39 protein-coding genes (1 of these 39 only partly in view) are annotated in these 41,450 nt (G+C 67.5%); 18 read left to right on the forward strand and 21 right to left on the reverse strand.

What is annotated here, in order from left to right; translation table 11 throughout:
* On the reverse strand, positions 1-365 hold the 5' end (the start) of the coding sequence (gene glyA, locus IN820_RS16805; protein WP_193682059.1) for a serine hydroxymethyltransferase. The gene continues 889 nt to the left of window position 1, outside the view; only the first 365 of its 1,254 coding nucleotides appear in the window; its start codon is at positions 363-365; its stop codon lies beyond the left edge, outside the window.
* Between the two features lie 254 nt (positions 366-619).
* Between glyA and ettA the strand changes: the two genes are divergently transcribed.
* The 5 genes from ettA to siaD all read left to right on the forward strand — a co-directional run bounded on the left by ettA (position 620) and on the right by siaD (position 6,192).
* Positions 620-2,287, forward strand: a complete 1,668-nt coding sequence (gene ettA / locus IN820_RS16810) for an energy-dependent translational throttle protein EttA (RefSeq protein WP_193682060.1) — start codon at positions 620-622, stop codon at positions 2,285-2,287.
* Between the two features lie 158 nt (positions 2,288-2,445).
* Positions 2,446-4,434: a biofilm regulation protein phosphatase SiaA gene (gene siaA / locus IN820_RS16815; protein WP_193682061.1), complete on the forward strand. Its 1,989-nt coding sequence runs from the start codon at positions 2,446-2,448 to the stop codon at positions 4,432-4,434.
* A gap of 24 nt (positions 4,435-4,458) precedes the next feature.
* Positions 4,459-5,001, forward strand: coding sequence for a biofilm regulation protein kinase SiaB (gene siaB, locus IN820_RS16820; RefSeq protein WP_193682062.1), 543 nt, complete (start codon positions 4,459-4,461; stop codon positions 4,999-5,001).
* Positions 5,002-5,019: 18 nt separating this feature from the next.
* Positions 5,020-5,397, forward strand: coding sequence for a biofilm regulation phosphoprotein SiaC (siaC, locus tag IN820_RS16825; protein WP_193682063.1), 378 nt, complete (start codon positions 5,020-5,022; stop codon positions 5,395-5,397).
* A gap of 9 nt (positions 5,398-5,406) precedes the next feature.
* On the forward strand, positions 5,407-6,192 hold the full coding sequence (siaD, locus tag IN820_RS16830; RefSeq protein ID WP_193682064.1) for a biofilm regulation diguanylate cyclase SiaD: 786 nt from the start codon (positions 5,407-5,409) through the stop codon (positions 6,190-6,192).
* Positions 6,193-6,417: 225 nt separating this feature from the next.
* Here the strand turns inward: siaD and IN820_RS16835 are convergent, their stop codons facing one another.
* Positions 6,418-6,912: a gluconokinase gene (locus IN820_RS16835; RefSeq protein ID WP_193682065.1), complete on the reverse strand. Its 495-nt coding sequence runs from the start codon at positions 6,910-6,912 to the stop codon at positions 6,418-6,420.
* A gap of 210 nt (positions 6,913-7,122) precedes the next feature.
* Here IN820_RS16835 and gdhA point away from each other — a divergent pair, with 210 nt between their 5' ends.
* A complete protein-coding gene (gene gdhA, locus IN820_RS16840; RefSeq protein WP_193682066.1) occupies positions 7,123-8,460 on the forward strand; it encodes an NADP-specific glutamate dehydrogenase in 1,338 nt (445 codons plus the stop codon).
* A 379-nt stretch (positions 8,461-8,839) separates the two neighbouring features.
* On the opposite strand, the gene IN820_RS16845 is transcribed toward gdhA, so the two are convergent.
* Positions 8,840-9,616 carry a ferredoxin--NADP reductase gene (locus IN820_RS16845; RefSeq protein ID WP_193682067.1) on the reverse strand — a complete coding sequence of 259 codons (777 nt, stop codon included), beginning with the start codon at positions 9,614-9,616 and terminating at the stop codon, positions 8,840-8,842.
* 99 nt (positions 9,617-9,715) lie between these two features.
* Here IN820_RS16845 and IN820_RS16850 point away from each other — a divergent pair, with 99 nt between their 5' ends.
* Positions 9,716-10,843, forward strand: a complete 1,128-nt coding sequence (locus tag IN820_RS16850) for a methyltransferase (RefSeq protein WP_193682068.1) — start codon at positions 9,716-9,718, stop codon at positions 10,841-10,843.
* 298 nt (positions 10,844-11,141) lie between these two features.
* Here IN820_RS16850 and IN820_RS16855 read toward each other — a convergent pair whose 3' ends face one another.
* Both IN820_RS16855 and IN820_RS16860 read right to left on the reverse strand, forming a co-directional pair.
* Positions 11,142-12,194, reverse strand: coding sequence for a serine hydrolase (locus tag IN820_RS16855; RefSeq protein ID WP_193682069.1), 1,053 nt, complete (start codon positions 12,192-12,194; stop codon positions 11,142-11,144).
* Positions 12,191-13,282 (reverse strand): serine hydrolase, encoded by a 1,092-nt coding sequence (locus IN820_RS16860; RefSeq protein ID WP_193682070.1) that lies wholly within the window; start codon positions 13,280-13,282, stop codon positions 12,191-12,193. The genes IN820_RS16855 and IN820_RS16860 overlap by 4 nt, the downstream gene beginning before the upstream one ends.
* 168 nt (positions 13,283-13,450) lie before the next feature.
* On the opposite strand from IN820_RS16860, the gene IN820_RS16865 reads away from it, so the two are divergent.
* The gene (locus IN820_RS16865) at positions 13,451-14,698 is read left to right on the forward strand and encodes an acyltransferase family protein (protein WP_193682071.1); all 1,248 of its coding nucleotides are present in this window, start codon (positions 13,451-13,453) and stop codon (positions 14,696-14,698) included.
* A gap of 124 nt (positions 14,699-14,822) precedes the next feature.
* Here the strand turns inward: IN820_RS16865 and IN820_RS16870 are convergent, their stop codons facing one another.
* From IN820_RS16870 to IN820_RS16900, 7 genes are all read right to left on the reverse strand, one after another.
* Positions 14,823-15,284: a bacteriohemerythrin gene (locus IN820_RS16870; RefSeq protein WP_193682072.1), complete on the reverse strand. Its 462-nt coding sequence runs from the start codon at positions 15,282-15,284 to the stop codon at positions 14,823-14,825.
* Positions 15,285-15,448: 164 nt separating this feature from the next.
* Entirely contained in the window at positions 15,449-17,650 is a 2,202-nt protein-coding gene (locus tag IN820_RS16875) for a xanthine dehydrogenase family protein molybdopterin-binding subunit (RefSeq protein ID WP_193682073.1), read from the reverse strand.
* Positions 17,647-18,633, reverse strand: coding sequence for an FAD binding domain-containing protein (locus IN820_RS16880; RefSeq protein ID WP_193682074.1), 987 nt, complete (start codon positions 18,631-18,633; stop codon positions 17,647-17,649). Before IN820_RS16880 ends, IN820_RS16875 begins: the two co-directional genes overlap by 4 nt.
* Positions 18,630-19,154 carry a (2Fe-2S)-binding protein gene (locus tag IN820_RS16885; RefSeq protein WP_193682075.1) on the reverse strand — a complete coding sequence of 175 codons (525 nt, stop codon included), beginning with the start codon at positions 19,152-19,154 and terminating at the stop codon, positions 18,630-18,632. The genes IN820_RS16880 and IN820_RS16885 overlap by 4 nt, the downstream gene beginning before the upstream one ends.
* A 372-nt stretch (positions 19,155-19,526) precedes the next feature.
* Positions 19,527-20,123, reverse strand: coding sequence for a nucleotidyltransferase family protein (locus IN820_RS16890; protein ID WP_193682107.1), 597 nt, complete (start codon positions 20,121-20,123; stop codon positions 19,527-19,529).
* A gap of 4 nt (positions 20,124-20,127) precedes the next feature.
* Complete coding sequence (locus tag IN820_RS16895) at positions 20,128-21,105, reverse strand: XdhC family protein (protein WP_193682076.1); 978 nt, start codon at positions 21,103-21,105, stop codon at positions 20,128-20,130.
* Positions 21,106-21,175: 70 nt separating this feature from the next.
* Complete coding sequence (locus IN820_RS16900) at positions 21,176-21,739, reverse strand: DJ-1 family glyoxalase III (protein ID WP_193682077.1); 564 nt, start codon at positions 21,737-21,739, stop codon at positions 21,176-21,178.
* 155 nt (positions 21,740-21,894) lie between these two features.
* Here IN820_RS16900 and IN820_RS16905 point away from each other — a divergent pair, with 155 nt between their 5' ends.
* Positions 21,895-23,190 carry an NCS2 family permease gene (locus tag IN820_RS16905; protein WP_193682078.1) on the forward strand — a complete coding sequence of 432 codons (1,296 nt, stop codon included), beginning with the start codon at positions 21,895-21,897 and terminating at the stop codon, positions 23,188-23,190.
* 194 nt (positions 23,191-23,384) lie between these two features.
* Positions 23,385-24,467 carry a tRNA (uridine(54)-C5)-methyltransferase TrmA gene (gene trmA, locus IN820_RS16910; RefSeq protein ID WP_193682079.1) on the forward strand — a complete coding sequence of 361 codons (1,083 nt, stop codon included), beginning with the start codon at positions 23,385-23,387 and terminating at the stop codon, positions 24,465-24,467.
* A gap of 157 nt (positions 24,468-24,624) precedes the next feature.
* On the opposite strand, the gene IN820_RS16915 is transcribed toward trmA, so the two are convergent.
* The 6 genes from IN820_RS16915 to IN820_RS16940 all read right to left on the reverse strand — a co-directional run bounded on the left by IN820_RS16915 (position 24,625) and on the right by IN820_RS16940 (position 30,632).
* Positions 24,625-26,778: an LTA synthase family protein gene (locus tag IN820_RS16915; RefSeq protein ID WP_193682080.1), complete on the reverse strand. Its 2,154-nt coding sequence runs from the start codon at positions 26,776-26,778 to the stop codon at positions 24,625-24,627.
* A 28-nt stretch (positions 26,779-26,806) separates the two neighbouring features.
* Positions 26,807-27,214, reverse strand: a complete 408-nt coding sequence (locus tag IN820_RS16920; RefSeq protein WP_193682081.1) for a diacylglycerol kinase — start codon at positions 27,212-27,214, stop codon at positions 26,807-26,809.
* The gene (locus tag IN820_RS16925; RefSeq protein WP_193682082.1) at positions 27,204-27,923 is read right to left on the reverse strand and encodes a lipopolysaccharide kinase InaA family protein; all 720 of its coding nucleotides are present in this window, start codon (positions 27,921-27,923) and stop codon (positions 27,204-27,206) included. The genes IN820_RS16920 and IN820_RS16925 overlap by 11 nt, the downstream gene beginning before the upstream one ends.
* A 2-nt stretch (positions 27,924-27,925) precedes the next feature.
* Positions 27,926-28,603, reverse strand: coding sequence for a class I SAM-dependent methyltransferase (locus tag IN820_RS16930; protein ID WP_193682083.1), 678 nt, complete (start codon positions 28,601-28,603; stop codon positions 27,926-27,928).
* Positions 28,604-28,684: 81 nt separating this feature from the next.
* Entirely contained in the window at positions 28,685-29,959 is a 1,275-nt protein-coding gene (locus IN820_RS16935; RefSeq protein ID WP_193682084.1) for a sensor histidine kinase, read from the reverse strand.
* Entirely contained in the window at positions 29,949-30,632 is a 684-nt protein-coding gene (locus IN820_RS16940) for a response regulator transcription factor (RefSeq protein ID WP_193682108.1), read from the reverse strand. Before IN820_RS16940 ends, IN820_RS16935 begins: the two co-directional genes overlap by 11 nt.
* Positions 30,633-30,827: 195 nt before the next feature.
* Here IN820_RS16940 and IN820_RS16945 point away from each other — a divergent pair, with 195 nt between their 5' ends.
* The 8 genes from IN820_RS16945 (at position 30,828) to IN820_RS16980 (ending at position 37,986) form a co-directional block, all read left to right on the forward strand.
* Positions 30,828-31,517, forward strand: a complete 690-nt coding sequence (locus IN820_RS16945; protein WP_193682085.1) for a thermostable hemolysin — start codon at positions 30,828-30,830, stop codon at positions 31,515-31,517.
* Complete coding sequence (locus tag IN820_RS16950; protein WP_193682086.1) at positions 31,501-32,946, forward strand: AMP-binding protein; 1,446 nt, start codon at positions 31,501-31,503, stop codon at positions 32,944-32,946. Before IN820_RS16945 ends, IN820_RS16950 begins: the two co-directional genes overlap by 17 nt.
* Positions 32,947-32,961: 15 nt before the next feature.
* Complete coding sequence (locus tag IN820_RS16955) at positions 32,962-33,609, forward strand: TenA family transcriptional regulator (RefSeq protein ID WP_193682087.1); 648 nt, start codon at positions 32,962-32,964, stop codon at positions 33,607-33,609.
* A 10-nt stretch (positions 33,610-33,619) separates the two neighbouring features.
* Positions 33,620-34,453, forward strand: a complete 834-nt coding sequence (locus tag IN820_RS16960) for an SDR family oxidoreductase (RefSeq protein WP_193682088.1) — start codon at positions 33,620-33,622, stop codon at positions 34,451-34,453.
* Positions 34,450-35,100, forward strand: a complete 651-nt coding sequence (locus IN820_RS16965; protein ID WP_193682089.1) for a tetratricopeptide repeat protein — start codon at positions 34,450-34,452, stop codon at positions 35,098-35,100. Before IN820_RS16960 ends, IN820_RS16965 begins: the two co-directional genes overlap by 4 nt.
* 62 nt (positions 35,101-35,162) lie before the next feature.
* Positions 35,163-35,822 (forward strand): response regulator, encoded by a 660-nt coding sequence (locus IN820_RS16970; protein WP_193682090.1) that lies wholly within the window; start codon positions 35,163-35,165, stop codon positions 35,820-35,822.
* Positions 35,816-37,243 (forward strand): ATP-binding protein, encoded by a 1,428-nt coding sequence (locus IN820_RS16975; protein ID WP_193682091.1) that lies wholly within the window; start codon positions 35,816-35,818, stop codon positions 37,241-37,243. The genes IN820_RS16970 and IN820_RS16975 overlap by 7 nt, the downstream gene beginning before the upstream one ends.
* Positions 37,244-37,434: 191 nt before the next feature.
* The gene (locus IN820_RS16980; protein ID WP_193682092.1) at positions 37,435-37,986 is read left to right on the forward strand and encodes a cytochrome b; all 552 of its coding nucleotides are present in this window, start codon (positions 37,435-37,437) and stop codon (positions 37,984-37,986) included.
* 55 nt (positions 37,987-38,041) lie between these two features.
* On the opposite strand, the gene IN820_RS16985 is transcribed toward IN820_RS16980, so the two are convergent.
* From IN820_RS16985 to moaA, 3 genes are all read right to left on the reverse strand, one after another.
* Positions 38,042-39,274, reverse strand: coding sequence for a molybdopterin molybdotransferase MoeA (locus IN820_RS16985; protein ID WP_193682093.1), 1,233 nt, complete (start codon positions 39,272-39,274; stop codon positions 38,042-38,044).
* On the reverse strand, positions 39,271-39,876 hold the full coding sequence (gene moaB / locus IN820_RS16990; protein ID WP_193682094.1) for a molybdenum cofactor biosynthesis protein B: 606 nt from the start codon (positions 39,874-39,876) through the stop codon (positions 39,271-39,273). Before moaB ends, IN820_RS16985 begins: the two co-directional genes overlap by 4 nt.
* A gap of 150 nt (positions 39,877-40,026) precedes the next feature.
* Positions 40,027-41,016, reverse strand: coding sequence for a GTP 3',8-cyclase MoaA (gene moaA / locus IN820_RS16995; protein WP_193682095.1), 990 nt, complete (start codon positions 41,014-41,016; stop codon positions 40,027-40,029).
* Positions 41,017-41,450 lie beyond the last annotated feature (434 nt).

The following is a 41,450-nucleotide window of genomic DNA, read 5'->3' on the forward strand; positions in this document are numbered from 1 at the left end:
GCCAGGCTCATGCCGAGGATGGTGTCGCCGGCGCTGAGCAGCGCCAGGTAGACCGCGCTGTTGGCCTGCGAACCGGCGTGCGGCTGGACGTTGGCGTAGTCGGCGCCGAACAGCTCCTTGGCGCGGTCGATGGCCAACTGCTCGACCACGTCGACGTACTCGCAGCCGCCGTAGTAGCGCTTGCCCGGATAGCCTTCGGCGTACTTGTTGGTGAGCACGCTGCCCTGGGCTTCCATCACCGCCGGGCTGGTGTAGTTCTCCGAGGCGATCAGCTCGATGTGGTCTTCCTGACGCTTGGCTTCCTGCTGCATGGCAGCGAAGAGATCGGCGTCGAAACGGGCGAGGGTCAAATCACGGCTGAACATGGCAGTCCTCTGAGATCAGCTGGCGGTAAAAAGAGAGGCGCGGATTCTACCCCATCCGGCCGGCCGCGGGTATGAGCGATGGTCATGCACAAGATGAACGACCGCCTCTCGCCCAGCCCACGCGGGACGCCGCCGCGGTTTGCCCTGACCGGAGCATTCGGGTAGCTTTGCGCCCTTTACATGCCTCCCGTTTTTTCCCGGCCGTCACGGCCTCGGGGCGGCATCCATCACCACCGTCACGGGCATTCGTTTCCATGGCTCAATACGTCTACACCATGCACCGGCTGAGCAAGGTCGTTCCGCCGAAACGCGAGATTCTCAAGAACATTTCCCTGTCGTTCTTCCCCGGCGCCAAGATCGGCGTGCTCGGCCTGAACGGCGCCGGCAAGTCCACCCTGCTGCGCATCATGGCCGGCGTCGACACCGAGTTCGACGGCGAAGCCCGCGCCATGCCGGGAATCAATGTCGGCTACCTGCCGCAGGAGCCGCAGCTCGATCCCGAGAAGACCGTGCGTGAAATCGTCGAGGAAGCGGTCAGCGTGATCAAGGACGCCCAGGCCCGCCTGGATGCCGTCTACGCCGCCTATGCCGAACCCGACGCCGACTTCGACGCCCTGGCCGCCGAGCAGGCCAAGCTCGAAGCGATCCTGCAGGCCTCCGACGGCCACAACCTGGAGCGCCAGCTGGAAGTCGCCGCCGACGCCCTGCGCCTGCCGGCCTGGGACGCCAAGGTCGGCCATCTCTCCGGCGGCGAGAAGCGCCGCGTGGCGCTGTGCCGCCTGCTGCTGTCGGCGCCGGACATGCTGCTGCTGGACGAACCGACCAACCACCTGGACGCCGACTCGGTGGCCTGGCTGGAGCACTTCCTCCACGACTTCCCCGGCACCGTGGTGGCGATCACCCACGACCGCTACTTCCTCGACAACGTCGCCGGCTGGATTCTCGAACTCGACCGCGGCCAGGGCATCCCCTTCGAGGGCAACTACTCGCAGTGGCTGGAAGCCAAGGCCGCGCGCCTGGAACAGGAAGCCAAGCAGGAGTCGGCGCACAAGAAGGCCATGAAGGCGGAACTGGAGTGGGTCCGCCAGGGTGCCAAGGCGCGCCAGTCCAAATCCAAGGCGCGCCTTGCGCGCTTCGAGGAAATGCAGTCGCAGGAATTCCAGAAGCGCAGCGAGACCAACGAGATCTACATCCCGGCCGGCCAGCGCCTGGGCGACAAGGTCATCGAACTGAAGAACGTGCGCAAGGGCTACGGCGACCGCGTGCTGATCGACGACCTGTCCTTCAGCGTGCCGAAAGGCGCCATCGTCGGCGTGATCGGCGGCAACGGCGCGGGCAAGTCGACCCTGTTCCGCATGCTGATGGGCAAGGAACAGCCGGACGCCGGCAGCATCGAGATCGGCGAGACCGTGCAACTGGCCTGCGTCGACCAGAGCCGCGACGACCTGGAAGGCAACAAGAGTGTGTGGGAGATGGTGTCCGACGGGCTCGACCAGATCCGCATCGGCAACTACGAGGTACCGTCGCGCAGCTACGTCGGCCGCTTCAACTTCAAGGGCGCCGACCAGCAGAAGTTCGTCAAGGACCTCTCCGGCGGTGAGCGCGGGCGCCTGCACCTGGCGCTGACGCTCAAGCAGGGCGCCAACGTGCTGCTGCTCGACGAACCGTCCAACGACCTCGACGTGGAAACCCTGCGTTCGTTGGAAGAAGCGCTGCTGGACTTCCCCGGCTCGGCCATCGTGATCTCCCACGACCGCTGGTTCCTCGACCGCGTGGCCACCCACATCCTGTCCTACGAGGACGATGGCGGCGTGGTGTTCTTCGAGGGCAACTACAGCGAATACGAGGCCGATCGCAAGAAGCGCCTCGGTGAGGCCGCCGCCCAGCCGCATCGGGTCAAGTACAAGAAACTTGCCCAGTAAACCCAGCAGATGACGGAGCCGAAAGGCTCCGTCATGCGCTTGCTGGAACCTTTTGTCGCTGGTGGCATAGCGCCTTATGCCGGATAATCGCCCGCCCCGATGATTCGAACACCCTGACGCCCCGGGCCGGCGACGATGAATAGAGAGCGGAACTCGACATGGCTGCACTAGGATTGCGCGGCAAATCCTTGCTGGCACTGCTGCTGACCAGCCTGCTGGCGTTCGCGCTGGCCTGGGTGGTCGGCCGGGCAGTTCTTCAGGACATGCAGGATCGCTACGGCGAAGCCTTTGCGCAGAACCTCGTGCAACTCAATCGCGAACGCCTGGTCGCGCCGGTCAGCCGCGAACTGGCACTGACCCAGCGCCTGGCCGAATCGCAGATCACCCGCGCCTGGCTGAGCGACGAGAGCAACCCGAAAAAACGCGCGACCTTCTTCCGCGAAGCCGCCGGCTATCAGCGCGCCTTCGGCGGCGACCTCTATTTCGTCGCCGCGGCGCAGAGCAACGGCTACTACGCCAACCGCAGCGGCGAGGCGTACAGCGACACGCCGCGGTACCTCCTCGATCCTCAGGCAAGCCGCGATCAGTGGTTCTTCCAGACTCTCGCCAGCGATGCGCCCTACCACCTCAACATTGACCGCTCCGTCCTCACCCAGGATCTGAAGCTCTGGGTCAACATGCTGGTGCGCGACGCCGATCAGCGGCCGCTGGGCATCGTCGGCACCGGCATCGGTCTCAATGCCTTTCTCGAACAATTCATCGGCACCGACAAGGCCGGCGTCGAATCCATGGTGCTCGACGTCTACGGCTCGATCCTGGTGCACCCGAACCAGAGCCTGGTGACGCTCAACGCCGACTCGCCCCAGGGCCGCTCGCTGGCCACCAATATCCTCGGCCAGCTCGACGACCGCGACACCGCCACCGCGCTGCGCCAGACCCTGGAGGCCAGCCGTGACGATCCTTCCAGCGTCCATACCCTGAAGGTCCGACTCGACGGCGAACCCCGCCTGCTGGCCCTGGCCTGGATTCCCGAACTGCAGTGGTTCGTCGCCAGCACGGTCGACCTGAGTACCGCGCAGGTGCTTGAGATCAAGCCATTGCTACCGGCACTGGGCCTGTTCCTGGTGCTGTTCCTGGCCCTGATCGCGGCAGGTGCCTGGCTGGTGGAGAAGCGTCTGCTCAAGCCATTGCGCCAGCTGCGCAAGAGCGCGCAGGCGATGGCCGCCGGGCAGTACGACGCGCCGCTGCAGCTCAACCGTGACGACGAGATCGGCGAGCTCAGCGCCGCCTTCGGCGCCATGGCGCAAAAGGTGCGCAACCACACCAGCGAGCTGGAAAGCCACGTGCGCGAACGCACCCACGAGCTGGAACAGGCCAACCGCGAGATGGCTGCCGCGCACAAGAAGATCGACGACTCCATCGACTACGCCAGCCTGATCCAGCGGGCGATTCTGCCGCATCGGCAACTGGTCAGCGCCATGGGCGAGCGCCACGCCGTGCTCTGGCGCCCGCGCGACGTGGTCGGCGGGGACTTCTATATCTACCGCGCCGGCGAGCACGGCTGCCTGTTCGGCGTGGTGGATTGCGCCGGCCACGGCGTGCCCGGCGCCCTGATGACCATGCTCGCGCACGCCGCGCTCGACCAGGCGATCGCCGACGTCGGCCTGAACGACCCGGCCGGCATCCTCGCGCGCAGCGACCGCTTCGTGCGCAGCACGCTGTGCGACGAAACCGCGCAGTTGGCGACCAACATGGACGTCGGCCTGGCCTATGTGGACTTCGAGCAGCGCCAAGTGACCTTCGCCGGGGCCAAGATCGCGCTGTACTACTGTGATGGCGAAACGGTCGAGGAACTGCCCGCGGCGCGGCGCGCCATCGGCGACAAGCGCATCGGCGAATACCACAACGCCCGGCTGGAACTGCGCCCCGGGCGCACCTTCTACCTGACCACCGACGGCTTCCTCGACCAGGCCGGCGGCGAACTGGGATACGGCTTCGGCAACAGCCGCTTTGCCGATATGATCAGGCGCCACGCACGCCTGCCGCTGGCCGCCCAGGGCGAGGCCTTCAGCGAGGCCCTGGCGCGGTACCAGGGCGATTATCCCCAGCGCGACGATATCACGATGTTATGTTTCCGCTTCGATTGAACGAGGTCCAACCCGGAGTTGCCCATGGAATCACTTGACCTGTTTGCCATGCGCGAGAACTACAACCGTCAGCAGATCATGCTCTGCTTCAACGGTCCGATCTCGCGCAGCCTGATCGAGGAAATCGGCAATGCCCTACGCAACTATCTGGCCGCCGAGCATGCCCATCCCTCGGCTGCAATGGACGTGTTCGCCGTCTACATCGAGATGACGCAGAACATCCGCCACTATACCCGGCAAAAGAACTGGTCCGATCAGGAGGCCGGCGCGACGGTGGTCGTGGCCCGCGACGAACACGGCCGCTACGTGGTTTCCGCCGGCAACCTGATCGAAGACGCCGACGGCGACACGCTGCTCGCCGCCATCCATGAACTGGCCGACCTGGACAAGGCGCAGCTCAAGGCGATGTACAAGGAACAACTGCGCAAACCGCGTGACGGGCAGACGGCATCCGGCGCCGGCCTGGGGCTGATCGACATCGCCAGAAAATCCAGCGAGCCGCTGCACGCCTCTCTGCAGCCGGTCGCCAACGGTTTGTCCTTCATCAGCCTGAGCGCCGTCATCTGACTTTCGAGAGCAATGCACATGAACGACTTTACCATTCCCGGCAGCCAGTCCTCGCCCACCATCCAGTCCCACTGGGAGGATGGCGTGCTGTCCATGCAGGGCGACTCCTACCCCGAAAACTCCTACGAGCTGTTCCACCAGGTCTTCGAATGGATCGAGCGCTTCCTCGACGAGACCGCGCGCCCGCTCAGGCTGGAACTGCGCCTGCTCTACCTCAACACCAGCAGCATCAAGGCGATGATGGACATTTTCGACCTGCTCGAAGCCGCCTACCGCGACGGCAAGGACGTCGCCGTGAACTGGTACTACGACCGGCGTAACGAGCGTGTGGTCGAGCTGGCCGAGGAGTTCAAGGAAGACTGTACCTTCCCCTTTTCCATTCTCAGTCACGACTAGAAGGTCGCTATGCGTGGGCCCACTCCGCTCGAACAACAGGTCATCGCCCTTCTCGACGATCCGCTGTACCAAGGCCATCCCTTGCGGAAATCGCTTGGCCAACTGTGGGACGCGCACAACGAGCTGGTCGGGCGTATCGAGCGGATCGCGCGGGTCTCGGACGGCTACCAGAGTCTCGCGCGGGCGCGCGAACTGAGCCTGTCCGCGCGCCTGGACAAGCAACTGCGCCAGCTGGAGAAGATCGCGCGCATTTCCGACCGCTACCAGACGATGCTGCGCGACCTGAACATCTCGCTGCACGAAGCCTCCAACCTGGACTCGCTGACCGGCATCGCCAACCGCCGCCTGCTCACCGAGCGGCTGCGCGAAGAGAGCGAGCGCGCCAAGCGTTATAGCCGCCCGATGAGCGTGGTGATGCTGGACATCGACCGCTTCAAGCTGATCAACGACGAGTACGGCCACGAAGTGGGCGACCGCGTACTGATCGAAGTGGTGCGGGTGATGGAAGCGGAGACCCGCGAACAGGACCTGTGCGGCCGCTGGGGTGGCGAGGAGTTCCTGATCCTCATGCCGGAGAGCACCGCCGAAGAGGCCGAGGTGGTCATGCAGCGCCTGCGCGACAGCATCGCCAACCTGGCCGTGCGGGTGAACAATGATCTGCTGGGTGTGACCGCCAGCATGGGCGTAGCCGAGCTACGTACCGACGAAACCTACTCCAGCACCATCAACCGCGCCGACGTCGCCCTGCTGCGCGCCAAGCGCAGCGGACGCAATCGCTGCGAGCGGGCCGATTAGAACGCGGGACAATCCGAGCGGGAGTGTGCCTGCCGGTCATACGGCACCCAGTTACTTTTCACGAATATGCACGGCTCGGCCATGATGTGGCGACGCCGCACGCCCGGCGGGTTACAACCCGCCCTACGCCGGTCGCAACGCCGTGCAAACGTAGGGCGGGTGCAACCCGCGCGGTCGTGCATGGGCTGATCGTCCCCGCAAAACCTGCCCTCGGCGACAGAGCCTTCAGCCCCCCGCCAGCGCCCGCACCAGTTGCTCGACGATTGCCTCCGGCGTCTGGCGGATATCGACGATCAGCGCCTCCTCCGCGCTCGGCGGCTCGAGCGTATCGAGCTGGTCCTGCAGCAGTTGCGGCGCAAAGAAGTGCCCGCGGCGTCCACCCACCCGTTCGGCCAGCAGTTCGGGTGAGCCGTGCAGATAGACCAGCCGCAGGTCCGCGACGTTTTCATGCAGCAGGTCGCGGTAGCCACGCTTGAGCGCCGAACAGGCGAACACGTGGTCCTCGCCTCGCCGCTGCCGCGCGAGGATGGCCTCGTGCATGGCGCGCAACCACGGCGCCCGATCCGCATCGGTCAGGGCGATACCGCTTGCCATCTTGGCCTTGTTCTGCGCCCCATGGAATTCGTCGGCGTCAGAGAAGCCGCAGCCCAGGCGACTGGCAAGCAGCTCGCCAATGGTGGTCTTGCCACTGCCGGAAACCCCCATGACAAGCACGATCATCGCGCCCTCCGTGCACTACAACAGCGAAACTTGCTCGGCATCGTCCCCCCCATTTTTCCGCCCGATCGGTATGGCTCGCGCTCGACGCCAGCGCACTAAAAACGATCATATACAGCAAAATCGCACTTTCATGGTGCAAATCAGGTTTGCTAAAGTCGCCGCCCAAAAATTATTCATGACTGCCACAACGCGGTCGCCGAGGGCCTTTAGATGATCGAAACCGTTGATGCCTTTCTCGCCCGACTGAAGCAGCGCGACCCCCATCAGCCCGAATTCCACCAGGCCGTGGAGGAAGTGGTTCGCAGCCTCTGGCCATTCCTCGAAGCCCATCCGCGCTACATGCAGGCCGGTATCATCGAACGCATGGTCGAACCGGAACGCGCCATCCTGTTCCGCGTACCCTGGGTCGACGACCAGGGCCGGGTCCAGGTCAACCGCGGTTTCCGCGTGCAGATGAACAGCGCCATCGGCCCCTACAAGGGCGGCCTGCGCTTTCATCCTTCGGTCAACATCGGCGTGCTCAAGTTCCTCGCCTTCGAGCAGGTGTTCAAGAATTCCCTGACCTCGCTGCCGATGGGCGGCGGCAAGGGCGGCTCGGACTTCAACCCCAAGGGCAAGAGCGACAACGAGGTGATGCGCTTCTGCCAGTCATTCATGACCGAGCTGTATCGCCACATCGGCGCCGACCTCGACGTGCCGGCGGGCGACATCGGCGTCGGTGGGCGCGAGATCGGCTTCCTCTTCGGTCAGTACAAGCGCCTGTCCAACCAGTTCACCTCGGTGCTCACCGGCAAGGGCCTGGCCTACGGCGGCAGCCTGATCCGTCCGGAAGCCACCGGCTACGGCTGCGTGTACTTCGCCGAGGAAATGCTCAAGAGCAGCCACAGCAGCTTCGAAGGCAAGCGCGTGGCGATCTCCGGTTCCGGCAACGTCGCGCAGTACGCGGCGCAGAAGGTCATGGAACTGGGTGGCCGGGTCATCTCGCTGTCCGACTCCGGCGGCACCCTGCACGTCCCCGACGGCCTGAGCGAGGAACAGTGGGACTACCTGATGGACCTGAAGAACGTCCGCCGCGGTCGCCTCGAGGAAATGGGCGCGCACTTCGGCGCGACCTACATGGCCGACCAGCGCCCCTGGCGCCTGCCCTGCCACATCGCCCTGCCCTGCGCCACGCAGAACGAACTGGACGGCGAAGACGCCCGCACCCTGCTCAGCAACGGCTGCATCTGCGTGGCCGAAGGCGCCAACATGCCGTCGACGCTGGAAGCCGTGGACCTGTTCCTCGAGGCCGGCATTCTCTACGCACCGGGCAAGGCCTCCAACGCCGGCGGCGTGGCCTGCAGCGGCCTGGAAATGAGCCAGAACGCCATGCGCCTGCACTGGACCGCCGGCGAGGTGGACACCAAGCTGCACGGCATCATGCAATCGATCCACCACGCCTGCGTCGCCCACGGCGAGGAGAACGGCCGGATCAACTACGTCAAGGGCGCCAACATCGCCGGCTTCGTCAAGGTCGCCGACGCCATGCTGGCACAGGGCGTGGTCTAGGTCAGCCGCAAGCTTCAAGCGACAAGCCGCAAGAAAAAGCCCCTGCCGGACGTTCGGTGGGGGCTTTTCGTTTGAGGCCCACTCGATGACCGTCTTTCAACGCCGTAGGTTGGGTTGAGAAGCGAAGCGACGAAGCCCAACGCGTCAGCACCTGTTGGGCTTCGCTGCGCTCAGCGCCAACCTACCCGTGTGCGTCCGATCGCCCAGGGGGGACAGAGCCAAGCCCAACAAGTCATTGATCGTTCCCACGCCCCGCGTGAGAATGCAGCCCGAGACGCTCCGCGTCCCCAACCCGGTTCCCACGCCGGAGCATGGGGAGCATCGGGAGGAAGCTCTTGCTTTCCACTTGCAGCTTGCGGCTTGAAGCTTGCAACTGCCCTTACCAGTAGTTCTCCACCGCCACCTGCCCCGGCCTGCGGGTCAGGCTGAGGTTGAGGTCGCGGGCCTTGAGGATGGCGCGGGTGTCCTCGATCATCTGTGGGTTGCCACAGAGCATGATCCGCGAGTGCTGCGGCTCGAAGCGCAGGTCGGCGGCGCGTTCCAGTTCGCCGCTGTCGATCAGCGTGGTGATACGCCCGTGCAGCATCCCGGGCACCTGCTCGCGGGTCACCACCGGCAGGTAGGTCAGCTTCGAGCCCAGGCCTTCCAGATAGTTGCGCTGCGGCAGCTCGCGAATCAGCTGCTGGTAGGCCAGTTCGCGGGCCTCGCGCACGCTGTAGACGAGGATGATCCGCTCGAAGCGCTGCCAGGCCTCGAAGTCCTGCAGGATCGAGAGGAACGGCGCGATGCCGGTGCCGGTGGCCAGCAACCAGAGGTCGCGGCCGTCCGGGAAGCGGTCGAGGGTCAGGTAACCGAAGGCCTGCTTGTCCACCAAAAGCTCGTCGCCGGGCTGCAGGCGGCTCAGCTCGCTGGTGAACTCGCCATCCGGCACCACGATGGAGAAGAAATCGAGAAACTCGTCGTGTGGCGCCGAGACCATCGAATAGGCGCGCCAGACGACGCAACCGCTGGGTTTGCGTACGCCGAGGCGGGCGAACTGGCCGGCGGTGAAACGAAAGCCCGGATCGCGGCTGGTACGCAGGGTGAACAGGTTCGGGGTCAGCGTCCGCACCTCGAGCAGGCGCTGGCGGGTGAACTTCTCTTCGCTGGCGGTCATACTTCGCTCCCTCCGAGCATCTTCCGGGCTCACCGTGCGCAGTTGCCCGCATGAGTTCTTGATACTCCTTTCCGACGTCGACAAACACCGCCAGTTCTCATGCCTATTCTCGAAACCCCGTTCGCCCGCCTCGACCTGATCCGCCAGCCGGAGCAGGCCAACGAACCGCTGCAGGCCTTCGATGCCGCCGACGAATACCTGCTCACGCACCTGCATGAACAGGGGTTGCCGGCCATGGCGCGGGTATTGATCCTCAACGACGGCTTCGGCGCGCTGGCCTGCTCCCTGGTCGGGCAGGCGCAGGTGGTCTGCAGCGGCGATTCGCATCTGGCGCACCTGGCCTTGCGGAAGAACCTCGCGCGCAACGGCTTGCCCGCCGACGACGTGACCTTCGTCCCGGCCAGCGAAGTGGCGCAAGGGCCGTTCGATCGCGTGCTGATCCGCGTGCCGAAGACCCTGGCGCTGCTGGAAGAGCAGCTGATCCGCCTGCACGGCCAGCTCGCCCCCGGCGCCCGGGTGATCGCCGCGGCGATGGTCAAGCACCTGCCACGCGCCGCTGGCGACCTGCTGGAGCAGTACATCGGCCCGCTGCAGGCGTCCTTGGCGGTGAAGAAGGCGCGGCTGCTGTTCGCCACACCGACGGACAAGCCCAAGCCGGTGTCGCCCTACCCGACCCGCTATCGCCTGGACGCGCCGCCGCTCGAACTGCTCAACCACGCCAACCTGTTCTGCCGCGAAGGTCTGGATATCGGCACCCGCGCCTTCCTGCCGCACCTGCCCAAGGCGCTCGGCGAGCTGCGGGTGGCCGACCTCGGCTGCGGCAACGGCGTGCTCGGCATCGTCTACGCGCAGGGCAACCCCCAGGCGCGGCTGACCCTGGTGGACGAGAGCCATATGGCGGTGCAGTCGGCCCGCGAGAACTGGCAGGCGATCCTCGGCGAACGGCCGGCGGACATCCGCGCCGGCGACGGCCTGGCCGAACAACCGCCGGCCTCGCTGGACCTGGTGCTGTGCAACCCGCCGTTCCACCAGCAGCAGGTGGTCGGCGATTTCCTCGCCTGGCGCATGTTCAGCCAGGCCAAGGCGGCCCTGGCCAAGGGCGGCGAGCTGTGGATCGTCGGCAACCGCCACCTGGGCTATCACCTCAAGCTCAAGCGGCTGTTCGGCAATGCCGAGCAGGTCGCCGCCACGCCGAAGTTCGTGATTCTCAAGGCCACCCGAACATAGCCCGGCCTCCAGAGCACCGCCTTTTCGGGTAGGAGCCGGCTTGCCGGCGATCCGTGCCGCAACAGGCGCGTAGGGCGGGTTGCAACCCGCCGAACGGAGCCGGCGCCCCGCACATCGGCCGACAGCTTGCGGGACCGGGTTCGCGAGCATGGCTCGCGCCTACAAGGGCGTCTCGCAACAAAACGTCAATCGGCCTCCGCTCGGCGCGCAGACGCCAGAGCCCGGCGGTGCGCGGAGCGCACCCTACGAAAGCGCCCACCCAAGCGAATACGCGTGACTTCGAGCTGTGCTGTACACCCTAGCGATCGGCGCGCAACAACGCCCTGGTGATTGCCTGCCCGACCTGCTCGAACAGCCGCCCGGCTTCCCGGCTCTCGTCGAGCCCTTCGGCGCAGGCCACCACGACGATCGCCCGGGTTTCGTCCTGCGGCTCGATGACGCCGGCGTGGCAGGCGCGCTCCAGCTGGGTTCCGGTCTTGTGAATGAAGGGTACGTCTTCGGGCAGGCCGGCTTCGAGGCGGTAGTTGTCGTAGGAATCGATCTTCATGTCGGCATACAGCACGTCGCGGCTGGCGTCGGACAGCAACTCGCCGCGCACCAGCTTTTCCAGCAGGGCGCCATAGGCCTCCAGGGTGCTGGAATTCAGCTTGCGCGCGTAGTAGCGCGCATAGGCCTCCTCCATACTGGCCGCCTTCAGTTCGCTGCGCTCGACGTTCAGCACCTTCACCAGCGCCTCGTAACGCGGCGTGCTGAATCGCGCGGCGGCGAGCTCCACCAGCTGGATATTTTCCAGTTTGGCGGCATCCGGATGCACTTCGCCGTAGACGTCGCGGCGCACCTGGGTGAAGGTGGTGATGCGCTCGAAGCCGTCGCCGCCCATGTTCTTGCGGGTGCGCGCGTTCAGCTCGTCTTCGCCGAGCAGGCGGATCAGCATGTTGGCCGCCGTGTTGTCGCTTTCGATCAGCATGTCCTCGAGCAGGTTGCGCAGCGAATAGTCGACCCCCTCGTCCTGCCACACCAGGTCGCCGGAGCCGTCCACCTTGTCGCCCGCCTGCAACGACAGCTGCTCGTCCAGGCGGTGCTCGCCGTCGTCGATGCTCTGCAGCAGCGCGACCGCGATGGGCACCTTCACCGCGGAGCCGAGGTACCAGAAGCGCTCGGCGTTGTAGAGCACCTGAGCGTCGTCGCCCAGGTGCTTGATATACACGCCGAGATCGCCGGGACCCTCGGCGTCGATGCGCCGCAATTCCTCCTCGAGGCCGTTCTTCCAGGTTGCCGAAGCCTCGTCGGTACAGGCCGACAGGCCGCATGTCAGGACCAGCAGCGCCGGTAGCGCGACCAGCCTGTTCATCGGCGTATCAACCCGGCCGCCGCCACGGCCTCGCCGGTCCCGCGCAGGGCCCGCTCCGCCCTGGCGGTGGACGCGACTTCGCGCACGCAGGCGACCACCACCAGGCGCGTGGAGGTATCGGCGGGGTTGGTCGAGGGCTGGTCGACCAGCCCCACATCGCAGATGCGTGCCCGCTGGGTGCCGGTCTTGTGCGCGAAACCGACCGTCGGCGGCAGCCCCGCCTTGATCCGCAGCGCGCCGGTTTCCGCGCGGCGCATGATGCCCAGCAGGTACTGGGTGCTGTCCGGGCTCAGTGCCGTTCCCGCGTCCAGGGCAGACAGCAGGTCGCCGTAGGCCTTCAGGGTGGCCGAGTTGTACGGCGTGGCGTAGTAGCGCTCGTAGGCCTCGCCCAGGCTGATCGGGGCCAGCGCCCGCCGCTCCACGCCGAGCAGCCGGGCCAGCAGCGCCAGCCGTCCCGCCTCGCTCGGCTGCCGCTTAAGGGCCAGGAAATCGTTCCCGGACAGCCCCAGGGCGGCCGGGTGCAGTTCGCTGTAGACCCGCCGCCGGACGTCGGCCAGGGTGGTGATCGGGCCGAACCCCTCGGGCACCAGCTCGCGGGTGACCGCGTTGACCCGCTCCAGGCCGACCAGGCGGATGAGCATGTCGCTGGCGGTGTTGTCGCTGTGGACCAGCATCTGCTCCATCAGGAAGCTCACGCTGAGCGCCGTGCCCGGCGCGAAGCCATTGGTCGGCCCGGCGCCGTCGACATAATCGGACGCCAGCAGCGGCACCGTCGTATCCAGGCTCAGCACGCCCTGCTCGACCTGCCGCATGACGGTGATGGCGATCGGCACCTTGACGGCGGAAGCCAGGTACCAGGGTTCCTCGCCGTGATAGGAGGTGGAAATGCCGGTCTGCATGTCCTTGACGTAGACCCCGAGCCGCCCGGGCGTCTGGCTGTCCACCTGGGCGAGACGCGCGAGAAAGGGCCCGCTCCACTCGATGCCGTCCTGCGCGACCGCGCTCGAGGAAAGCATGCCGAGCAGCAGCGCCGCCAGCACGGCCCTCGTCGGGATTGCCTGTAAACGAAGCGGGCGTCGAAAAAACATGGGACTCCGGGCTCATCGGTTGTCGAACACTCAATATCGGACCATCGACACGGGCGGCAGTGCGGCAGATCCCGACCGACTGGCTTGAGCGCAACGGTGACCGTCCGTGCGAGTCAGATGCAGCAGAGCCGCGCGGACACGCCCACCCACCGACGAGGGAGAGCTGTAGTGGAACGCAAGGAACATTTCATCGGGCTGGAGTGGCTGCGCTTTCTGCTCGCCATCTACGTGGTGCTGTTCCACACCGTGCACGCCTATGTGAACGACGGAGCGTCCTGGCTGGCGGACCTGACCGGTGTGGGCTTCTTCGCCACCAGCAGCTTCTTCGTGCTCTCCGGCTTTCTGCTGGCGCATGTCTACTGCCGGGACGGCGCCATGCGCGAGCCGGCGCGCAGCTTCCTCGGCAAGCGCCTGGCCAACCTCTATCCGCTGCATCTCGTTTCGCTGCTGCTGACCGCCCTGGTGCTGGCCATCATCGCCAAGCTCGGCATCCCGCCGGACGACGCCAAGGCCAGCCTGCGCTTCGTGGTGTACGACACCAACGAGGAGCTCGCCGGCGCCTCGCGGGATGCCCTCGAACACTTCATGGACGACCGCGAACTGGCGCTCAACTTCGTCCTGCAACTGTTCATGCTGCAGGCCTGGAATCCGCTCTACCTGACCTTCAACCCACCGCTGTGGTCCATTTCCACCCTGTTCTTCTTCTACCTGACTTTTCCCCTGCTGGCGCCACGCCTGATGCGGCTGCGCCACAAGGGCTGGTGGCTGCTGGCGATCGGGTTGCTCTACCTGGTGCCGCCGCTCTGGGTCATCCACAGCCAGGCCTACGGCATCCCCTACACCGGCCTGCTGCACCGCATGCCGCTGCTGCGGCTGCCGGAGTTCCTCGCCGGCATCCTGCTGTACGGGCTGTTTCGCCGGATGCGCGACGGCGGTCAGGCGCCCCGGGGCGGAACCCGCCTGCTGCTGGCGGGCTTCGTCCTGGCCTGCTTCGCCGCGACGGTCTGGCTGCTGAAAGGCGAACGCTTCTGGTACTTCCTGCTGCACAACGGCCTGCTGCTGCCGGCGCAGCTCGCCCTGGTCTGGCTCTGCGCCCTGCTCGCCACGCCGCGCAACGGCGCGCTGGTGCGCTGGTCGCAACGGCTGGGCACCGCGGCACTGCCGCTGTTCGTGCTGCACGTGCCGATCTTCATCCTCTTCTCGCGCTCGGAGAAACTGCTGGGCGTGCTGTCCGCGGGCTGCCTGGAGAATTGGGCACAGTGCGCGCAGCGGGCGGGCGAGCAGCCACTGGCGCTGGGGCTCTATCCGCTGTATCTGGGTCTGACAATCGTGCTATGCGTGGTGGCGCAGGAACGGGCGATCGTGCCAGTGCGGACGTTTCTGCTCAGGCGGGTGGTTTTGCGGGGGGAGGTGTGAGGGCTGGAGCGCCGCAGAAATGAAAGTTTTGTTTTCATTGAGCGATTAGCGAGTCGCCTGCCAATAGATATCGGCGCGCCTGCAGGTCCTGGCCTTGTTGTTCGTGAAAACGGACAGATAGCCCTCAGCCGAAGAGGCGGTGCACGGTGCGGCTGAACCAGCCGCCTTCCTCGTGTTCGCGCACGAACTTGTTGAAGTGGTGCTTCACCGTTTCCACGTAGGCCTTGTCGTCGTTGCGGATGTGGTTGAACAGCCAGCGTGAGAGCAGGCTCTTCAATTCATCCGCTACGTCCTCGCCGGCGCGGAAGCGCAACCGGTATTCGTCCACGCGCCGGGTGAAGATCTGGTGCACGCGTTTGTGCGCGCCGGTGAAAGGGTAGCCGGCTTCCTCCATCAGTTCCTCTTCGAAGGCGAAGTGCGAAAGCGTGTAATCCACCAGCTCTTCCAGCACCTCGCCCAGTTCCGCGCTGTGCTGGCTCATTTGCGCACTGTGCAAATGGTTGATCATCTCGACGATGCGCCTGTGTTGCGCGTCGATGACATCGATGCCCGTGTTCAGGTCGCTCTGCCATACCAGCAAACTCATGGTCTTCACCCTTGTCGTGAACTACCGCTCCCACGGTGTGGGGGCAGTGTCACGCAAGTCCATGCGCGGGCGTATTGATTCCGATCAACACCATGAAAGCAAAACTTTCAAACAGGCAGTTTCATTACACTCCAGCCGAGTGCACTCGCCACTCAGGCGTCCCCTCACAACAACTTATCCAAGGTAATCGGCAAATCCCTCACCCGCTTCCCGGTCGCATTGTAGATCGCATTGGCCACGGCCGCCGCCACCCCGACGATACCGATCTCCCCTACCCCCTTCGACCCGAGCTCGTTGACCACGCTGTCGTGCTCTTCGACGAAGATCACCTCGATCCCGGGAATGTCGGCATTCACCGGGATGTGGTATTCGGCGAGGTTGTGGTTCATGTAGCGCCCCAGCCGGTGGTCGATCAGCGTCTCCTCCTGCAGGGCCTGGCCGATGCCCCAGACCACGCCGCCGACGATCTGGTTGCCGGCGGTCTTCGGGTTGACGATGCGCCCGGCGGCGATGGCGCTGACCACCCGGCTGACGTTCACCGTGCCCAGGTCTTCGTCCACCCGCACCTCGACGAACACCGCCGAGTGCGTCGCGGTCGCCCATTGCTGGCGCTGCTCGCCGGGTTCGACGTGCGCCTCGGACTCCAGCGCGCCGCTGACCTCGACGATCCGCTTCAGCTCCACCGCATGCTGCGTGGCCTTCAGGCACATCCGCCCGCCGATGAATTCCACCGCGTCCGGACTGGCGCCGGTGAACGGCGAGGCCGGCGACTGCTGCGCAGCGTCCAGCAGCTTCTGCCGCAGCCCTGCACAAGCCCGCTGCACCGCACTGCCGACGGATGACACCGTCGCCGAGCCGCCCTCCAGCGGCGCCTGCGGCAGGCTCGAATCGCCGAGGCGGAACTCCACATCCGCCATCGGCAGGCCCATCGCATCGGCCGCGATCTGGGTCATGGCGGTGTAGGTGCCGGTGCCAATGTCGGCGGTGGCGCTGGTCACCAGCAGCTTGCCGTCGGCATCGATACAGGCCCTGGCGCTGGCCGGCATCTGCATCGCTTCCCAGACGCCGGTGGCCATGCCCATGCCGATCAGCTCGTGGCCCTCGCGCAGGCTGCGCGGCTGTGCCGGGCGGCGTGACCAGCCGAAGCGCTCGGCGCCCTGCCGGTAGCAGGCGCGCAGTTCCTTGCTGGAATAGCGCTTGCCCTGGTTGCCGTTGATCTCGCTGTAGTTGCGCAGGCGCAGCTCCAGCGGATCGATGCCGACTTCATGGGCCAGCTCGTCCATCGCGCATTCCAGCGCATAGACGCCGATGGTCGCGCCCGGCGCGCGCATATCCAGCGGCGTGTAGACGTCCAGCGGCGCCAGCCGGTAGCCGAGGCGCACGTGGTCGCACGCATAGAGCATGCCCGACCACTCCACCTCGTGCTCGGTGAAATCCTCGAAGCGCGAGGTCTGGCCGATGGCCTGGTGTTCGACGGCCTGCAGCCGCCCTTCGCCATCGGCGGCCAGCTTCAGCTGCTGGATGCTGCGCGGGCGATAGCCGAAGGTGAACATCTGCTGGCGGGTCAGTTCGACGCGCACCGAGGCCTTGAGCGCGAGCGCGGCCATCACCGCCAGTGGCAGTTGATACTGCGGACGCAGGCCGGAGCCGAAGGCGCCGCCGACGAAGGGCGAGAGCACGCGGATCCTGTCCTGCAGACCGAACACCTGCTCCAGGTAGCGCTGGCAGTTCTGCACGCCCTGGGTCTTGTCGTGGATCAGCAGCTCGCCGCCCGGCTGGTACTGGACGATGGACGCGTGCGGCTCCATGGGATTGTGATGTTCCACCGGCGTGCCGTATTCGCCCTCGACCCGGTGCGCCGCCGCATTGAATGCCACCTCGAAATCGCCGCGCGGCGGCGGCACTTCGGCCGGCGCCGGGTGGGCCTGTTCGCGCACCGCCTGCAGATCGGTCTGGTGCGATTCGGCCGCGTACTCGACGTGCACCAGGCTCGCGGCATGCCGCGCCAGCGCCTGGGTCTCGGCGACGACCAATGCCAGCGGCTGGCCGCTGTAGAGCACACGGTCGTTGTACAACGGGCGGAACGGCGAGCCTTCGGCGGCGTCGGCGTCCTCGTAAGGCTCGTCGTAGCTGGCGATGGGCGGCCGGTTCAGGTGGCTCAGCACCAGATGCACGCCGGGCAGCGCCTCGGTGGCGGCACTGTCGATCCGCAGCACCCGGCCACGGGCGATGGCGCTGGACACCACCGCGCCGTAGAGCAGCCCCGGCACGTCGAACTCGGCGGCATAGCGTGCCTGGCCGCGGACCTTGAGCGGGCCGTCGACACGGTCCAGCGGCTGGCCGAGAGGCGATTGAGCCCTGTTCATCGGACGGTCCCTCCGGCGGCTTCGCTCAGCGCCCGCACGATCGCACGGCGGGCCAGTTCGATCTTGAAGGCATTGTCCGCCAGCGGCTGCGCGCCCTGCAGCAGGCGCTCGGCGGCGGTCGCGAAGCACTGCTGCTCGGCGCGCTTGCCGCACAGCAGCTCTTCGGCGGCCTCGATGCGCCAGGGTTTGTGCGCCACGCCCCCAAGGGCGATGCGCGCGCGGCGGATCGTCTTGCCGTCCAGCTCCAGCGCGGCGGCCACCGAGACCAGGGCGAAGGCATAGGAGGCGCGGTCGCGCAGCTTGAGGTAGGCGCAGTGGCTGGCGTAGCCCTCGCCCGGCAGTTCGATGCCGACGATCAGTTCGCCCGCGCCGAGGGTGTTGTCCCGCTCGGGATGCTCGCCGGGCAGGCGATGGAAATCCTCGATGGCGATGCGCCGCTGGCCGTGCGGGCCGTCGACGTGCACCTGCGCCTCCAGCGCGGCGAGCGCGACGCACATGTCCGACGGGTGCACGGCCACGCAGGCCGCGCTGGCGCCGAGAATCGCATGGATGCGGTTGCGCCCGTCGCGCGCCGGGCAGCCGGAGCCCGGCTCGCGCTTGTTGCACGGCGTGGCGGTGTCGTAGAAGTAGTAGCAACGGGTGCGCTGCAGCAGGTTGCCGCCGGTGCTGGCCATGTTGCGCAACTGCGGCGAGGCGCCGGCGAGAATCGCCTTGGCCAGCAGCGGGTAGCGCTGTTCGATCTGCGGGTGCCAGGCCAGGTCGGCGTTGCTCACCAGCGCGCCGATCATCAGCCCGCCACCGGCGGTTTCCTCGATGTCGTGCAGCGGCAGGCCGTTGATGTCGATCAGTCGGCGTGGCTGCAGTACGTTTTCCTTCATCAGGTCGAGCAGGTTGGTGCCGCCGGCGATGTAGCGGCTGTCCGCTCCGGCGAGGGCGATGGCCTGGTCGATGCTGTCCGGGCGCTGGTAGCTGAACGGCGTCATCGCGCGTCCTCCTGCTTCTGCCCGCGAACCGCTGGCAGTGCTTCCTCGATGGCGGCGAGGATGTTCGGGTAGGCGCCGCAGCGGCACAGGTTGCCGCTCATGTATTCGCGGATTTCCTCGCGGCTGTACCCGCATCGCTCGCTGGCCAGGCCGACGGCCGAGCAGATCTGCCCCGGCGTGCAGTAGCCGCACTGGAACGCATCATGCCTGACGAAGGCGGCCTGCATGGGGTGCAGCTCCGCGCCACGGGCCAGGCCTTCGATGGTGGTCAGCTCTGCACCGTCGTGCATCACCGCCAGGGTCAGGCAGCTGTTGATCCGCCTGCCGTTCAGCAGCACCGTGCAGGCGCCGCACTGGCCGTGGTCGCAGCCCTTCTTGGTGCCGCTCAGGCCGAGCGGGTCGCGCAGCAGATCGAGCAGGGTGGTCCAGGGTTGCACCTCGAGCCGACGGTGCTCGCCGTTCAGCACGAGGGTGATGGTGCAGGTGCCGATGGCACCCGCCGCGGAGGGGTTTTCGCTCATGGCAGCCTCACGGTTGGGCGTAGGGATGCGCTGTCCGTGCGTCTCTGGGTACGACTGACACGATCTTGAAAACGTTCAGCCTATGGCGAGGGATGGATGGGGGTAGCGCACCCACACCAGGCGATGGCGGATGGGCATGAATGCGGATGCCCCTTTGTACGCCACCGTAGGGAGCCCGCTTGCGGACGTTCGGCCGCAACGCCGATGATCGCCGGCAAGGACTCGGCGTCCCCCGGCTCCTACGGGCGCGGTGTGCACATGCGGCTTTCTCGGGGCCGCACCCCTGCCGCCTCCCACGAAAGCAGCACGCATCCGCCGGAGCCGTGGGAGGCGCGCCCTCGCGGCGATGCTTTTAGCTTCAGGCTTCAGGCTTCAGGCTTCAGGCTTCAGACGATCGTCCGGGTGATCGATATCCTGCAGCACGCCGGGGTCGTCCACCGCGAGCTCCAGCAGCGGCCGTTCGGCGAACAGCGCCTGCGCGCCCCGGTCGCCGTCGAGCTGCAGCAGCGCGTCGCGATACGCGCAGCCAATGCCGCGCGGATGGCCAGGGCGGCCCTGATGGACCGGCACGACCAGGCTGTCCGCGGCGATGGCGGCCGCGATGCGCCGTAGCGTGCTCGGTTGCACATAAGGCATGTCGCCCAGCGCCACCAACCAGCCGCGCGCGGCGGGGAAACACTCGACGGCCTGGGCGAGGCTATGGCCGAGGCCGTGGGTCCGCACCACCAACAGCTCGAAGGTTCCGGCATGCACACGCAGCCAGTCGCGCAGCGGATGATTGTCCTCGCGCACCACGATCACCCCCCGCTCGGCCACGCCCTGCAAGGCATCCAGCGTGGCCTGCAGCACCACCGGCGAAGGCGCCGCGGCGAGGCTGGGCGCGAGCAGCTTGTCGGCATCGTCGGTCTGGCGATAGCGGCTGCCCTGCCCCGCCGCCAGGACGATGGCGCAGATGCCCGCCGCCGCCACGGACTCAGGCACAGCACTGCCCCGGCAGGGCCTGGCGAGCCCGCGCGCCGTTCTTCAGCGCCACCACCTCGGCCATCAGCGAGAGAGCGATTTCCGCCGGGATGCGGCTACCGATGGGCAGGCCGATGGGGCCGTGCAGGCGCTGCACCTGGCTGTCGCTCAGCCCCAGCGCGAGCAGCCGCGCCTTGCGCTTGTCGCTGTTGGCCCGCGACCCCAGCGCGCCGACGTAGAAGGCCTGCGACTGCAAGGCGGTGAGCAGCGCCATGTCGTCCAGACGCGGGTCGTGGGTGAGCGCGACGATGGCGGTGTGCGCATCCGGCTCGATGGCCAGCACCGCATCGTCCGGCATGCCGGGAACGAAGCGCACGGCCGCCGCATCCCAGTCATGCCCATAGCCTTCGCGGGGGTCGCAGATCAGCACCTCGAACCCCAGGCCGTGAGCCAGCTCGGCGGTATAGCGCGACAGCTGGCCGGCACCGATCATCAGCAGGCGCCAGGCCGGGCCGAACGGCGCATGCAGGACCTGGCCATCGAAACACAGGCGCTCGTCGCGCCCCGCGGGCTGCAGCGTGACCTGCCCCGTGGCGAGCTCCAGGCGGCGCAGCAACCGTTCGTGGGCGGCGCAGCGGGTCAGCAGTTCGTCGAGCCAGTCGCCCGCGCGCAGCGGCTCTTGCAGCAGGCGCAGGGTACCGCCGCAGGGCAGGCCGAAGCGCGCGGATTCCTCCTGGGTCACGCCGTAGGTGATCAGCTCGCAACCGAGCGCCCGCGGCGCGGGCGCGGCGGCCCGGGCGAGCAGATCGTCCTCGACGCAGCCGCCGGAGACCGAGCCCTCGACCCGGCCGTCGCCACGCAGCGCCAAAAGCGAACCCACCGGGCGCGGCGCGCTGCCCCAAGTCTCCACCACCGTGTAGAGCAACACCGCATGCCCGTCACGCAGCCACTCGCGGGCGCGGCGCAGCACTGCCAGATCGACACTGTCCATCGTTCTCCTCGGGTACGCCCCTTGCGGCCGGGTTGGCCGGCATGCATCCAGTGACCGGCTCGGCGCCGCGTTAGTTCGACGCCGGCACCAGCATGGCACTGGCCACCTCGCGCCGCCTGCCCTTACCGGCGAGCCGTTCGACCAGGGTCAGGGCGAATTCCAGCGCAGTGGCCGGGCCCTGGCTGGTGATGCAATTGCCATCCACCACCACCGGCTGGTCGACGAAGGTGGCGCTGCTCAGGTGCTCGCTCATGCTCGGATAGCAGGTGACGCGGCGGCCCCTGAGCACGCCATAGGCGTGCAGGGCCATCGCCGGTGCCGCGCAGATCGCGGCGAATTCACGACCGGCGGCAGCCTGCTGGCGCACCCGCTCGGCCAGCGGTTCCAGCTCGCCCAGGGTTTTCGCCCCCGGCATGCCGCCGGGCAGCACGATCAGGTCGAAATCCTGCGCCAGCACGTCGAGCAGCATGGCGTCGGCGGTGATCCGCGTGCCACGCGCGCCGGTCAGCATGCGCCGCTCCTCGGCGCTGGCGACCACGACGTCGAATTCGGCGCGGCGCAACACATCGACCAGGGTCACCGTCTCCAGGTCTTCGGAACCGTCGGCCACCGGAATCAGGACACGTTTGCTCATGGGGCTTCTCCTGCTCAATGGAAATTCAACCGGACCGCCGGCCAGTGTAAGATGCGCGGCTTTTGCTACCGCCAACCTTATGGGCTTTGCTGTAGCGAGTCGCCCGACGCTGGCGGCCAGCCCCCACACTCATGACCGGCACGAGAGGATTGACCATGCTGGAAAAGCTGTTCCAACTCAAGGCGCACAACACCACGCTGCGCACCGAGATCCTGGCCGGTATCACCACCTTCCTGACGATGGCCTACATCCTCTTCGTCAACCCGAGCATCCTCGCCGAGACCGGCATGGATCACGGCGCGGTGTTCGTCGCCACCTGCCTGGCCGCGGCCATCGGCTCGGCGATCATGGGCCTGGTCGCCAACTACCCGATCGCCCTCGCCCCCGGCATGGGCCTCAACGCCTTCTTCACCTACACCGTGGTGCTGACCATGGGCTACACCTGGCAGACCGCGCTGGGTGCGGTATTCCTCTCCGGGGCGATCTTCTTCCTGCTGTCGATCTTCAAGATCCGCGAGTGGATCATCCACAGCATCCCGCTGGCCCTGCGCGCCGGGATTGCCGCGGGCATCGGCCTGTTCCTGGCGATCATCGCGCTGAAGAACGCCGGCATCGTGGTCGACAACCCGGCGACCCTGGTCGGCCTCGGCGACCTCAGCGCCGGCGGCCCGCTGCTGGCCTGCCTGGGCTTCTTCCTGATCGCCGCGCTGGCCTACCGCAAGGTCACCGGCGCGGTGATGATCGGCATCCTGGTGGTCACCGGGCTGTCGATTCTGCTCGGCCTGTCGCAGCTCGACGACGTGGTCTCGATGCCGCCGTCGCTGGCGCCGACCTTCCTGCAACTGGACATCATGGGCGCGCTGGACATCGGCCTGATCAGCGTGATCTTCGCCTTCCTCTTCGTCGACCTGTTCGACACCTCCGGCACGCTGATCGGCGTCGCGCAGAAGGCCGAACTGCTGGACAAGGACGGCAAGCTGCCGCGCCTGGGCCGCGCCCTGCTGGCCGACAGCACCGCGACCATGGCCGGCGCCGCCCTGGGCACCTCGACCACCACCAGCTACATCGAATCCGCCGCCGGTACCGCGGCCGGTGGCCGCACCGGCCTGACGGCCTGCGTGGTCGCGCTGCTGTTCCTGCTCAGCCTGTTCTTCGCGCCGCTGGCCGGTGCCGTGCCGGCCTATGCCACCGCGCCGGCGCTGCTGTTCGTCGCCGTGCTGATGATGAGCAGCCTGGCCGGCATCGACTGGGACGACCTCACCGTCGCCGCGCCGGTAGTCGTCGCCGCGCTGGCCATGCCGCTGACCTTCTCCATCGCCAACGGCATCGCCTTCGGCTTCATCGCCTGGACCGCGATCAAGCTGCTGGCCGGCCGCTGGCGCGAGCTGAGCCCGGCGATGTGGGTGCTCTCGGCGCTGTTCGTGGTCAAGCTGGGCTGGTTCGCCGGCTGAAGGCAGCTGCAAGCTGCAAGCTGCAAGCTGCAAGAAAAAGCGTGGCGCACTCCGCGCCATCTGTCGTCATCTTCCGAGCCGTAGGGTGGATGACGTTTTTTTCATCCACCTTCTCGTGCAAACCGGTGGATGGATGAAGCGTCAGCTGCGCGCCCCGATCCACCCTACGATTCATCACCATTCCAAGAGTCTTCATGAGCCGCCCGCAATTCGACCCCTCCACCTACGACGCCCAACTCGCCGAGAAAGCCGCCCGGCTGGTGGAACTGCTGGCGCCGTTCGACGCCCCTGCGCCGGAAGTCTTCGACTCGCCGCGTGAGCACTACCGCCTGCGCACCGAGTTCCGCCTGTGGCGCGAAGATGGCCAGCGGCATTACGCGATGTTCGAGCAGGGCGACAAGCACAAGGCGATCCTGATCGACGACTTCCCCATCGCCAGCCGCCGGATCAACCAGCTCATGCCGCAGCTCAAAGCCGCCTGGCAGGCGTCCGAGGCGCTGAGCTTCAAGCTGTTCCAGGTGGAATTCCTTACCACCCTGGCCGGCGACGCGTTGATCACCCTGGCCTACCACCGTCCGCTGGATGGCGCCTGGCAGGCCGAAGCCGAACGCCTGGCGGCGAGCCTGGGCGTCAGCCTGGTCGGCCGTTCCAAGGGCAAGCGCATCGTCATCGGCCGCGATTACGTGGAGGAACAACTGATCGTCGCCGGCCGGACTTTCCGCTATCGCCAGCCGGAAGGCGCCTTCACCCAGCCCAACGGCGAGGTCTGCCAGAAGATGCTGAACTGGGCCTTCGACGCGCTCGGTGNCGACGACCTGCTCGAACTCTACTGCGGCAACGGCAATTTCACCCTGCCGCTGGCCACCCGCGTGCGCCGCGTGCTCGCCACCGAGATCAGCAAGACCTCGGTGAACGCCGCGCTGGCCAACATCGAAGGCAACGGCATCGACAACATCGAGCTGGTGCGCCTGTCCGCCGAGGAGCTGACCCAGGCGTTGAACGAGGTGCGGCCGTTCCGCCGCCTGGCCGGCATCGACCTGAAGCGCTACGACTTCGGCAGCGTCTTCGTCGACCCGCCGCGCGCCGGCATGGACCCGGACACCTGCGAACTGACCCGTCGCTTCGAGCGCATCCTGTACATCTCCTGCAATCCGGAAACCCTGGCGCAGAACATCGCCCAGCTCGCCGACAGCCATCGCATCGAGCGCTGCGCGCTGTTCGACCAGTTCCCCTACACCCACCACATGGAAGCCGGGGTGCTGCTGGTTCGCCGCTGAGGCAGCAGCGCACTCGCCAGCCTCGGCACGTCACTTGCTGCTCGGCGCTTCGCGGGCACGACCTGGCCGCGCGGGCGAGCGCGGCAACTTCAGATGACCGCATGGGGCGCCAGGCCGAGCCAGGCCTGTGCGGCCAGCGCTCGGCGCACTTGAGCCCTCAGCCCTCGCGGGGGCCGCGCTGGCCCTGCGGCGCAACGGGCGGTTCACCGTCGGCGGCAGCGCGCGCCAGCGTTCCTCCGGTTGCCGGCTCCTCCCGCTCACGATCCCCCGCGGTGTTGGCCAACAGGCTGCCGGTGGCCACCTGCAGATAGGCCTGCAGCTGGCGCAGCATCGACGCCGCGTTGTCGGCCTCCTCGATCCGCTGGGCGCTGGCATCGGCGCCGAGGCGATAGCGGTACAGCCGCGGCTCGAGGTCCTTGGGCTGTACCAGGATCTGCTCGCCGCGGATCATCGCCACGGTCTGGTCGCTGCCCGAGGGCTTGATGATGCCGAAGCCCGGGTCGCGTTCGTCCAGTGCCAGCAGGTCGCGTCCCCAGCACTGATGGCGCACCTCGCCACCGAGGCGGCCCATGATGGTCGGCACCACGTCGACCTGGGTACCCACCACATCGCGCCGGCTGCCGAACTGTTCGGTGATGCCCGGGGCGATCAGCAACAGCGGCACGTGGAAGCGGAACAGGTCCATCTCGGTGAGCTGCTCCGGCGCGCCGAAGCCATGGTCGCCGACCACCACGAACAGGGTGTCCTTGTACCAGGGCTGGCGCTTGGCCTGTTCGAAGAAGCGGCCCAGCGCCCAGTCGGAATAACGCATGGCGGTCAGGTGCGCATCCTGCGAGCCGTGGCCACTGACCGGCTGCACCGGCAGCGGGTCCGGCAGCGCATAGGGCGTGTGGTTGGACAACGTCTGCAGCAATGCATAGAAGGGTTCGTCCGGTGCCAGCGTGCCGAGTTCCTGCACGGCGCGGTCGAACATGTCCTGATCGGAGACGCCCCAGGTCGGGTCGGCCACCACCGGGTCGACGTAGTCGTTACGACCGACGAAACGGGTCATGCCCTGATTGCCGAAGAAGCCGGCCTGGTTGTCCCAGGCGAAATCGCCGTTGTAGACGTAGACGTCGTTGAACGCCCGGGCGCTGAGCAGCTGCGGCAGCCCGGAGAAGCGGTTGCCGCCCTCCGGTGACTGCATCAGGTACTCGAAGCCCGGCAGGTTAGGAAAACAGGCCATGCTGGCGAACATGCCCTGGTGGGTGTGGGTGCCGTTGGCGAAGAAGCGCTCGAACAGCAGGCCCTCGCCGGCCAGGCGGTCGAAGTTGGGCGTGATGCCGTCGCGGCTGCCCAGCGCACCGACATAGCGCCCGGCGAAGCTCTCCATCAGGATGACCACCACGTTGCGCACCGGCAGGCGACCGACCTCCGGCGACCGGTAGTCGCGGCGCACGGCGGCCAGCTCCGGGTCGGCCAGCTGGTCGTTGCCGGTCAGCAGCAACTCGCGGGTGACCGCCAGTGCCTCGTCCTCGGGCAGCACCGCCTTCCAGGCGTTGTCGCGATGATCGGAATAGCGGTTCTTCGCCGCCTCGTAGAGCGTCAACGCGGGGTTGAGACCGAGCTGGTTGATGAACACCGAATCGGTGGTGAAGGCATCGCCCCAGCGCAGCGGCGGGCCCTGACGCAGGGTGCCGCGAGCGGCGACCACGCTGATCAGTACCAGCACCAGCAACGTGGCGCCACGCCAGTGCCAGGCCAGCGGCGGACGAGTTGGCGAGCGGTGTGCCTGGCTGACGCCGCGTGGCCGGCAGCGACCGTCGAGCCAGCGGAGCAGCAGCGCCCAGACCAGCGTCAGCCCGCCCCAGACGCTCAACAGCGTGGCCACCGGAAAGCCGTGCCAGAGCATGCTCAACACGGTGGCCGGGTCCTCGCCGAGGTATTGGAAGACCAGCGCATTCAGCCGCTGATGAAATTCCTGATAGAAGTTCAGCTCGATCACGCCGAGCAGGATCGCCAGACTGGCGCAGGCGGTGAGCCAGATTCGCTGCAGCCTGCGCGCTGCCATTGCACGTGGGCTCAGCACCGCCAACGACAGCGGCACGAGGATGTAGACCAGCACGCGCAGGTCGAAGCGCAGGCCGTTGCCGAAGCCTTCGAGCAGGGTGGCCAGCGAGGCGTCACCGAGCAGCTCGCGGTTGAACAGCAGCAGCGCCAGGCGCAGCAGGGCCAACAGCGTCAGCAGTGCGAGCGCGCTGCCAGCCATGAACAGCAGGTGGTGGCGTAGTCCGGGCTGAACAGCCTGCGCGCGGGCAGTTGCGTCGGTCATGGGAAATTCCTGGGCAAATGGAAGGGATTCAGAGCAGGATCACCGCCCAGACCAGCGCAATCAGCGTCATGGTCAGCAGCTGCGCCGCGCTGCCCATGTCCTTGGCGCGCTTGGACAGCGGGTGCAGCTCCAGCGAAATGCGGTCGACGGTGGCCTCGATGGCCGAATTGAGCAGCTCGACGATGGGCGCCAGCAGCACCACGGCGATCAGCACGGCGCGCTCGACCCGGCTGACCTCGAGCAGAAATGCCAGCGGTATCAGCAGCAGGCAGAGCAGCAGCACCTGGCGGAACGCCGCTTCGCCGCGGTAGGCGGCCCGAAGGCCGGCCAGCGAATAGCCCCCGGCGAGCCACAGCCGCATCAAGCCGCTGCGACCCTTGAGCGCCGCGCCATCGGCCACTGCGCTGCCGCGTTCGGATGAGCATTCAGGCGACATCGCAGCGCACCTCGCGATAGCCGGCATGGGCGGTCAGCAGCCGTTGCCAGTCCGGCTCGCTCATGACCGCGCAATGACGCCTGAGCTGGCGCAGGTCATGCCGGGCCGCGGCGTGGCGGCGCAGCCGACGCCGGCTCTTTTCCAGATCGAGCAGGGCCACCTCGACCCGCGCCGCAACGTCTTGGCCATGAACCCTGAGGAAGATGTGCTTGGGGTAGCAGCAACCATGCTGCCAGCGCGCGTGGTGGATACGCCCGAGGGTGCGGCCGACCGCATCCAGCATGCGCGCCTGCACGGCGCTGCCGTAGTAGCCGGGCATGCCCTCACCGTACCAGTCCTCCAGGCTGACGAAGCCCTGCAGTTCCGTCGTCACCAGCAGCGCCTGCCACTGCCCGGCCTGCTGCCGGGTGCCGCAATAGACGATTTCGGGCACCCGCACGCCGAGATCACTCATGGCCTGCAGCGCATGCCGCTCACGCAGCACCGTAGGGCGACCGAACGGGTGCAGCAGCGAGCGATACAGGTGGCCGATCTGGCGTTTGCAGTACAGCAATGGCTGCTGGGGGTCGCACAGCCGTATCCGTTGCACGCCGCTTTCACCGGCACGTCGCCGGTTGGGCTGCTCGACCCATTCGCCCTGGGTGTTCCACCAGCGCTGGAAGGTGCTGGTACGCGCTTCGCGGGCCGGCAGTACGAGGGATCGGCTCATGCTCAGCCCCGCTTGCGCAGCACGTAGACCCGCCACATGGCGTAGCCCGGGAGGAAGTCGCCGCGGTCGAGGATGTCGAAGCCGGCGGCGGTGAACTCCGCCTCGATCACCGAGCGGGCGACGACGAAGCGGTTCTGGTTGTCCCGGGCCGGGCGGCGGCGCTCCAGGCGCTTGCGCTTCCAGGCCTTGTAGTTGCCGTCGACCCACAGCGAGACGATCAGGGTGTCGCGGGTGACCCGGTGGAATTCGCGCAGCATCGCCAGGCGGTGCGCCGGGTCGGCGACGTGGTGCAGCAGGCGCATGCAGAAGATGCTGTCCACCGCGTTGTCACCCATGTCGATGGCGAACGCCGAGGTCTGGAAGGTTTCCACCCGCCTGACCACCTCCTGCGGCTGCGCCGCCTCGGCGATCGCCAGCATGTCGGCGGAATTGTCCGCGGCGAAGATCATCCGGCTCGGGTGCTCGGCCAGCAGCGGCCAGAAGCGTCCGGCGCCACAGGGCAGGTCGAGCACCAGGTCGGGGTCGCCGGCGATCTTCAGCGCGCGCCGTGCCAGTTGCTCGTCACGCCAGTGCGACAGCCGCCGGGCCAGGCCATGCTGGTGCTTGTGCAGGTATTCGTAGGCGTGCTCGCGGTCGTACTTGCGCGAGAACTCCAGTTCGATAGGGCTCGATGTCGTCATGGCGGGCGTTCCGGTTAGAAGCAGAACGCCAAACTAGCGAGGCGAAGATCAAGGCGCCGTCAAAAGGATGTGAAAAAAACGTCAAGAGGCGCCATCGCGCAGCCGCACCTGGAAACAGCTGCCCTGCGGTTGGCGCGCGGTCACGCCGACCTCCCAGCCCTGGTGCGCGCAGACCCGCTTGACCAGCGACAGCCCCAGTCCCAGCCCCTCGCCGCGCTGCTCGGCGCCGCGCACGAACGGCTGGAACATGCGTTCCTGCTCGGCCAGCGGGATGCCCACGCCGCTGTCCTCGACGCGGAAGCCGCCGCGGCTGAGGATCAGTCGCACCGTGCCGCTGTCGGTGTAGTGCAACGCGTTGCGCAACAGGTTGGACATCACCGTGCCGAGCAGCGTGTGGTTGTAGGCACCCTCGTCCTCGCCCTCCTGCAGCACCTCGAAGGTCAGGCCCTTTTCTGCCAGCAACGGCCCCCAGCGCTCGCTCTGCTCGGCCGCCACGCTTTTCAGACTGGCATCGCCGACGAACGACGCCTGCTCGGGCCGCGCCCGCGCCAGCAGCAGGAAGGTTTCCACCAGCTCGTGCATTTCCTGCGCGGCGCGCTGGATACGCGCCGTCTGCCGTTGTGCGCGCGGCGGCAGCTCGCCCTGTTCGAGCAGTTCGCAGGCGCCGAGCATCACCATCAGCGGCGTACGCAGCTCGTGACTGACGTCGGCGGTGAACAGCCGCTCGCGCTCCAGGGTCTGGCGCAGTTGGCCGAGGGTGCTGTCGAAGGCGGCAGCCAGGTGGCCCACCTCGTCATCGGGATACTGCAGTGCCAGCGGCGGCGCCAGCGGATGCAACTGGTCGCGATGGCGCACCTGGTTGGCCAGGCGGCTCACCGGCGCCATCACCCGGTTGGCCATCAGCCGCCCCAGCACCCAGGCACCGAGCACGCTGAGCAGAAAGCCGGCCAGCACCACGTTGAACAGCGCATTCTCGCGCGCTTCGAACTCGTGCTGGTCCTCCATCAGCACATAGCGCTCGCCGGCCACGTCGCGGACGAACACGTAGTAGGCCTCCTCGTCGCGCACCAGCTCGGTGAAGCCTGGCGCAAGCGCGGCGAAAACATCCGGCATGGCGTACTGCGGCAGGCCCGAGGCGAAGAAGCGCGTACTCGCATCCAGCCGTGGCGGCAGGCCGTGGGCGAGATCCTCGTCGAGCACCGAATCCATCTCGCGGCTCATCTCCTCGGTCACCAGCTGTGCTTCGATGAAGTACACCACCGCGACGATGCCGAGCGAGAACACGCCGCTGACCAGCAGCGTCATCAGGGTGAAGGCGATGACGATCCGTCGGGCGAAGGGCTGTTTAGCGAGCATCGCTTTCCTCCGCCAGGCGGAAGCCGACGCCGTGCACGGTTTGCAGCAGCGGCTTGGCGAAAGGTTTGTCCAGTGCCTGACGCAACTGATGGATATGGCTGCGCAGGGCATCGCTGTCCGGCAGGTGATCGCCCCAGAGCGCTTCTTCGAGCTGCTCGCGCCGTACCACCGCCGGGCTCCGCTGCATCAGCAGCGCCAGCAGCTTGTGGCCGATGGGATTGAGGCGGATCGGCTGGCCGGCGCGGGTGACTTCCAGGGTATCGAGGTCGTAGCGGAGGTCGGCGACCTGCAGCTGGCGTTTGCGCGAACCCTGGCAGCGCCGCAGGATCGCTTCGATACGCGCCACCAGCTCGGACAGGGCAAAGGGTTTGATCAGGTAATCGTCGGCACCGGCGCCCAGCCCCTGCAGGCGATCGGCCAGCGCATCGCGGGCGGTGAGCATGATGATCGGCGTGTCGCGCCGGGCATCTTCGCGCAGGCGTTTGCAGACCTGATAGCCGTCGATGCCCGGCAGCATGATGTCCAGCACGATCAGGTCGTATTCGTGGGTGGCGGCCAGATGCAGGCCGCTCAGGCCGTCCTGCGCGCAGTCGACCACGTAGCCCTTGAGTTCGAGGTAATCGAGCACGTTGGCCAGGATGTCACGGTTGTCTTCGATGACCAGGATGCGCATCGCACGGGTACTCACGACAGGTTTCGGAACGGCTGCGACAGACAGTACTGCGCCTGCGCGCGGGGCGGAACATAGCCGAAGCGATGTGAAAAAAACGTCGCCCTTGCCGCGCATCATTGCAGCCCCGCGGGCTTAAGACTGCCTTAAGTTTGTCGCCCAACAATCCGCCCCAGGCTCTTAACCGAGGTTCCCCGAATGGAACTCCCCTGGGTGGATCAAACTGACGTACTGGCACGCATCGGCCGCGAGCGACCGATGACCCTGCAACTGGCCCAAGCCGATCAAGGCGAGCGTCGTGCTGCGCTGGAAGCCTTCATCCATCAGCGTTTCGCCGAATACTACGGGGCGCGCGTGAAGCATTTCATGCCCTGCCTGCTCGGGCTGCACGCCGAAGACGGCACCGTACAGGGCGCCGTCGGCCTGCGCAGCGCCCAGCGCCGACCGCTGTTCCTCGAACGCTATCTCGACCAGCCGATCGAGCAGGCCGTCAGCCAGCGCCATGGGCGTACGGTGCCGCGCGAGGAGATCGTCGAGGTCGGCAACCTCGCCGCCTTTGGCAATGCCTCGGCGCGCCTGCTGATCGTCGCGCTGACCGATCTGCTGGTCGCCCAGGGCTTTCGCTGGGTGGTGTTCACCGGCACGCCGGCGCTGCTCAACAGCTTCCAGCGCCTGGCGCTGACGCCGCTGCCGCTGGGCCTGGCCGATCCGGCCCGGATGGGCGACGAGCTGGCCGACTGGGGCAGCTACTACGCCAGCCGCCCTCAGGTCATGGCCGGGGAGATCCTGCCGGGGCATCAGCACCTGCTGCAGCTTGGCGTCTACCCGCGGCTGGGCTACCAGGCGCTGTTCGATGCCGCGGAGGTGCCGCATGCAGCCTGCAGCTGAACGCTTCTGGGCGGCGCTCGAGCAGCACAGCGGCATCGCCCTGGCCGAAGGTGCGCGTCAGCTCAGCTACGCCGAGCTGCGCCGCGAAGTCGCCGCCCGCGCCAGCCTGCTGGAGACGCTCGGCGTGCAGCGCGTCGCCCTGGCGCTGGACAACGGTCTGGAATGGGCGCTGTGGGACCTGGCGCTGCTGCGCGCCGAACGGGTCTGCGTACCGCTGCCGGGCTTCTTTTCGCCGGCCCAGCAGGAGCACGTGCTGCAGCACGCCGGCATCGACTGCCTGATCGGCGCGACCAGCGCACTCAGCGAGCGCTGCGGCTTTCGCCAGACCGCTCGCGGACTGCTGCAACGCCAGCCGGGCGTCGTCACGCCGGTGCCAGCGGACACGCGCAAGATCACCTACACCTCCGGCACCACCGGCCAGCCCAAGGGCGTCTGCCTGGACGCCCGCGCGCAGCTGGCGGTGGCCGAGAGCCTGTGGCAGGCCAGCCTGTCCTGCGCCGTGCAGCAGCACCTGTGCGTGCTGCCGCTGGCGACCCTGCTGGAGAACATCGCCGGGCTCTACGCACCGCTGCTGGCCGGCGCCCGGATCGAACTGCGGCCGCTGGCCGAGATCGGCTTCAGCGGCGCCGCGGGCTTCGAGCTACCGCGCCTGCTCGCCACGCTGAACGAGAGCCGTCCGCACAGCCTGATCCTGCTGCCGCAACTGCTGCTGGCGCTGGTCAGCGCCGCCGAACAGGGCCTGCCGTTGCCCTCGTCGCTGCGCTTCGTCGCCGTCGGCGGTGGCCGGGTCGCGCCGCAGCTGCTGCAGCGCGCCGAACGCCTCGGCCTGCCGGTATTCGAGGGTTATGGCCTGTCCGAATGTGCCTCGGTGGTCTGCCTGAACACGCCCGAAGCGCGGCGCATCGGCACGGTCGGTCGGCCGCTGGCGCATGCCGAGCTGCGCCTGGCAGAGGATGGCGAGGTGCTGGTCAAAGGCCCGCACATGCTCGGTTATCTCGGCGAGCGAGCGCTGGCGGGCGACTGGCTGGCGAGCGGCGACCTGGGGCATTTCGAGGACGGTTTCCTGGTCCTGCACGGGCGCAAGAAGCACCAGTTCGTCACCGCCTACGGGCGCAACGTCAATCCCGAGTGGGTGGAAGCCGAGCTGGTCCAGCAGGCAGCCATCGCCCAGGCCTGGCTGCACGGCGAAGCCCTGCCGCAGAACGTTGCGGTGCTGGTGCCGCGGCGCGCCGACTGCAGCGATGCCGAACTGCAGGCCGCGGTGAGCCAGGTCAACGCCGGCCTGCCCGACTACGCCCGCGTGCACCACTGGTTGCGCGCCGGCCAACCGTTCCGACCCGACAACGGCCTGGCCACGGCCAACGGCCGCCTGCGCCGCAACGCCCTGCTCGGCCATTACCAGACCGCCATCAACGCCCTTCAGCCCTGACTTCGAGGCAACCCCATGGAATTCTTCGACCAGTTGCAACACCAGACCAGCAGCGAGCGCGAATATCTGCTGGCCGCACCGATCATTCATTCAGCGCTCGCCGGCAGCGCCACCCGCGCGCAGTACATCGCCTTCCTCACCCAGGCCTATCACCACGTCAAGCACACGGTGCCGCTGCTGATGGCCTGCGGCGCACGCCTGCCGGAGCGGCTGGAATGGCTGCGCGAGGCGATCGCCGAATACATCGAAGAGGAGATCGGCCACCAGGAGTGGATTCTCAACGACATCCGCGCCTGTGGCGGCGATGCCGAAGCGGTGCGCGACGGCCAGCCGGCGCTGCCCACCGAACTGATGGTCGCCTACGTCTACGACCGCATCGCGCGGCACAACCCGACGAGCTTCTTCGGCATGGTCAACGTGCTGGAAGGCACCAGCACCGCCCTGGCGACCCAGGCCGCCGGCGTGTTGCAGGACAGGCTCCAGCTGCCGGCCAGAGCCTTCAGCTACCTGACCTCCCATGGCAGCCTCGATCTCGAGCACATCGCGTTCTTCAAGACGCTGATGAACCGTCTCGACGACGACAGCGACAAGGCCGCCGTGGTGCACACCGCGCGGGTGGTCTATCGCCTCTACGGCGACATCTTCCGCAGCCTGACGGCCTGAGGGCACGACCATGCAACTCAATCGATGCCGAGCCCTGCTCACCGGCGCCAGTGGCGGAATCGGCCAGGTGCTGGTGGAGCGGCTCTGCCGGGACGGCGCACGACTGCTGCTGGTGGGACGCGACAGCCTCGCCCTGGACGACCTCGCCCAGCGCCATCCCGGCCAGGTCAGCCTGATCTGCGCCGACCTCACCCAGCGCAGCGGCCGGCAGACGGTGCTCGATGCCGCGCGCCGCTTCGGCGGGCTCAACTGCCTGATCAACGCCGCCGGGATCAACCAGTTCCGCCTGCTCGAACAGCAGGACGAAGACGCCATCGCCCGGCTGATCGACGTCAACGTCACCGCCACCCTGCAACTGACCCACCTGCTGCTGCCGCTGCTGCGCCAGCAACCGCAGGCCCTGCTGGTCAACCTCGGCTCGACCTTCGGCTCGATCGGCTATCCGGGTTTTGCCGCCTACTGCGCCAGCAAGTTCGCCTTGCGCGGCTTTTCCGAAGCGCTCCGCCGCGAACTGGCCGACAGCCACGTCAAGGTGCTCTACATCGCACCGCGAGCGACCCGCACGGCGATGAACAGCGCCCAGGTGGTGGCAATGAACGACGAATTGAAGGTGGACATGGACGACCCGCAGCAGGTCGCCGACGAGATCCTGCGGGCCATCGTCCGCGAGCGCGAAGAGCTCTATCTGGGCTGGCCGGAAAAGCTCTTCGTGCGCCTCAACGGCCTGCTGCCGCGGCTGGTCGACCAGGCGCTGCGCAGGCAGCTGCCGGTGATCAAGCGCTTCGCCGGTGCCGAATCGCCACCACCTGCCTCATCCACCCCCATGCCTGGAGAACACCCATGAAGCGCCTGTCCATTCTATGCTCCCTGCTGCTGGCCCTGGCCTGCCAGCCTTCCTTCGCCCTCAGCCCGGCTGGCGACGCCACGCTGCGCCAGATCCAGACGCGCTGGGCCGAGATCAACTACCAGTTGCCGACGGGACAGCGTGAAGCCGCCTTCGCCGGGCTCGCCGGCGAGGCGGAAAAGGCCGTGGCTAGCGAGCCGGACGCCGCCGAACTGCATACCTGGCATGGCATCGTGCTCAGCACCTGGGCCGGCGCCAAGGGCGGGCTCGGCGCGCTCGGCCTGGTCAAGCAGGCCAAGGCGGAACTGGAAAAAGCCATCGAACTCGACCCGCAGGCACTGGACGGCTCGGCCTACACCAGCCTCGCCAGCCTCTACTACCAGGTACCCGGCTGGCCGATCGGCTTCGGTGATGAGGACCAGGCCGAGGCGCTGTTCAAGCAGGCGCTGGCGCTGAACCCGGACGGCATCGATCCCAACTACTTTCACGGCGATTTCCTGCTGCGCCAGAAGCGCTACGGCGAGGCCCGCGCGGCGCTGGAGCGGGCCCTGGCCGCGCCCGCCCGACGCGGTCGCGAAATCGCCGATGCCGGGCGCCGCGACGAGGCCCGCGCGCTGCTCGCGCAGGTCAAGGAAAAGCTGGAATAACCGCAAGCGGCGGCGTTGAATGCACAGCAATGCCGCGAACCCTTCAGGACGACAGGAACAATATGCGCATTCTGCTGGTGGAAGACGATCGCGCCCTCGGCGAGGGCATCCGCACCGCGCTCAAGCCCGAGGGCTATACGGTCGACTGGCTGCAGGACGGCGCCAGCGCGCTGCACGCGCTGAGCCACGAGCGCTTCGAGCTGGCCATCCTCGACCTCGGCCTGCCGCGCCTGGACGGCCTGGACGTGCTCAAGCGCCTGCGTGCCGCGGCCAACCCGGTGCCGGTGCTGGTACTGACCGCCCGCGATGCGACCTCCGACCGCATCGCCGGGCTCGACGCCGGTGCCGACGACTACCTGGTCAAGCCGTTCGATGTCGCCGAACTCAAGGCCCGCCTGCGCGCCCTGCTGCGGCGCAGCTTCAATCGCCCGGAGCCGACCCTGGAATATCGCGGCATCCTGCTCGATCCGGCCAATCAGCAGGTCAGCTACCAGGGCACGCCGATCAACCTGCCGCGCAAGGAATTCGTCCTGCTCCACGAACTGCTCGCCCAGCCCGGCCGCGTGCTAACCCGCGATCGCCTGCAGCAGGTGCTCTACGGCTGGGACGAGGACGTCGAGAGCAATGCGCTGGAGGTGCACATCCACCACCTGCGCAAGAAGTTCTTTCCCGAGCTGATCCGCACCGTGCGGGGCGTCGGCTATCTGGTGGACAAATGCTGAAGCGCTCGATCCGCCAGCGCACCCTGGCGCTGCTGCTCGGCACCCTGCTGGTCTCGCTGAGCCTGATTTCCTGGCGCAGTTACCGCGATGCCCGCCACGAGATCGAGGAGCTGTTCGACGCGCAGCTGGCACACAGCGCGCGGCTGGTGCAGGGCCTGGTGATGCGAGAAATGGACCCGCAGGCGCGCGAGGCGCTGCAGCAGGCGCTGGACGCCGCGGTGAATGCGCGGCGCGACCAGGGCGTGCCGGGGCATGACTACGAAACCAAGCTGGGCTTTCAGGTGTACGCCGCAGACGGCAGTAGCGTGCTGCAATCGGCCGGCGCGCCGAATGGCGCGCTGCAGCAGTTGGCCGCGGGCTCGGCGTCGCCGTTCAGCCGCCTCGCCGGCGGCTATCACGAGGTGCTGCTCGACGGCCATGCCTGGCGCCTGTTCCTGCTGCACGACCGCGAGGACGCGCTGTGGATTCTGGTCAGCGAGCGCGGCGATGTGCGGGGCGAGCTGGTCGGCAAGATCGCCCGCCGCAGTCTGTTGCCCGACCTCATCGGCCTGCCACTGCTGGCGTTGCTGATCTGGCTGGCGGTGGGCTGGGGCCTGCGCCCGCTGGCGCGCATGGCGCAGCTGCTCAAGCGCCGCGACCCGGACAACCTCGCACCGCTGCTGCTGGCGCCCCTGCCGCAGGAACTGGAGCCGGTGGCGGCTTCGCTGAACCGCCTGCTGCAGCAGGTCAACCAGTTGGTCGAGCGCGAAAAGCGCTTCATCGCCGACGCCGCCCACGAGTTGCGCACACCTTTGGCGGTGCTGCGCATCCATGCGCAGAACGCCCAGCAGGCCGGCAGCGAGACCGACCGTGACGAAGCCCTCCGCCAACTGCTCGCCGGCGTCGACCGCACGACCCGGGTGGTCATCCAGCTGCTGACCCTGGCGCGCCTGGAGCCGAGCGCCCGGCGCCTGAGCCTGGCCGAGCTGGACCTGCTGCCGCTGTGCCGTGAAACCCTGGCCGAGCTGACCCCGCTGGCGCTGGCCCGCGGCCAGGAGCTGACACTGGATGCCGACGAGCAGGGCGATTTCCACCTCAGCGGCGATGCGGCAAGCCTGGCCACGCTGCTGCAGAACCTGGTCGGCAATGCCCTGCAGTACACGCCGGACGGCGGCCAGGTGCAGGTCAGCCTGCACGGCCTCGACGATGCGCTGCTGTTGCGGGTGGACGACAGCGGCCCGGGCGTGCCGACGGCGCAACGGGACAAGCTGTTCGAGCGCTTCTACCGTCAGGGCGACGGCCAGGGCGCCGGCCTGGGCCTGGCCATCGTCGCACGCATCGCCGAGCTGCATGGCGCCAGCATCGAACTGGCCGACTCGCCACTCGGTGGCCTGCAGGCCAGGGTGCGCCTGCCCCGCCAGCCGCAGTCGGTGCCCGGATAGGCAACGCCGCGTCGCGGCGGCGATCCGCAGAATCTGCTGACCGTAGGGTGGATGGCCGAAGCCATCCATCGACCAGCGCAAACGCCCCCGCCCCCCGCGACAGCCCGCCGCAGCCATGGCGGCCACTCGCTAAGGTTCGCTTAAGCCTGGCGCCCCAGACTGCCGACATTCCCCTACTCGGAGTGCGTGAAATGACTGCATCGAACCCGCTGATGCGCTATGGCCGCCTGAGCATCGCCCTGCACTGGCTGATGGTCCTGCTGATCGCCGGCGTCTACGCCACCATCGAACTGAAGGGCAATTTCGCCAAGGGCAGCGAGCCACGCGAATTGCTCAAGCAGTGGCACTTCATGCTCGGCCTGACGGTGTTCGCGCTGGTCTGGCTGCGCCTGCTCGCGCGCTGGCTACGGCCGGCGCCAAAGCCGGTCGCGGGCGCGACTTGGGAACATGTGCTGGCCAGCCTGATGCATCTGGCCCTGTACGCGCTGATGATCGGCCTGCCGCTGCTGGGTTGGCTGACCCTGAGCGCGGCGGGCAAGCCGATTCCCTTCTTCGGACTCGAGCTGCCGGCGCTGATCGGCGCCAACAAGGAGCTGGCCGGCCAGTTCAAGGAACTGCATGAAACGCTGGCGGTGGCCGGTTACTGGCTGATCGGCCTGCACGCGGCAGCAGCGCTGTTCCACCAGTACGTGCGCCGCGACGGCAGCTTGCTGCGGATGCTGCCGCACCGCCATCAGGCCTGACGCGCAGACACGGAAACGCCCGGCCGACTCAGCATCGACCGGGCGTTTTCGTGTCTCACGCGAGCAATTCGCTGAACGGCAGGTAATCCACCGGCTCCCCCTCGTCGAGGGTACGGTTGCTGTCGATGATGGCCAGGCCGTCGGCCCAGCTCGCCGAGGTCAGCATGGCCGAGCCCTGGCGCGGATGCAGGCACACGCGCATCTCGCCATCGGCCCGCTCCAGCCGTGCGCGCAGGTACTGGCGGCGGTTGTTGGTCTTGCGCCAGGCGAAGCCGGCCGGCAGGCGCAAGGGCCTGGGCAGGATCTCGCTGCAGCCCTGGGCACGCAGCAGGAACGGCCGCGCCACCACCAGCGAGGTGATCAGCGCCGCCGCCGGATTGCCCGGCAGACCGATCCACGGCTTGCCCGCCACCTCGCCGAACGCCAGCGGCTTGCCCGGCTGGATCGCCAGGCGCCAAAGGTGCAGTTCGCCGAGCTCGCGGATCGCCTGCTTGAGGTGGTCCTCCTCGCCCACCGACACGCCGCCGGAGGTGATCAGCAGGTCCCACTCGGAGGCGGCCAGGGCCAGGGCGTCGCGGCTGGCAGCCAGTTCGTCGACGAGGATTTCGTAGTCGTGCACCTCCAGGCCGAGGCTGCGCAGCACGCCGAGCAGGCAGTAGCGGTTGGAATTGTAGATCTGCCCCGGCGCCAGCGGCTGGCCCGGTTCGCGCAATTCATTGCCGCTGGAGAGCAGGCCGACGCGCAGGCGGCGGTAGACCGCGACGCGGGCGACGCCGAAGCTCGCCAGCAGGCCGATTTCCTGCGGCCGCAGGCGCTTGCCGGCCTGCAGCACCGGCGCACCGGCCTGCAGCTCCTCGCCCTGACGGCGCACATGGGCGCCGCGGGTGACCGCCGGCAGTTGCACGCGATCGCCGTCGAGCTGGCAGTCTTCCTGCGCCACCACGGTGTCGGCCCCCGGTGGCAGCGGCGCGCCGGTGAAGATGCGCACCGCATGACCGGCCGGCAGTTGCTGGTCGGCCGCATCACCGGCGGCGATCCGCCCGGCCAGCGGCAGCCAGCCGCCTTCGACCGGCAGGTCGGCGGCGCGCAGGGCGTAGCCGTCCATCGCGCTGTTGTCCCAGGCCGGCACCGGGAAGGGTGCGCTCAAGGGTTCTGCCAGCACGCGACCGAGCGCATCCGACAGCGCCACCTGTTCCACGGGCGGTAATGGCGGGACGCGGGCGAGCAGTTCGTCGATCGCCTCGTCCACTGGCCGCAGGCCCTTGCTGTCGCAACCACAGGCGCTCATGAGCGGCTCCCGCAGCAGACGCGCGGCTGCTCGCGCAGAGAGGCTTGCGGCTGTTCACGCAGAGAAGCTTGCGACCGTTCGCCGAGCGAGGCTTTCAGGTGGGCGACGAAGTTGCACGGGCCGGTACGGCTGTCGAGCTGCTCGCCGAGAATCTTCCGCCAGCCGGTGCGGCAGGCATTGGGCGAACCCGGCAGGCAGCACACCAGGGTGCCGTTGCTGATGCCGGCCAGGGCGCGCGACTGCAGCGCCGAAGTACCGATCTCGGCCAGCGAGACATGGCGGAACAGTTCGCCGAAGCCGTCGACCGGCTTGTCCAGCAGCGGCTGTACCGCCTGCGGGGTGTTGTCGCGGGCGGTGAAGCCGGTGCCGCCGGTGACCAACACCACCTGCACCGCCTCGTCGGCGATCCAGGCGCTGATCCGGGCGCGGATCTGCCAGATGTCGTCGACGACGATGGCACGATCGGCGAGCCGGTGGCCGGCTTCTTCGAGGTTGTCTACCAGCACTTGGCCCGAGGTATCGTTGGCCAGGGTGCGAGTATCGCTGACGGTCAGCACCGCGATATCGAGTGGCTGAAATTCACGCGTGGACAGATGAGCCATGGCTCGTAACTCCGTGGAAAATTCGTTGCAGGCTGAGCCTGCGGTGGACCAGGGAACAGACCCCTAATGTATTTCCTCACCCTAGCCGCTCCCTGCCGGGCTCGCCGCCGGCTGCGGCTACGGGTCGCAAACGTCATGACGCAGGCTGCCTCAACCGCCACTGGCATTCATGAAACGCAGTACCTGGACCTCGCCGCCGCTGGAGAATTCATGGCGCAGCGGTTTGCGCTGCAGCGCGGCGTGGATGGCGTCGATCACCGGCTGGTCGCTGGTCGGATGGCGGCGCAGCAGCGCACGCAGGTCGATGGAATGCTCGTGACCCAGGCACAGCAGCAGGCGCCCTTCCACCGTCAGCCGCAGGCGGTTGCAGGTGGCGCAGAAGTTGTGTGAATGCGGCGAGATGAAGCCGATGCGCGTCTGCGGATGCTCCGGCAGGCGCACGTAACGTGCCGGGCCGCCGCTCTGCTCGGCCGAATCGATCAGCGCATGGCGTTCGGCGATCAGCGCGCGCACCTCGTCGCTGGAGCAGAAACTCTCGCCGCGCGAACGACCGACGTCGCCCAGCGGCATTTCCTCGATGAAGCTCAGATCCAGCCCACCGGCGATGGCGAAGTCTACCAGGTCGGCGACCTCCTCGGCGTTGCGCCCTTTCATCACCACGGCATTGAGCTTGATCCGCTCGAAGCCGGCAGCGCGCGCCGCATCGATGCCGTCGAGCACCTGCTGCAGCTGGCCGGTGCGGGTGATGGCGTGGAATTTGGCGGCGTCCAGGCTATCCAGGCTGATGTTCAGCCGCTTGACCCCGGCGCGTGCCAGCGGCGCGGCAAGCTTGACCAGTTGCGAGCCGTTGGTGGTCATCACCAGCTCGCGCAGCCCCGGCAATGCGGCAATCCGTTCGCAGAGGCCGACGATGCCCTGGCGCACCAGCGGTTCGCCGCCGGTGAGACGGATCTTCTTCACGCCCAGGCCGACGAAGATCCGCGCGATGCGCTCCAGCTCCTCCAGGCCGAGCACCTGCTGGCGCGGCAGGAAGGTCATGTCCTCGGCCATGCAGTAGACGCAGCGAAAATCGCAGCGGTCGGTCACCGACATGCGCAGATAATCGATCTGGCGGTCGTGGGCATCGCGTAATTGAGTCATCGGTAAAACCTCTGAAGCTTCGTAGGGTGGATGACGTTTTTTTCATCCACCATGGCCCCGCTCGGTGGCGCGACCCGATGGGGGTGGCGCAAGTGCCGCTGCGTCCATCCACCTCCAACCCGCNNTGGTGGATGGGTGAAGCGTCATCCACCCTACGTAGAGCCAAGCCGCCGTCATTGCATCAGCCCGTAGGGTGGATGACGTTTTTTTCATCCACCAGGACCCCGTTCGGTGGCGCGACCCGATGGGGTGGCGCAAGTGCCGCTGCGCCCAGCCATTTCCAACCCGCAATGGTGGATGGGTGAAGCGTCATCCACCCTACGTAGAGCCAAGCCGCCGTCATTGCATCAGCCCGTAGGGTGGATGACGCTTTTTTCATCCACCAGGGCCCCGCTCGGTGGCGCGACCCGATGGGGGTGGCGCAAGTGCCGCTG

Origin of the sequence: Pseudomonas lopnurensis (genome assembly GCF_015070855.1) — a bacterium.
Lineage (GTDB): Bacteria > Pseudomonadota > Gammaproteobacteria > Pseudomonadales > Pseudomonadaceae > Stutzerimonas > Stutzerimonas lopnurensis.

What these genes read in the sequence shown, in the direction of transcription:
- siaD (WP_193682064.1), top strand. Translation starts at nt 5,407, where the DNA reads ATGCGTGGGCCCACTCCGCTCGAACAACAGGTCATCGCCCTTCTCGAC.
- siaA (WP_193682061.1), top strand. Translation starts at nt 2,446, where the DNA reads ATGGCTGCACTAGGATTGCGCGGCAAATCCTTGCTGGCACTGCTGCTG.
- IN820_RS16950 (WP_193682086.1), top strand. Translation starts at nt 31,501, where the DNA reads ATGCAGCCTGCAGCTGAACGCTTCTGGGCGGCGCTCGAGCAGCACAGC.
- IN820_RS16975 (WP_193682091.1), top strand. Translation starts at nt 35,816, where the DNA reads ATGCTGAAGCGCTCGATCCGCCAGCGCACCCTGGCGCTGCTGCTCGGC.
- IN820_RS16880 (WP_193682074.1), bottom strand. Translation starts at nt 18,633, where the DNA reads ATGACGCCGTTCAGCTACCAGCGCCCGGACAGCATCGACCAGGCCATC.
- IN820_RS16965 (WP_193682089.1), top strand. Translation starts at nt 34,450, where the DNA reads ATGAAGCGCCTGTCCATTCTATGCTCCCTGCTGCTGGCCCTGGCCTGC.
- IN820_RS16875 (WP_193682073.1), bottom strand. Translation starts at nt 17,650, where the DNA reads ATGAACAGGGCTCAATCGCCTCTCGGCCAGCCGCTGGACCGTGTCGAC.
- IN820_RS16855 (WP_193682069.1), bottom strand. Translation starts at nt 12,194, where the DNA reads ATGAACAGGCTGGTCGCGCTACCGGCGCTGCTGGTCCTGACATGCGGC.
- IN820_RS16945 (WP_193682085.1), top strand. Translation starts at nt 30,828, where the DNA reads ATGGAACTCCCCTGGGTGGATCAAACTGACGTACTGGCACGCATCGGC.
- IN820_RS16895 (WP_193682076.1), bottom strand. Translation starts at nt 21,105, where the DNA reads ATGGACAGTGTCGATCTGGCAGTGCTGCGCCGCGCCCGCGAGTGGCTG.
- IN820_RS16860 (WP_193682070.1), bottom strand. Translation starts at nt 13,282, where the DNA reads ATGTTTTTTCGACGCCCGCTTCGTTTACAGGCAATCCCGACGAGGGCC.
- IN820_RS16935 (WP_193682084.1), bottom strand. Translation starts at nt 29,959, where the DNA reads ATGCTCGCTAAACAGCCCTTCGCCCGACGGATCGTCATCGCCTTCACC.
- IN820_RS16925 (WP_193682082.1), bottom strand. Translation starts at nt 27,923, where the DNA reads ATGAGCCGATCCCTCGTACTGCCGGCCCGCGAAGCGCGTACCAGCACC.
- IN820_RS16960 (WP_193682088.1), top strand. Translation starts at nt 33,620, where the DNA reads ATGCAACTCAATCGATGCCGAGCCCTGCTCACCGGCGCCAGTGGCGGA.
- IN820_RS16835 (WP_193682065.1), bottom strand. Translation starts at nt 6,912, where the DNA reads ATGATCGTGCTTGTCATGGGGGTTTCCGGCAGTGGCAAGACCACCATT.
- IN820_RS16985 (WP_193682093.1), bottom strand. Translation starts at nt 39,274, where the DNA reads ATGAGCGCCTGTGGTTGCGACAGCAAGGGCCTGCGGCCAGTGGACGAG.
- IN820_RS16915 (WP_193682080.1), bottom strand. Translation starts at nt 26,778, where the DNA reads ATGACCGACGCAACTGCCCGCGCGCAGGCTGTTCAGCCCGGACTACGC.
- IN820_RS16885 (WP_193682075.1), bottom strand. Translation starts at nt 19,154, where the DNA reads ATGAGCGAAAACCCCTCCGCGGCGGGTGCCATCGGCACCTGCACCATC.
- IN820_RS16845 (WP_193682067.1), bottom strand. Translation starts at nt 9,616, where the DNA reads ATGACCGCCAGCGAAGAGAAGTTCACCCGCCAGCGCCTGCTCGAGGTG.
- siaB (WP_193682062.1), top strand. Translation starts at nt 4,459, where the DNA reads ATGGAATCACTTGACCTGTTTGCCATGCGCGAGAACTACAACCGTCAG.
- IN820_RS16940 (WP_193682108.1), bottom strand. Translation starts at nt 30,632, where the DNA reads ATGCGCATCCTGGTCATCGAAGACAACCGTGACATCCTGGCCAACGTG.
- IN820_RS16850 (WP_193682068.1), top strand. Translation starts at nt 9,716, where the DNA reads ATGCCTATTCTCGAAACCCCGTTCGCCCGCCTCGACCTGATCCGCCAG.
- IN820_RS16930 (WP_193682083.1), bottom strand. Translation starts at nt 28,603, where the DNA reads ATGACGACATCGAGCCCTATCGAACTGGAGTTCTCGCGCAAGTACGAC.
- moaB (WP_193682094.1), bottom strand. Translation starts at nt 39,876, where the DNA reads ATGGCTCATCTGTCCACGCGTGAATTTCAGCCACTCGATATCGCGGTG.
- IN820_RS16970 (WP_193682090.1), top strand. Translation starts at nt 35,163, where the DNA reads ATGCGCATTCTGCTGGTGGAAGACGATCGCGCCCTCGGCGAGGGCATC.
- IN820_RS16920 (WP_193682081.1), bottom strand. Translation starts at nt 27,214, where the DNA reads ATGTCGCCTGAATGCTCATCCGAACGCGGCAGCGCAGTGGCCGATGGC.
- IN820_RS16980 (WP_193682092.1), top strand. Translation starts at nt 37,435, where the DNA reads ATGACTGCATCGAACCCGCTGATGCGCTATGGCCGCCTGAGCATCGCC.
- ettA (WP_193682060.1), top strand. Translation starts at nt 620, where the DNA reads ATGGCTCAATACGTCTACACCATGCACCGGCTGAGCAAGGTCGTTCCG.
- IN820_RS16870 (WP_193682072.1), bottom strand. Translation starts at nt 15,284, where the DNA reads ATGAGTTTGCTGGTATGGCAGAGCGACCTGAACACGGGCATCGATGTC.
- siaC (WP_193682063.1), top strand. Translation starts at nt 5,020, where the DNA reads ATGAACGACTTTACCATTCCCGGCAGCCAGTCCTCGCCCACCATCCAG.
- IN820_RS16955 (WP_193682087.1), top strand. Translation starts at nt 32,962, where the DNA reads ATGGAATTCTTCGACCAGTTGCAACACCAGACCAGCAGCGAGCGCGAA.
- IN820_RS16900 (WP_193682077.1), bottom strand. Translation starts at nt 21,739, where the DNA reads ATGAGCAAACGTGTCCTGATTCCGGTGGCCGACGGTTCCGAAGACCTG.
- gdhA (WP_193682066.1), top strand. Translation starts at nt 7,123, where the DNA reads ATGATCGAAACCGTTGATGCCTTTCTCGCCCGACTGAAGCAGCGCGAC.
- moaA (WP_193682095.1), bottom strand. Translation starts at nt 41,016, where the DNA reads ATGACTCAATTACGCGATGCCCACGACCGCCAGATCGATTATCTGCGC.
- IN820_RS16905 (WP_193682078.1), top strand. Translation starts at nt 21,895, where the DNA reads ATGCTGGAAAAGCTGTTCCAACTCAAGGCGCACAACACCACGCTGCGC.